Genomic DNA, 57671 nt, shown 5'->3' on the forward strand with positions numbered 1-57671 from the left:
TCGAAAATGGCGCCTGCCTTACTGATCATCGGATTAGTGCTCGCGCTTGGAGGATGCGTCGGTTCACTCGATAAGGAAGAATCTACTGAAAAATCCCCGACAGAACAAGTTGAGACTGTCAAGAAAGATACATCGGAAGAGAAAGCACAAGAGGAAGACACTTCCACTGTTGAAAAGGAAGAAGTGGAAAAAGAAGAAGCCGTTAAAGAAGAAAATAAATCGGAAGAAGCGAAAACTAGCACAGCTATCGTCGCTCCACCAATCGAAAAGAAACCTGCTTCCACCACTAAACCGGCTCCGGTGAAAAAGACTGAGACGTCCGGAACGACGGCGCAAGTTCCCGTCAAACTAGTGAAGACGATCGACGGCGACACAATCAAAGTATTGTATAACGGGCAAGAGATCAACGTCCGCTATTTATTGGTCGATACGCCAGAAACGAATCATCCCCGCCTTGGCAAGCAGCCGTTCGGCGATAAGTCGAAGGAGCGCAACCGGCAATTGGTCAATAGCGGCGCCCTCACGCTTGAATTCGATATCGGGGAGCGCTACGACAAATATGATCGATTGCTCGCCTACGTCTATGTCGACGGAAAAAGCGTCCAAAAGACGTTGCTTGCGGAAGGATTAGCCCGCGTTGCATACGTATATCCGCCGAACACGCGTCATTTGACACCTTTTGAGGAAGCGCAGGCGTCAGCGAAGAAACAAGGGCTCGGCATCTGGTCGATTGAGAATTACGCGACTGATTCAGGGTTTAATAGTGATGCAGTACCTGCGAAAAGTGCAGGCAGTTCAGCTGCGAAGCCGAAAGCACCTAGTGTTGCTGCAACAAAACCGGCACCGACGCCTAGCCCGAGCGTTTCCAGCGGCCAGGAATGGTTCCAAAACTGCACGGAGCTCCGTAAGAAATATCCGAATGGTGTTCCTCAAGGCCATGCTGCCTACCAGTCAAAAATGGACCGTGACAAAGACGGTTATGCATGTGAAAGATAATAATTGATAAAATAGCCGATTGTTTCCCGAGGGATTCAATCGGCTTTTCCTATATTTCATTTAATGGATTGATTACACAACATATGCATGAATTTTGTCCTTACGCCCATATTATATTCAAACTCCAGAATGGGGAAGGGTTATAAAATGAGAATTTTAGCTAGTATTTTCGGTGTCATTGTAATTACCACAATCATATATTTTTGGGGGTTTACTACACAAACGAAAGAACTTGAACCGCTCATTTCCCATTCAGGGAAGAAACCCGTAGTCCTTTTACTAGTCGATTCATTAATGGACAAACCGTTGATGAAAACCCTTCAAACCAATGATGTACCCGCATTGAAATTTTTAATCGAAAATGGATATTATGAGCCTGAAGTTATTGCTTCCTATCCAACAATGTCGGTTACCATCGACAGCACCATTCTAACGGGGACATACGCCGACCAGCACCAATTACCAGGTCTCGTTTGGTTTGATCAAACAGAGGGACGACTTGTCAATTATGGAAGTGGAAAAGAAGAGGTTTACACCCAAGGCGTCAAACAAGTCATACATGACGGCTTGGTGAATTTAAACGAAAAGCATTTGAATAAAGAGGTTCAAACGATTTACGAAGCTTTATCTGATAGAAAACTCTCTTCCGCTTCTATTGATGGACTTGTCTACCGAGGTGATTCCGTTCATCGACTACAATTGCCGAAAGCCGGAACTACATTCGGGTTTATTCAAAAAAATATTGAAGTAAAGGGACCTGATCTATTGTCTTTAGGAAGTCTTAGTAAATATAATCCCCAAAATTCGAAGCACCATCATGCTTGGCAAAAATTCGGGTTTAATGACCAATTCTCCACCTATGAATTAATATATTTGATGAATAACAATTCATTGCCTTCTTTTACACTTGCCTATTTTCCTGACAATGACAAGCGGGTTCATAAAAACGGACCTTCTGAAACGGAAGGAATCATTGAACTGGATAAGAGGCTGCAACAGCTATTAAATTCCTTCTCTACCTGGGAAGAAGCAATCACTAAAGTGACTTGGATCATTTATGGAGACAGTGGACAAGCATCGATCAAAAAAAGCAGGAAAAATGCTGCTGTCGATCTTACTTCCCTCTTAAGCAATTATCAAATTTGCCGTCTCGGCAAGCCGGTCAAAGCGGATGATCAAATTTGCATAGCAGTCAACGAACGCATGGCGTATATTTATTTGCTGGGTGAAGAGATAAGCTATGAAGAGGTTGCATCACAGATAAGGAACGACCCAAGAGTCGGCTTTGTTTCGTGGAAAGAAAATGAGACGAACTTTGTCGTAAACGCGAAATCGAATGATCAATTACTGTTTTATCCTAATGGAAACAGTAAAGATCCTTATGATCAACAATGGACAGTCGACGGAGATCTTTCAATTTTGGATTTGTCATTGGGTCAGCGCCAAAATATAATTTACAACACCTATCCGGACGCACTCGCCAGGCTGAATGGCGCGCTTCATTCTCATAAGGGCAAGTTCTTGATCGTTGACGCTAAACCAGGATATGAATTCAAAGGGGAACGTACTCCTCTTCATTTGGGAGGAGCCGGTCACGGTTCGTTGCATTATGACGATTCAATTTCAACAATGATTGTCGCTGGTGAGGATTCACTTCCGAAATTTAAGCGAGGAAAGGACTTTAAGGATTGGATTTTAGAATTGACTAAATGAAGCTGAACTGAAGATATATAATCAAAAAACTGTAGACAAAGTGAAATGATACTTTGTCTACAGTCTCAGTGAGAACATTACCCGGCTATTGCGTGAGGTAAATGGACGTTGTGAATCGTGATTTCCGGCCTGCTGCCAATCCTAATATTCACTCCGGTTTGTCCAAGTCCCTCGCTTATATAAAATTGTTTCTCTTTGTAGCTGTGCAAACCTTTTACCATATTCATTTTAACCAACTTGCCCATCTTCACGAGATGATATGGCTTCGGCCAATGAATTTGGCCACCATGAAAATGCCCCGAAAGCAAATAATCAAAATGATAGTTATGCATCGATAAAACAACATTCGGATCATGTGTCAGCACGAGATTATACCCTTCTTCCACACCATAATAAGATTCCATCAAATCACTTCTGTTTGTACTGAAATCGTCTATCCCGATAATATTTACTGGAACTCCGTCTATGTCAATTAAGTCGTTCTCATTTTGCAACAGTTTCACATCATTTTGCACTAACATGTCCGTTAATTGCTTTAAGTCATTTTTCCGCAAAACATAATCGTGATTGCCAAGTACAGCGTAAATACCGAAGGATGGATTAAGTTTCTTTAGTACTTGTAAATATGGATAGAGCTTCGGAATGGTACGCTTTCTATCAAGGAAATCGCCAGTCAAAGCGATTAAATCAATCGGTTGCATTTTAACCTGTGCATATAGTTGCTCTGGGGATATTGATATATTTTCAAGATGCAAATCAGAAATATGCAAGATCCGAAGAGGTTTATTGTTCTTCACTTTCGAACCATTTTTACACTTTATGTCTATCTGGTTCATGACAACGGAGCGTGTATTCTTGTTACCTATATATATGAAGTAGCTCAGCGCTAGAAATATTATTAGAGTAGCAATCATTTGTTTTCCTCCTCTTGTTAATTATAAGGGGAAGGAGGTGTTGTTTTTACATGTAATATATGGACGGTTTGCCAAATGGCACGTAGGAAAGGACGAGGCGATTAAATACTTGCTATTTCGCAAACTATTCGTAGAGGAGGGATAGTCCCATGACAAAGATTATATTTTTTCCGTTTTTGCAAATTCCTTCAGGCCATCATCATGTTGCTGATAGCATCAAAATTCAATTGGAACAAATGCCGGATACTTTTCTTTGTGAAAAAATCGATATTTTATCTTACGGCTATGGCAAATTTGAAGGTTATATCTCCTCGTTATATTTACAATGGATTCATAAACTTCCCAAATTATATAGCACAATCTATCGAGCTTCCGCATTTGATGATGTGATGCAAACTAAACGTTTTTATCTATATGAACTACTTTTTATAAATTTTTTCAAAAAACTACTTAAAGAAGAACATCCAGATGTAGTTATCTGCACTCATTCCCTCCCTTCATACATGCTCGCACGACTAAAAAAATCAAACCTGTGGTCAGGACCGATTATAAATATATATACCGATTATTTCATCAATAATTTATGGGGAATTGAAGAAGTTGATTATCACTTTGTTCCTAGTAAGAAAATCAAAGACCAACTTGTCATGCAAGGCGTTAAGGCTCAGCGCATTTTTATAACGGGCATTCCTGTTCACCCCCTATTCAAGTTAAAAAATCCAAAAGTAAAAGAAGAACCGATTCTATCCGCGCTACTCAGCGGTGGAAATATGGGGGCAGGATCAATTGTCCAACTTCTTGACCGATTAGATCCGGATGGCATGATCCGCTATAAAGTTTTATGTGGAAAAAATGAGGAACTGTTTCATTCCATTCAGGAGATGGAAAATCCCCTTATACAACCGCTTTCCTATATTTCATCAAAACAGATGATGAATCGGTTATATGATGAATCAGATTTAATCATTACAAAACCGGGTGGAGTCACAATCAGTGAGTGTCTTACAAAAAAATTACCTATTTTCGTTTATGATGTTTTACCTGGACAAGAAGAGCAGAACTTGATTTTTTTGAAAAATAAAGGATTGGTTCATCATTTAGATGCTTGGAGAACTCAAGAAAATATTGAACAAGAAATATTGACGGTGATGTGTCATAAAAAACAGGAGATAACAGGTGCAATTGACAGATATTTAACAGAAATTGAATTGGAAGATCCAGTGTCATTTATTATCGAGACCTATAAAAGGATTGTTTAACTACTCATGATTTCATAGACAAATCTTTCATAAATAATTACCGAAGGAAATGGTCAACCTACAGGATGACAATGAAATTAGTGAGGTGCACTTACATGAAACAACAATTAATTAACATATGGAGTATCGTCGACCCCTTTTACTTGAAGTGTACTCGACTGCAGTGCCTTGAACAAATCATCGGGAAATATAACATTTTTCGCATTCGATTGACACGTTATAAAGGCCACGAAGTCGTTCTATCCGACGGTACGATTATTACGAAAAATGATTTGCTCGTGAAAATCCACCTGCATAACGTCCGTGTTTTGAAAGAAATGGATAGTATGGATGGAAAGTTGAAAATACTATTTCTATACAAAGCGGCTTACTATTCCATGCCTGCACTTGCGTTGTACGTACTGCAACATGAGCAAAAGGATCACATAAAAGGAATCATCGGAATAACAATGATTGAAAAAGGATATGACCGTCTAGGGTTTGAATCCTTTTTATTTTCGAGCAGTATGTATACATGGTTCAAACGGATTTCACTATACCCGATCCATTTACTAGCCAATTCCAAGTCCTCTTCGAAAAGAAATAAGACACCTGTACCTAGATACTTATTCATGTCAAAAGATGCCCTATGCAAAAAATATGGTTCGCTGCAAAAAAATATTGCTTAAATTAAAAAGTGGATTGCCTTTCCCATTAGGCAATCCGCTTTCCTATTCACCCTTCATCTTCCACAATTACTGCTTTGCCTCTCATTTTCAACAATAACGGAATCAACAGCCATGCTGCGGCCGCAATGATGAACACGAGTGACAGCGGCTTCGTGAAGAAAATGCCGAAGTCGCCGTTTGAAATCGTTAAGGCACGACGCATATTGTTCTCGATCATCGGTCCTAGCACGAGTGCGAGGACGAGAGGAGCTACCGGATAATCGTTTTTCGACAATAGATAACCGACCACGCCGCATCCGAGCAATAAGTACAAATCGAATGTCGTATATTGCACAGCGTACACACCGAAAAATGAAATCGCCACGATGATCGGCAATAAATATTTCTTTGGCGTTTGAATGACCTTTGCAAATACACGGACGAGCGGCATGTTCAGCACCAACAACATCAAGTTGCCGATGAACATACTCGCGATGAGCCCCCATGCCACTTCGGGATGCTCGTCGAAGAGCAGCGGGCCTGGCTGGATATTGTACATGATGAGTGCCCCCATCAAGATTGCAGTCGTTCCGGAACCGGGGATACCGAGCGTCAGCAAAGGAATCATGGCGCCTCCGGAAGCCGCGTTGTTCGCAGACTCCGGACCGGCAACACCTGCGATATTTCCATGGCCGAATGTTTCAGGCCGTTTGCTGAATTTCTTCTCTGTCATATACGAGAAGAAGGAAGCGAGCGTCGCGCCTGCGCCTGGAAGCACTCCGATGAAAAATCCGAGCAATGAGCCACGGACGATTGGCACGGCGCTATCTTTCATATCCTGCTTCGTCGGGAGGATGCGGTTGATTTTTGCAATCGTCCCTTCTTCATTGTCCCGTTCCAGAACAGTCTTGAACACTTCACCGAGTGCGAAAAGTCCGACTGCAATCGTCAAAAATTCGAGGCCAGAGAATAGGATCGGTTGGTTGTATGTGAAACGGGCGATGCCCGAGACCGCGTCGATGCCGATCGTGCCGAGCATCAGTCCGAAGACCGTCATCATCAAAGCTTTCGTCATCGATTTTCCAGCAAGGCCGCTGACCGCCGCCAAACCTAACAGCATCAATGAGAAGTACTCCGCCGGACCGAATTTGATGGCGACATTGGACAATGGTTCTGCCAACAAAACGAGGCCAATCAAGGAGACGATGCCCGCACAGAACGATCCGATGGCGGATATCGCCAATGCAGCCCCTGCCCGGCCTTGCCTTGCCATTTGATAACCATCAAGCGTCGTGACGACGGAAGATGATTCTCCTGGGGTGTTCAATAAAATGGATGTTGTTGATCCCCCGTACATCGCGCCGTAGTAGACGCCTGCTAGTAAGATGATAGAGCTGGCGGCCGCCGCACTTGTCGGCATGCCGGAAGTGATAGTTGCCGTGACCGGAATAAGGAGTGCAACCCCGCTCATCGGCCCGATGCCCGGAAGCACGCCGACAGCTGTTCCGATGACGACGCCGATGAACGCAAATAATAGATTATGCCATTGGAAGGCGATCGCAAAACCGTCACCCAAAAATTGTAATGTGCTCATGTTGTGACTCCTTTCTCAACTCAATCAATTTCGCCTTGGCGTAATTGCGTCCGGATTTTTATCGAGCATGCTCGATAAACTCCCATTAAAATCCGTGACATCCGCCGGAGGCAACTATAACTTAATCCAGCAGGGTCTTTGCTGGATTAAGTTATAGCGGGAATCCTGGCAATGAGCCGCCAAGAAATTCTGCAAAGAAATAATAGATGCCAAACGAGAAAACCGCTGCGATAATAATTGTAGAAATAATCCTTCCTCGCTCCATCGTCTGAAATGTGACGAGCAAAAAGAGGAATGTCGAGATGACATACCCGAGCTTTTCCAGTAAGAATGCATACAGCGCCGCACTCACGAGGATGATGAGGAACTTTTTATATTGCAGCTTTTCCTTGGATGCCGATTCTGATTTGTATGTAAACGTTTCGTACAGCAGTCGCAAACTCAAAAGAATCAATATGACACCGAGCCATAACGGAAAGATTTTAGGTCCTACCGTTGATCCGTATGCGCTGCTTGCGATCTTCGTACTTTCGATGACAAATAAAAGACCGATCAGTAAAAAAGCGATGCTTGCATATCGATCGAATGTTTTACTCATAGTCTTTGACACCCCCCTAAAAGAAAAGGCGGCCACTTTAGCCGCCAGATTACATTATTTTTGCATGCCAAGAGCTGTCAGAAGTTCGACAATTACTTTGTCTTGGTCTTCCAAATACTTCGTGAAGTCATCAGAAGCACGGTACTCGCTTTCCCAGCCGTTTCTTTCAAGTTCCGCTTTCCACTCGTCAGTCTCGACCATTGCTTTCAATTTTTCCGTCCAGTAATCGACAGCTGCATCGGTCATTTCTTTTGGTCCGAATAGTCCGCGCCAAATTGTGAACTCAGCATCAATGCCTTCCTCTTTAAATGTTGGCACTTCAGTCAATTCACCGCCAAGACGTTCTGACGAGCTGACAGCAAGGACACGGACATCACCGGATTTTACATATTGTCCGATTGTCGATGCATCCGTTGCAATGACATCAGCATTACCGCCTAGCAACGCTGCAACTGCTTCGCCCCCGCCATCATACGACACGTATTTCACTGTTTTCGGGTCAATTCCATATTCGAAAGCTGGCAGGACACCAACTAAATGGTCCATCGAGCCGGGTGCCGATCCGCCGGCAAGCGTAACTGATTTTGCATCTTTTTTAATTGCTTCCAATACATCCTTCAGCGTCTTGAATTCCGAATCCGCTTTAACGACAATTGCGCCGTAATCGCGTGTCAGCTGTGCCAATGGAGTTGTATCCTTGTAGCCGTACGGGCTGTTCCCTTCAGCCTTATTGTTATTAATTAAAAGAGGTGGAGATTTTACAATCAACGCGTAATCATTCTTCACTTCTTTTGTCGCAAACTCCGCCATGTAAACAGCACCGCCGCCACCTGGTTTATTCTCAACCGTGATCGGTTTTTCAATCAGCTTCGTATCATTCATCGTTTTCGCAATTGCGCGAGCGGTCAAATCCCATCCTCCGCCTGCCCCGGATGGTGCGACAATCGTCAAGTTTTTCTCAGGATATTTCGAAGAGTTCCCCTCTGCCCCGTCATTCTTTGCACACGCTGCTAGGCTTAATGCCATAACACTTGCCATAGCAACAATCTTAAATTTCTTCCATTTCATCTTGCATCCCCCTTTGGAATAAAAAAATGATGGTAGCGCTTTCATACGCTATCATCAATTTATCAGAAGGTTGGTTATTTTCAATGTTTGCGGTCATAAGTTCAATAATGGGTGTTAACGTCATTTTGTTCATATTGTTCATTGATAATGAATGAAATATCTTCGCTCAGGGCGACCGACCGAACCGTAGATCAGCTCGGTGTATGCCCGTTTTTCCGAAACGAGATACTCCAAATAACGCCTTGCGGTCGATCGGCTGACGCCAATATCCATGCCAAGCGTTTCAGCGGTGATTCCTCCTTCGATCTGCATCATATGGCTGATGACTTTCTCTTTCGTAATCGGGTCGATTCCTTTCGGAGGGAGGTTTTCCACATTTTCTGCAGCTGTATTTGTTTTATTCCACAAGAAGTGGATGGAATCCTCTTTCATGATCCCATCGCCAGCAAGCTTCTCCCTTTTCGCCTTGTAGGAAAGGAGACTGTCCTTGAACCGATCGAATGTAAGAGGCTTCAGTATATAGTCAGCTACGCCGCGGCGGTACGCCTTTTTCACGATGTCGACTTCGGCTGCTGCGGTTATGAAAATAATGTCAGTGTCAGGGCTGTTTTCGTGGATGAAACCCATGATCTCCGTACCGAGCGCGTCGGGCAAATAGACATCGAGCAACACAAGATCCGGCGCCAGCGCCTGCACCCAATCCTTCGCCTCCTCGCCGGTATGCGCGGAACCGACGACCGTGAAACCTTCCAATTTCTCAATGAATCGCCTATGGATGTCTGCGATCCGCTTATCGTCTTCAATGATTAAAATTTCAATTGGAGTCTGCATGTTGGTACCCCCTTTTCGGGATGGAGATGATGAACAGTGCACCACCTAAATCCCCTTTTTCCACTGTAATGGAGCCGCCCAAGTCTTCGACGTTCTCCGCCACTTTCAAGAGCCCGTATCCTCTGTCTTCCCTATCTTTTGTCGAAACTTTTTCAAGGAATAAAGCATCCAGGACTTCATTCGCAATGCCCTTGCCCGAATCTTCTACTTCAAAAAGGATCTCTTCCCCGTTATCGAAAACGAATAGGCGTACAAGCCGTTTCGCTTCAGGATTCATATCTACCGCTTCAAAGGCATTTGTCATTAAATTTCCGATGATGGAGACGAAATGGGTCTTCTCCAATTGGGCCGGCAACTCTTTCAAAAAGCTGTCTTCATCAAGGAGGAAACGGATATTCAGTTCCCTTGCCCGATTAAAAAAGCCGATGACGATTCCGCCGAGGAAAGGATCCTGCAAGCGCTTCGTGACAAACTGGATGAGTGATTGGTGTTCGGCCGTTTCATTATGGATCAGGCTGAGCGCTTCGTCGTATGAATGAAGCTGAATAAGCCCTGAGATCGTGTATAGGAAATTATTGTATTCATGGGTCTGCGCCCTAAGCGCTTCGGTATACCGCTTCACTTGCGATAATTCCATCGCAAGCTGGTCGATTTCCGATTGAAGGCGGAATGTGGATACGGCGCCGATGATTTGGTCATCCGCCCGAATCGGGATGCGGTTGACGATAACTTTACGACCGTGGATTTCCATCGGCCGGTCGAGGTGCCGTTCCCCTGTTTCCAACACTTTCAGCAGCAAGGTGTTCGGCAGCACTTCCTGAATTGTCCTGCCGATCAGTTCCGTCTGGCCGGGAATGGAAAGTGTGTCATAGGCCGCTGCATTCACCGTTGTGATGACCCCTTTCGCGTCGACCATGATGATGCCTTCGCGAACAGATTCGATAAGCGCATTCCGTTCAGTGAATAGATTTGCGATTTCCGCAGGCTCCAGATTGAACAGCTCCTTCTTAATGTTCCGTGAGAGGAAGCTTGAGCCGATAATGCCGAGAGCGATGGCGATCAATACGATGTAGGAAATATTATCGATGTACTGAAAGAATATGGAGGATATGTCGTCGTTTAGATAACCGACCGAAATGACCCCGACAATTTCGCCTTCATCATTGAAGACGGGCGTTTTCCCGCGCAGTGCGGGACCGAGCGTGCCAGTCGCCTTTGAAACATACGATTCTCCAAAGTGAAGTGCACGTTCATTGTCATCCCCGACCATCTTTTGTCCGATCCGTTCGGTGACAGGATGGGCATACCGGATGCCTTCCCTGTTTCCGATAACGACATATTCTGCACCGGTTTGATGGCGGACGGCTTCGGCAATCGGCTGCAGAAGTCTGGACGGGTCTTCCTGTTCAAAAGCAGTGCGGACATCCGGCCGGGCCGCCGTCGTTTTCGCAATGCTCAGCGCCCGGATGCCAATCTGCTTTTCAATCCCTTGCGACATCGTGAAGTAGAATGAAACGCCGATTATGATTGCTACAAGCGAAACGAACAAGGCGCCATATGAAAATATTCGTGATTGCAAGGATCTCGGCTTCATGCAGATCATCTCTCTATCTGGAAGTATAGGTGTTAGTTGGATGCGGATTTCAGCGGGAAATCCATTTCTCTCTATGTTACACTATTGGCAATTGTGGGGGAATAGGTTGAATCAATTCGGATAGATGCGGGTACGATATCATTGACGGAAGGGAGCGTGACGCGATATGAAGGAATTCAAAATCACTTATTTCTTCGACAAAGAACATTACATACGAAGGTTCATTCACACCGACTCGATGGAGAGCGCCGAACAGCTCGTCGAATCGGAACGTGATCAATACATCTCGTTTCGTGACAGCCGGGGAATCTATCATGAGCTGCATACCGGCAAGGTGCGGGTCGTTCAAGTTTCGGAGTATTTCCGGGAGGATAAAAAGATAGGGTCATCCCGTTAACAGCGCGAGGTTTCTGTGAAAGAATGGACCTTGAAGATGAAAGATTGGACCTTTGCGAGAAGGAATGGACCTTGAACGCGAAAGAATGGGCTCTTGTCAAAATAATGAAAGTCAATATCGGGGAAATTTCGACAAAAGAAAAAATCTATGCCGAATTATTTCCCGGGAAGCTTTTTTGCTCGTATTTTGAAACCCTTTCCCCTTCCACTAGCAAAATATCCTTTTGTTTGTCGTTCGATATGGAAAGATGCAACAAGACACAAGGACAATTACAGTTTCAGCAAATATTGCCGGTCTATTTTTCCTGCCAGGATTCTAATTTGACGAGAAAAGCCGATAATGACCGCTATGAGTGAAACAAACATGCGCCCTTGTAAAAATCACATGAATAATTAATAAGAGATGGCACAAAATACATAAAGTCTAATTTGAGGAGGGATGAGCATGAAGTACAAAAAATATCTTCTTTCGTTTATGTCAGTTCTTTTGTCGGCGGGTTTTCTATTCGGCTGCAACGGCGTTGATGAAGATGAACCGGATCCGTCTGAAGAGCCTACGGAGCAACGTGAGGATAATAGTCAATGAAGTGATATGTAGCACCGCTCCAAGCGGTGCTTTTTTAAATTCCTACAAACAGAATAAAGAATTTACCGAACGATTTATTCCAACAAAAAAAGGCCATAAACAGCCTCTTCTCTTAACTCATTATGCAAATTCGGTTTTTCCCGTTTTCTTTCGCTTGATACAGCGCTACGTCTGCTTGGTGGAACAGTTCGGTGAAGGTTTGGATGGTGCCGTTTGCGTTATCTGCGACGCCGACGCTGGCGGTTAATGAAATGTAGATGCCGTCCTTCTCGATCTTGATTGAACGGACGGCTTCGAGCAGGTTTTCCGCTTTTTGTTGGGCTGCTTCAAGGGAAAGATCCCGCAGGATAATGGCGAATTCGTCTCCGCCGAATCGGCCTATCAAGTCACCGCTTCTGATTTGCCTGGCACATTCCTGGCCGATCTTCTTAATGATTTTGTCACCGAATATATGGCCGTACGTATCATTCAAGCTTTTCAGATTGTCGAGGTCAAAAGCGATACAGATGATGCTTTCACCAGTTCGAGCAGCTTCGGCAAGCCAGTTGTCCGTCGTCGTTTCCGTATAGCTCCGGTTGTACAGTCCGGTGAGGAAATCGGTGTTGGCTCGGCGTTCAATTGTCGAAATCCGATGCTTCACGCCTATTTTGACTGCCGCCATGGCAGCTTCATGTTGGCTCAGATCGCTTAACAGATTGATATATTCTTGCTGGGCTTTGTAGCCACGTTGTACATCCTCCATCAGATCACAAAGTTTGCATCTCTTTTCCAAAATACCTTTCAGCAAATTCCTGTCATTATAGCTTTCCGCAAGCTCTTTTGCGATGTCGTATGCTTTTAGTGCTTCAGCATACATTTTCTTTTGCATGAAAAAACGTCCGTACAAGTCATGCACTTGCGTTTTTTCGCGAATAAATGACGCTAGGATCGGATCATTTATCATTTCGTTTATGAGCTGTTCAGCGTCTTGAAGTTGTTCTAAGCCAATTAACGCGTTTGCGATGTTCAGCTTCACTCGGAATTCCAATATTGGAGTCCTCGGTTCATGAAGCTTGGCCATTTCGAGCCCCTTCTTCGCCATGGAAAGGGAGCTTTCGAAATCGTTTTCATTCGCCAGAATCATGCTATAGTTGCTGTACGCATTGCTGACAATATTGTAGTGGCCAAGTTTCGTACCCAAGTCAATCGCGTTTTCCAGCGTTTCCTTCGCTTTCTCGTAGTCTTTATTAAATTCGTGCAGTAAAAAAAGGACGTTGCATCCATTCAACCGATCGGCTTCATCGCCATTGTCCACGCTATATTCAAGATGCGCATCGATGCTATGGAACGCCTCTTCAATCTCTCCGATGCAGTAAAAGGACGCGGCGTTGTTTATATGGGCAGTCAGTATGGATTTTGGGTCGTTCGTGGCTAAACCTGCCTCTAACAATTGAAAGCAAGCTTCAATTGTCTCTTCATATTTACCTTCCACCCTTAGCTTCAGGACATTTTGCTGCAATGAAATCAATTCTTCCTTCTCCATGCCCACAACTCCTAACCTTGGTTCTTAGTTCAATATAACCGCACACTTAAATATCTCTCACTACTATAGTAACACTAATTGGATTATTATGGAGTATATTTTTCGGATAATTATGTATGGAGCTGCATGAATCAGCTCCTTTATATGTGACATGTCCCCCTACTTCCTATCCAATGCATTTGCGATAGATCCTCTCTGCGTCTCAGCTACGTCTAGTAAATTGGATTCTGCTTTGAATAAATTCTTTTCGTACTCTTTTTCGAATGAAGCAAGGAGATCCACTGCCGGACCAATTCCTGCAAATATGGCTGCACTGCTTGCTACGACGGCGATTGCCAGAAAAATTGCTGCTAACTTTTTAATCGTTCTCACTCCCCAAGTGATGTTCTTGTCTATAACTATACGGCTTTCCAGGGGATTAGAAAATTCAATATTATTGATAAAATATGCTATCCATTCTTGAAAAACGCCAGTAAATAAAAAGAACCCATGTGCATCGACAGATTATATTGTCAAATGCTGAGGGAACTTGGGGAAACATTCATTTTTCGCAACATGCATACATTGAAAAAGGAAGCCGGCTTGCAGAGCCGACTCCCTTCATTTCTTACGTCTATATCCATCGTCAGAAGCAACTCAAAACATGGCAGAATATACAAAACCTAAAGTAGTTAAATGATAATAGTGTTATTTATCACCAATTACACTGAACTAATCATTCATTCCTATCGGCTTAATCCGTCGCATTAAATAGTAATGTGTGAAGTGAGTCTTGTCCGAACCAATTAGTAAGTGTCACGATTGCTGAGTCTGATAATTCTTGTGTGAAAACAAGCGCTAAGCGCTTTTTCGGTCTTGAACAAGCTACATAAAACAAATTTCTGTTTCGTTCAAACATGTCAATCTTGTTACGAGGAATACCAATTAATTCATATTCTAACATCTGAGAAAAATTATACATTGACCATCCTCTTCCAATAACAACTAATACATTTTCAAACTCTGCACCTTTTACACCATGTTTTGTTGCAAATGGAGTTTTATGCTCTATAAATCTTGATAAAGCTATAACTTCTTGATAAGGAATCGTTTTCAATTTAGTTATTCGTGCAATTTTTCTCTTTCTATATTCGTCTAACTCTTTATTACTCTTCACTAAATTAATTTCAATTTCATCTCTTTCTATGCTCTCTGGTAAAGAAGGATACCTTGTTTTCTTTAGGTGTTCAATAACTTCTCCAATGTCTTTATCTTTACGAATGGAAATTAGTTTATCCATATGAGTTACCCATTCAAGTTTATCCTTATGTGAACGAATTACTGGTCTATCCCCTTCCAAGTAAGAGAACATTTGACCAAACTTTTTATTTTCATATGCGATACAAACTGGCTCCAAAATATTAACAAAGAATGCAATATAGTCATCCTCTTTCTTAATATACGAGTCATTGTTGGGGAAGACATCTGCAATATTTCGATAACCTTGTTCTTGTGCAAGTATATTATGCGTTAACATGAGAATTTTTGTTTTTTCCTGCGAAAAATCCCAACCTCTTTTGAGAAGCTCTAACTTAGTTTCCTCAAGAGATTGATGAGCTATATCCGTTGGCAAATCACCCTTCCAATGAGATTCAGTGCGTCTTTCCTTTTTCCATGCATTTGAATGGAATACAAGCACAGAACCGTCTTCTGGATTATTAACCTCTTGCATTAATTCTGGTCGTATTCTATTTAGACAATCTACAATTGTCTTACACGAACGGAAATTTGCTTTTTTTCCAATAGTTTCTAAACTATCATGTTCAATTTTTCCACAGCCAGTACCATATATTTTTTGCCAGTGGTCTCCAAAAAAACCAAAAAGAGGACCTTCGTTTTTGTCTAAAAAATGCTTTTTTATAGATTCAATAAAGTTTATATCTGTGTCTTGATATTCATCAATAAAGATTACAGGAAAGCGAAAAGAAAAAATTTTGCGGAATTTATCATCTTCCAAGAGCCGCATAGTTAAGGATAAAACATCATTATGACCAAGGGAAACTTTTTGAGATTCTATTCGTGGATATCCAATATCATAAGTAATAGTATGATTATTTATTTCTCCAGTCTCTCTAAGTCTATCAGCCCATTTATCAATTTCCGGTAATACTTCACGTAATCTTGACTGAAAATCTTTTATTATCGACCAACAAAAAGAGTGAATTGTTGCTGAAAAGATAACTGGATGATAATCAGTTCTCGATTCAATTTCATCCCGTGCAATATTAGTATAAGTTATGCATGCAATTTGTTGATTATTACGCAGTAACCTATTTCCCTCTATCTCCAACATATGTTTTAGTGAATGTATTAAAGAGTATGTTTTCCCAGCTCCTGCCCCAGCCTCGAGAACAAAACTTTTTTTCTTGTATATACACGAATAAACCTTCTCTAGTGCCTCTTTAGCAGCTAACTCTGCTGGGTTAAGTGTCGTTTCCTTATTCATCAGTATCCACCACCTCTTTTACCAAAGCTTCTGTAGAATTGTCATTATCTTGTAAAGAGTTTTTTGCCAACCAAGTTAAACCATCTCTAATATAGAGAGGAACAGTCCATTCTGTGTCAATAAGTGCATATTTCAATGCGAAATTAGTCTTATCTACTCTGCTCGCTTTATTCCAAGCATCAATAGCTAATTCAAAATTATCATTACCATTAATGTCAAACAATGATTTGTTTGCTAACATAAATGCGTCTTCAAAACTTCTACCAGAAGGTAAGTATATTTTTTCAATAACCACTTTACTTTCTTTCGGATGATCTATTATTAATTCCGTTCTACTATCGGCAACAGTGGCACTAGTCTCTTCGGAAGCGGCTGTTAATTCTAAACCAACAGAAACAGCATCGATCTCTTCTGGAACCTGATAAGCAATACGTAAATTCTCCTTTATTTTTTCTGCATCTGTTTTGTTTAAGAGAGCTTGAGTTGTAATATCATTTTCATCGAACCAACTTTTAATTGCTGAATTACTAGTATATGCCCCTTCAGCCACAGGGCATTTAATGTAATATGTTCCTGTTGATCTAACATCTTTTTTTACTGCATCAATATCTGTAATTATTAAAGATGGTATCTCCAAAAAGTTTAGAAATGGAAAGAAATTATGAGCATACGCTCCTCCAACTTCAACTATGGATAAATAATTACTTGAAAGTGATTCTTCAGGTGAATTTTCAGAATCAATCTTCTCAATAATTTTAGGCATTAGCAATCTTTCTGTTGGACCTTCCACCAAAATTGCTTTATCAGCAAAAAATAAATCACACCTTGTTAATGTTAGATATTTGTGTAAGAACTCTTTCGCTTGCTTAAGTGAACTATCTGAAAATCCTTCTCTTAAGTCTTTAATAAGAGTATGTAATCCTCCAGTACTAGTACTTAGAAAATATCTGATTGCATCGAAAGGCGCTTCGTTTGCAATATGAGTAGAATGAGTAGTAATGACAAATTGAATTGGCCATTTTACTCCATCATTAAAACGATGAGAAAAATCTTTTGCAATTTCGTTTATCTTTCTAATAAAAACCTCCTGCATTTGCGGATGCAAATGTGCTTCAGGTTCTTCAATAAAAACAATTTGGAAGTTGGGAGCTGGTTGCTGGGCTTTGTACGCCTTGAAGAAACCGAATAACTTAAACAGTATGTAAATTATATTTCTAGAACCTAGACCATTATATGTTTCAGGCAAGGAAGTCCCCTCTACCCCTGGGTAAAGTATCTTAGTATGGTTCTCTAAAAGCCTTCTAACATCTAAGATAGTTTCAGTCTGAAGTGCAGCATTGTTTAGTCCTGGATACCCAAATAGTGATAAAGCTGGCAGTAGTTTATTAAGGTGTTCATTAAAGCCCGTATCTAGTTTATTTTGAATATCTTTAACTGCCTCTTCCAAAGCGACAGCAGTCTGATTTTCAGTGGGGGAAGCAGTCTCTAATTTAGCGATATCAAGCATTTTCTCCACAACTTTACCTAATACGTCACGATCTCGATGTGTAGTGTCATCCAATCCCCGTTGAGCATTTATAAAACCAGTTTGTATAATGCATTTAAATTTTGGGAAATCAAGTTTTTTTCGATTTGTATCATCTTGTGGATCAATAGCATATATGGATGAAACATACAATTTCGGAATCCTTTCTTTTAGTATTCTAAAGAATTTTTTCTTTTCTTGTGCAATATTTTCATGTGTACCGGAATAATTCATTCCCTCAAAGAGAGCATCCATCCCCCCTCCTTTTAGTTGGTATTTAATATTTGCAATAACTTCAGTGGAATTTGGATCGAGATCTATAATTAATTCACTTAGAGGACCCAGATCATCCATCTCGATGTCATAATTGAGGGTGAGTGTTATTTCGATAGCTGGTAGCGATTCTCTGATAGCAGGATTTTCTTTATCCTCAACCCAATTAATAAATGCAGTCCAAAAGTTTTCATAAACAGGGATAGAAAAGTCTTCTAAATTAAATCTTGGCGAACTGTCGGCTAATAAACGTCTAAACAATTCAGTAAAAGAAGTCTTACCAGAATTATTACGTCCGACAATTATAGTTGTTGTTTTTTCTAAAGTTAACTCAACGTCGTTCAGTAGTCTAAAATTTTTTATTTTCACGCTTTTTATGTGCATTTATTACATCTCCCCAAAATTAGTTTTATAACTAAGTTCATTATTACATAATTAACCACTTTAATTAACATTATATTTCAAAAACAAAGATCACAAAACGATTAACGTACAGGAAGCCAGTCACTCAAGCCTTTGATAAGGTGATGATTCAAGATATCCTGCCATTGCAAAACAAGTGATCAAAAGAGTGATCACAAAATAAAGTATAATTTGTATTTTACAAAGAAAACCACCATTTTCGGAGGGTGGTTTTTCTGTTCTATCTATAAAATCAAATTTGACATAAGTCTAATGCCGAGATTTACTAATGTCGTGTTTTCACACGAAATACGGTGGCTGGCTGTTTTTAGTAATCTTTTTTAAAATATTGAACTGAGTTATGAATTATCAAACTTCATTTTAAATCTACATCATAATTAATTGCATTGGAGCACAGTCACACCTACAATTTGGGATTCTGAAACGGCATTTCCGTCCCATGAAATAAAGGAAAGACCATCTCATAAAGATGGACTTTTAATTACGGTTCAAACCGTGTTCTCTGCTCCAAAATTTCTTCTTAAACTACGTTTCCTCTTGTATAGTCACTACATCTACATAATTTGCACTAAGAACAATGACTCCAATAAAACTTCGACCGCTTTAAACCTTATCGTTGACATGCATCAGATATTGAAACAGAAGTTCAACATTGCTTGTATTTATCTGAATATCAGGAATTAAATAAGACTATACGGTAGTATATACTCCACCATTATTTTTAATGAATCTTGAACTTTAATCTTGAAAAATGTGTTCACATAAAAGAATACAGTTTTATTTAAATCTAAAATATAGTATTTTCATTAATATCAATATAAGGCTTTTCTACGGTTTTCCATTCATATTATTAGTTCAAAATAAGCGACAGTTTTCATGTCATCTCCAACTTTCCGCAACGACCAGGTGTCTTCCATATAAATCTCAGCAAGCTTATCAAACTTCCCTCCATGTTTCTTCGCCCATTCAAGAGCTATGACGCTTTCGTATAGATGGGCCATACGCTCCATGAGGCCTTTCGATTCAAACGTTTGGAGGTCATTGTCGTAGCCTGCAAATGCTTGAAGGTCAGTGGATAGCTTATTTAGTTCCCCCGACAAAGCTTTTTTCATCTCACAGTCATTTACAACGACGAGGCGGTTGCGCATTTCTTCGATGAACAGTTTGTGCGCTTCGAATTTATTGACGAGACGGATGAGTTCCAGCCCCAGAATATTGGCGGTGCCTTCCCAGACGGTGAGCACTTGGGCGTCCCGCAATAGGCGCGGCGTGACGAAATCCTCGATAAAGCCGTTGCCGCCATGCATCTCAATCGCTTCATGTGCAAAGTGGATTGCCTGCTCGGCGGTTTCCTTCTTGATAAGCGCAATGAACAGCCGGTTCAGGATCGTTTCGCGTTCGGATGCTGTGCCTTCTGTGACACGTTCATATAGCTGAATGAAATCAAAGACGGTTGCCACTTCGACATGAAGCCTCGCTGCCATTTTTCCGAGTGTGTCCTGCACCATCGGATAGTCAGTGAGAGGCTTGCCGAATGCATTCCGGCGGGTTGCGTACGCTATTGATTCCAGCAAAGCGCGCCTCATGATGCCGATGGAGGCAACCGCGTTGCAAATGCGCGACAGGTTGAGGGCTTCCATCATATAGTAGAGCCCTTTCGACGGATCCCCGATCGTGTAGGCAAGTGCACCGTGGAACTCGACTTCTCCGGAAGGGACGGCGCGGACTCCTAATTTGTCTTTCAAACGGCGGATGCGCAGCCCGTTCAATTTACCGTCTTCCTGTCGCCATGGAACGGCGAATAACGTCAATCCCCGTGATCCTTCCTGCGCACCTTCAATTCTCGCAAGCACCATGGCAACGCCCGCCATGCCTGCATTCGATGCGAAGTATTTCTCTCCGTATAAGCGATATTGATCACCGTCCTTCACGGCTTTCACAACATTCGCCCCGACATCAGAGCCGCCTTGGCGCTCTGTCAGAAACGTTGCACCTTCGTATAGCGGTACTTCCCCTGTCGAGCACACTTTGCCGAGGAACAAGTTCTTCACTTGTTCATCCGCGTAATGGTCGAGCAAATAGGCGGTCGCCATCGACAGTGTAACTGGGCAATAAAACCCGGGCTCGGCATGCGACAATAAATAGCCTTGTGCGAAGCTGTACGTGTAGTTCCCCTTATGGCCAAGCTCCGGAATTTCCTTGTGGACATACCCGACAATTCCGGTGTCATACGTTTCCTGGACGGTTTTCTTGTAGCCTTCATTCACCCAAACGTCGGAAACTTCCTCGCCGAACTTGTCGTAACGGATAAGTCGAGGCTCCCCTTCACGATCGGTATGCTTTGCACGCTCGTCAATTGCATTTGCGCAAAGCTCGCCGAATACGGACAGCTCGCGTTTCGCGTACTCGAGGAAAGGACCTTGCAAATGCTGTTCGAGAATCAATTGGAGCGTGTCATCGCCTTCAAAAAAGTTTTCAATCTTGATTGATTCCGCTTCTTGCACGACTTTCATGTGACGGTCACCCCTTCATCCTTTCCTATGAATATACCATTGACGATACCGTTATAGTCATTTTACTGTTTTGAATTGTAAATCAACTGTAATTAATGGTTTTTCTACTGCATGAGTTCTTGAAATATGTACGTCTTAATAAACCTTACAATAATTTGAAGTATTTGTTACATTTTGACTATTATTATACTATTTCACATGTTATAATAAATTCAACATATGATTAAAGGAGGATGTCTAATGTATTGTAATTATTTTTTACATGACCATCAGACTGTTCACGCCTTATCTTGGGCGAAAACGACCGGTGGCATGTCGGAGGTCATCACGACACATGGTCCCTATCTTTCTGATCTAACGCCTATGGAACTACTCAAGCAACTTCCCGAGGCGAATCAGGTCATATTACAAACAGAACCGTCGGACCATATCGACTGTGTATGGATCCTTAGTCGTTCTTTTAAAACCATCGAGGTGGAAGAGTATCTCACAGATGTCGTTTTTGCTGATGGAACAAATCTTCTAGTTCCTGTCCGTAAAAAGTTTATTGACGAAAAAAGAAAGCGTTTACATAGCTTCGCGTATCATGAAGGCCAATTGAACTACATATTTCCTTGCATCAAAGAGTTCAACCAACAATATTACTCCATTGAATACAAAGAATAGAAAACAGGCAGCCCCCTATTACTAGCGGACTGCCTGTTCTATTTATTCCTTCAAATCTTCAATCGAATCGATGTCCATATATGCTGGAACGACGAGACCGATTTTCACACCTTCCATATTGGTGCCAAGCTCTTCGAATTTACCATCGAATTTCTTAGCGTATGTTTCATGCGTCACAGGCAGCCATGCTGCAAGTGATGCATCTGCGCTGCCGTCAGCAATAGCTGTCCAGAGCGGGCCGGCTTCGACTTGAGTCAATGTAACCTTATATCCCATTTCTTCGAGTACAAGTTTGATGACGTTATGGCTCGCAATTTCGCTGTCCCAAGCTACATACGCAAGCTTGATTGCATCGCCGTCCACTTTGTCCACGCCGTCTGTCCATTCTGCTACTTTGTCTGCATTGGCGTCAATCCAGTTCTGTGCTGCGACATCCTCCTTTTCGCCTTCCTGGATTGCAACCATCACTTCACCCATATCTTCTTCAGTCCATTGGAAGTTCGAAAGGATTTGGTGAGCTTCCGGAAGGTCTTCCGCAAGTCCTGTTCTTCCGATTGTACGAATTTGCTCTTCCCCGCCGTATGACCCTTTTGGATCCTCCAAATATTTCAAATCATATTTTGCGAATTTCCAGTGAGGCGTCCAACCAGTGATGATGATCGGCTTTTCGGCATCATACGCCTTTTTTAATGCCGCAGTCATTGCTGCACCTGATCCCGTAGTGACATCCCACTTCTTGAGGTCGTAATCTTTGATGGCTCTGTCTGTCGCTTCCATGATTCCTGCGCCCGGGTCGATTCCCGTGATTTTATAATCAACGGATTCGCCGATCGATGCCGAACCGCCTCCGCCTGAAGATGAATCTCCGGCTTTATCGTCATTTCCGCAAGCGGCCAAGCTCACTGCGAGTAGTGCTGCTGCACCTAGTCCGAACATTTTTTTAGTCAACTTCATTGAATGGTTCCCCCTTGTTTTTTCTTGCCTGCGTGCTGTGTAATCCGGTCGAGGATGATGGCGACGATGACAATTGAAAGACCTGTTTCAAAACCTACACCCGTCTTCAATTGGGTCACCGCCCTGTACACTTCCTCGCCTAGTCCCGGTGCGCCGACCATCGACGCGATGACAACCATGGAGAGGGAAAGCATGATGCTTTGGTTGACCCCTGCCATGATAGTCGGTTGGGCGAGCGGTATTTGCACTTTCAACAGCCGCTGCCACGTCGTCGAGCCGAACGCTTCGGTCGCTTCAATTAAATCTTTCGGCACTTGTTCAATTCCAAGCATTGTCAGCCGGATCGTCGGCGGCATTGAGAAGATGACTGATGCGACGACGCCAGGCACGACGCCGATATTGAAGAAAAAGATTGCTGGCAATAAATATACGAATGCCGGCATCGTCTGCATCAAGTCCAAAATCGGACTGATGATCTTCTTCGCCGTCGACTTCTGCGAAGCCCATATGCCTAGCGGAATGCCGATGACGAGCGCAATGACGACGGATGTGATGACAAGCGAGAGCATTTGCAACATCGAATACCAATAGCCGAGATAGTCAATGAACAACAGTCCGACCAATGTGAACAGTGCAATCCTTCGCGTGGAAACGAACCAGGCGAGCAAAGCGAACAGGATTGCTAGAACTATGGATGGCACCATGTCCATCCAATCGACCGCTCCTTCGACAATGCCTTTCAAAAAGGCGGAAATGCCATCAAAGACTGAGCCGAAATTACTTACTAGCCAATCGACACCGTTGTCGATCCAACTTGCAAAAGGCAAGCGAGGCAATAGATTATCCATGGTTGTTCACCTCCACTTCCATCAACTGCTCCGTGTCCACGGTTGTGTCCACCGTACGGTCACTGTTGATGAACTGTCCGTCCCCCGCCAATGCGCCAATCAGTGCGCCGCGGATAATAATGCCTTGCAGATGATGCTCTTCGTTCACGACTGCAACCGGAATCGTTGTCGTCGAAACTGTGTCGAATAGGTCGGTTAGTACGGTGTCCGGTGAAGTGGTTGGAATATCCGTGACCAGGACATCTGCCAATGTTTTTCCGGATGTCGTCGCTTCGCTTGCATCTTGCGCAGTGACAGCTCCAAGCAGTCGATTTCCTTTATCCACAACATAAATGGAGGAAATCCCTTGCCGTTTCATGAGGCGCAAGGCAACGCGGGCTCCCCGGTCGATTTGCACCATATCCGCTTTTTTCATAATATGGCCCGCCGTCAACACTTTCGAAAGATCGACATCTTCGACAAACCTCTCCACGTATTTATTCGAAGGGCTCATCAAGATTTCTTCCGGCGTACCGATTTGGACGATATCGCCATCTTTCATTAAAGCGATGCGGTCACCAATACGGAGCGCCTCGTCCAAATCATGAGTGATGAAAATGATCGTTTTCCCCATGTCATGGTGAAGCTGGAGGAGTTCATCCTGCATATCTTTCCGGATTAATGGATCAAGTGCACTGAATGCCTCATCCATCAACAGAACATCGGGATCATTGGCAAGCGCACGTGCCAAGCCGACCCTTTGCTGCATTCCGCCGCTCAGCTGGCTCGGATATTGCTCTTCGTACCCGGCAAGCCCTACAAGCCTTAATGACTCGATTGCCTTCGCATTGCGCTCCGCTTTCGCCACTCCTTGAATTTCAAGCCCGTATTCCGTGTTCTGAAGAATTGTCTTATGAGGGAAAAGGGCGAAGTTCTGGAACACCATCCCGATTTTCTTCCGTCTCACTTGACGAAGCTGCTCTTTATTCATGCTGACAATGTCTTCCCCGTCAATACGGACCGATCCCATCGTCGGGTCGATTAACCGGTTCAGCATCCGCACTAATGTGGATTTCCCGCTACCTGAAAGACCCATGATGACAAATATTTCGCCGTCATAGACTTCGAACGTCGCATTTTTCACGCCTACCGTCGCGCCTGTAGACTTGAGGATTTCACTTTTCGACTTCCCCTCATTCAACAGCTGCGCCGCGCGCCTGCTGTTTTTACCGAAGATTTTCGTCGTATTGACCACTTCGATTTTCTTTGTTTGTTCAGTCATGTGTACACTCCCTAAGTTTTGAAACTCATCGTCTACTAGTATATGCATAAAGATTTTTCTTTACAACCGTTATTTCCATTTAAATTGTTTGTACAGTAAAAACTGTACAAAGTTTTAAATTATCGTTACACTGGAAATGCAGGTATAATACGCTTAGGTTATTGATTGGGAAGTTAATTCCCAGACAGCGGAGGGAATGCACTATGGAAGGTAGAGAAACACTCGACAAAGCACGCGAGCGGATTATTGAGACAATCGCACAAAACATACATTTATATGGCCTGACGGCTTCAGCCGGCAGACAATATGGCACAATGTTCTTCCACGATGAGCCGATGACATTGGACGACATGACCGAAGAACTTGGCATGAGCAAAACTAGCATGAGCACATCCGTACGGGCGCTGGCCGAACTGAAATTAGTCGAACGCGCTTGGGTCCGCGGCGTACGCAAAGACTTATATCAAGTGAAAGACGATTGGTACCAAAGCTTTATCAATCTTTTTTCAATTAAATGGCGCAGATCCATTTCACTCCAATCCGTCGCCGTTAAGAAATCGCTGCGCGAACTGGAACAATTGAAAAACAATCCCGACATCAGCGAAGAACTAAAGGAAATCGTCGAAATGGATATCAACAAACTTCAATATGCCCGCGACTACTTCGATTGGCTGGACCGCCTCATCGACGCCTTCGAAGACCACGACATCTTCGACCTTGTCCCTTTGAAGGAAGGGAACGGAGAATAATAGAAGAGTAAGCAAAAAGGCGGCCCCTTTGTGTAAGGGACCACCTTTTTTTGATTAACAGACATATGAATTCCACTAAAGAAGCATAAATTGCTGAAAGTACGCATAAAACGCTGATTTCGCGCATAAATGTCATATTCGACGCATAAACCGCTACATATACGCATAAATCCCTGCAAAAGCTCATAAAACGCTACAAAGACGCATAAACGTAACAAACGCGTCTCCACTGCATTCATAAAACAGTTATAATACCCTTACATACACTTGTGCATCACAATAGGAGGCATCCGGATGCAAAAACCAATACCGATATTAATGCTCTTGCTCGTCATCGGCACCATGTCGCTCGTTTTTTCATTGACCCTTTCGCTTCCGAACACCGTTGAATGGATAATGCTCATTTTAGGTGTCCTACTCAATATCACAAGCGCAGTTGGTCTCATGATTATTGGCGTAAAGAGGACAAGAGGATCATAACAAGCTGTTTCGAAGTCGGACTCCACTTCGAAGCGGCTTTTTATATTCCAGGGAAAAATTATATCTAGTACGCAAAAAGGTGACCATAACATTCCTTTGAATGTCAGTCACCTTCCTCTGCAATCACTCACTTTGATGTAAGCGTATTGTTTAATTCATCGTAATCAACCGATTTCAATAAACCATTGGACTGCATCTTCTCCACAAATTGTAAGAGCTCCATCTTCATCTTCATGATCTCGATGTCCAGGAATTCCTTGTCGCAGTTTACCTCTTTGCTTGCTATCGTCATCCCCTTCACACTCCTTTTGTACTGTTTTATTTAGATGAACATCCATGGCGTGGGACTATTAACTATAATATATCACGCCGTGTCCTTCTAAAGAAGTATAACCGGTTGGGACATTTTTTTCAAAAACATCGTTTTTTTTCGCTTTTCTAAGAAAAATTTCTTACTTTGCATGTATAATGCTTTATACTGTAAATTAGGATAAGATAGATAAAGAGAGGGATCGGCAAATGAAGATAGGTCATTTGATACGTGCGGAACGTGTAAGGCAAGATATGAAGCAGATTGTCCTAGCCAAAGGGATTTGTACGCCATCTTATTTATCAAAAATCGAACGGAACCAGATTGAACCGAGCGAAGACATTACAGAAATGCTGATGGAGCGGCTTGGGATGGATCCGGGGAAATTGCAGGGAAATGACGAGGAAACGGAATTAGAGTTTGAGAAGATGTTGATGGAGAGTTATCGAAAAGTCATCACGTCGAGGGATATGGAGCTTGCTAAAAGGAAATTGGATTATCTTGAAAACAATAGTCCTTGGTTTGAAAATGATTCATTACATTATACCTACTTGTTAATCCTTTTGAGGTTCAGATTGATTGTTGGCAGAGACTTCAATGAAATGGACAAAGAGATTGAAGCATTGAGTCACTCAGTAGATGAGTTCGATGCTTATCAAATGTATTTATTTAAAATGAACAACGCATTGTACTATTACAATTCCGGTATTCTAAAGAAAGCCACCTCCTTTTTCGAGGATATAATGGATAACCTTGAAAAAATACCATTAAGTGATTGGGAAAAAGCTGAATTCCATTATACAATGTCAATTATTTATATAGCTGAGAGTCAAATTTTCATCGCTATTGAATATATAAGAAAAGCCTTGGATTTTTTCATGGAAAACCTTATGATGAAACGGGTTTTGGAATGCTACGTAATAATCGGGATTACAAGGAAAAGAATCGAACAATTCCAAGAAGCTCTTGATGCTTATTCAAAGGCTATGCAAATATGTGAGGATTTTAATTTGCACAGCGAAAAAGGGATTATTTATCATAATATAGGTTCGCTTAATAGTACTATGCGCAATAGTGAACAAGCTATCATTTACTTCAAAAAGAGTATTGAGAGTAAAGCAGAGAATGACGAAATGATGATTTCAATCCTTGGTTTGATAATTGAGTATTCCAAGTTAAGTCAACAGAGCGAGGTCATTCACTGGGCTAATAACGGCATTGACTTATATCAGAAATTAAATGACAAAAGCTTAATCTCCTATTTCCATCATTTCAAACTATACAAATCTCTTCATAGTGAACAAGGGTTATCTGTGGATATAGCAGAAAAGGCTATTGATCATTTTAAAGAAGTTCATGATTTCAGACATATTCATAAATATTGCATTGCGCTCGCAGAGTGGTACTATAATAATAGGAAATATAAGCTATCATCTAGTTATTATCGTGAAGCGACTAGATATGGCTATATTTATAGAAAAGTAGAGAATTGGGAGGATTTATGATGAAGAAAATTATCACTGCTCTTTTATTTGTCGTCGTCTTAGGCTTGGCTGTCCAAAGCAATACTGCATCCGCAAATGCCCCTGATCAATTGCCAAAAGTATTCAAAACATTCTCTTACACAATTCAAAAATGACGAAAAAAGGAATGCTCCGTTGAGGATGCATTCCTTTTCTAATGTTTAGCCTTCGTCAACATTCTCCACCACAACCGATATTCCCTGTCCAACTCCGATGCACATCGTCGCCAATCCCCTTCTTGCCTTTCTTCTTTTCATTTCGTGGATTAACGTCGTTAAAATTCGCGCCCCGCTTGCCCCGAGCGGATGGCCTAACGCGATGGCGCCCCCGTTGACATTGACATTTTCAATTTCCAGCTCAAGCTGCTTCACACATTCCAACGACTGTGATGCAAATGCTTCATTTATTTCAATGAGATCAAAATCGGATGGCCCCCAATTGTGTTTCTTCATTAATTTCTTCGTTGAATAAACCGGTCCCACCCCCATAATGGATGGGTCCAATCCTGCCGTTGCGGAACCGATGTATTTGACGAGAGGCGTAAGGCCGTGAGTCCGCGCAAACTCCCCGCTTACGAGCAATACGGCAGAAGCACCATCGTTCAATCCGGTCGAATTGCCTGCCGTCACTGTCCCGCCTTGGAAGATTGGAGCTAAAGCCGATAGTTTTTCTATTGTCGTGGCAGGTCTAGGATGTTCATCCCGGTCTATGACTTGCGTGCTCCCCTTCTTATCCCTAATGGAAACTGGAATGATTTCATCCATGAACTTGCCTTCCTCGATTGCTTTTTTCGCCTTTTGCTGGCTGTTAACTGCAAAACTATCTTGCTCTTCCCTCGTTACACCAAATCGTATGGCAACGTTTTCCGCAGTCTGCGGCATCGAATCCGTTCCAAATAAGCGCTCCATTTCTGGATTGATGAATCTCCAGCCGAGCGTTGTATCGTACATTTTCATTTCTCCACGTGGAAATTCCGATTCAGGTTTCTTCATTACAAAAGGGGCTCTCGTCATACTTTCGACGCCTCCGGCAATGACCGCCTCGCACTCCCCTGACAAAATGGAACGCGCTGCTAAACTGACCGCATCCAAACCCGATCCACATAGTCGGTTGACGGTTGTCCCGCTAATTTCTTTTGGAAATCCTGCAAGCAACAACGACATCCTTGCCACATTCCGGTTCTCCTCACCCGCCCCGTTCGCGTTTCCGAATATGACATCATCGATCAGTTCCAATGGAAATCCCGGATTCCTTTCGGCCAATCCCTTCAGAACGATAGACCCCATGTCATCCGGCCGGACATGCTTTAACTGCCCTTTATATCTACCAATGGGTGTCCGGACTGCATCGATGATAAACACTTCCCTCTCCATATCGCACACCTCAACTCAGAGTTTTTCTGGTACTTTTTTTGGTGCTCTTTTTTGGTGCCCTTTTTTGGTGCCTGTGCAGCAAACTATTCTGATTATGAACTACAATTGTATAAAAAATATGGAGAAGTCACCCATATCAATCTTCGGATGACCTCTCACTGTATAATTATTACTAAAGTTGAATTGTCATAATTGCACCTTGCACAGGCACCCAAACAATTCCCGAACAATTTAGAGCATTCCTGTTAGTCCTGGCAGGTATGAGACGACGGTGGAGTCGCTGAGGAGTTTGAATAGGAGTCCGAATAGGATGATGACGAGGACTGTGTATGCTGCGTATCCGTGGAGCGGATCGATTCCTTTTGGTTTTTTGGATAGGAGGACGCTGATCACATAACCCGGTGAAAGCATGAGTATATAGAGCAAACTGACAGCGAGTAGAAATAGGCCGTACCAGTAAGAGTTCATTATCAACAAAAATAAGGCTACGACACCAATGACGATTGCCGGCAAGGAGTGTGCGCCGTATAGCACTACTGTCTGCTTGAATGGGTAAGCAGGTCCGAAATTTTTTCCGATGACGAATAGACCGAACGATATAATTGCGATGCAAGCTGCCACAAACCCTGCTACATTCAGGAAAACTGACGAAAAGGAAGGACTGCCAACTGTTTCAAGCGCTACTTCTTTAAGTGTCGTGAAAACTGAGAGACCAACAATAATTGCATAAAGAAGCAATGAAATGAAGCTGTTCCTGAACTCATCATCCTGTTTTGTAAGACTGATCGAAGGGTGTTTTAAATGCTGAACAAAATAAGACCAGTACTCCTTTGTCAGGTTACTGACGTTTTCAAGGTGTACGTTTGATTCCGCATTTATAACAGTCGCCTCGACGACCGTCTGTCCATTTTGAAAGCCGTCCGCCTCCTCTGTCATCCTTATGCCACAACTCCCGCAAAACCGTCCATTCGCCTTCTCATTTCCGCAATTCGTACACGTCAATTTTTCTCCTCCTGTTTATTTGTCGGTACTTCATCCAAAAACGGCAGCCAATCCAAGGTATTGGCCTTCTATAGTAACTGTATTACGATAATCCAATCGTTACGACTGATTTTTAGTTTTTGTAGACAATAAAAAAGAGCACGTATAGTTACGTGCATGTAAAAATATAAAATTACTCTCTCATTTACCCCCTGGTATGTGGTGGTCCAACATCTGTTCCACCTAGTCCGTGCGTGCTGTAATCGCTAGCGTATGCATGATTCATCGATGGCGCAAATACCGCTAAGCTTAGAATAAGGCACAACATCAGGACTTTCTTCTTCACGATTCTTCACCTCCCTTCAGTTCCATTGTTAATCGCTTATAGGCCACAATGCAAAGCTCCTGGAAATTGAACGCGCTTTTATATTTCTTGTTCGATTCATAGTAGAGGGAGAGATGGTGTGCGGCGTCCTTCAATGCTTTCCAGTCTTCATTTTTATGCAGATGGTCGATGCAATTCTTCATCTTCTGTTCATATAATTCATACTCGCCAAGGGCGTGGTATAACTTCGCTTCAAAATAGTCGAGATTCGCTTGCTCCAGTTCATTTTGGATTGAATCTTGCACACGATTCATATTATCTCGCAACGCCAACAGATCACCGAGACTGAATAAAATCCGCAATTTCAGCAGTTGCGAGTCAAAGAGAGTTGTACATTTCAACAGTTTTTTCAAGTCAATACATTGATTGACCGTTTTCAATGCAAGGGCATAGTCGTTTTCCTTCATTAAAACAGTAGCCAGATTATGATAAAGCCGTCCTTGGGTCTCCGTCATCGGGCTCCCCAAAACACTGAATCCCTTGTCAATGTATCGTCTCGCTTCAATTGTCTTATGCTGTTCAAGGTAGAGTGCTGCAATCAAATTGTAGCAATCACCGGCCCTTGCCCAATTATGCATATGCAAATACTGCTGCTTTGCACGCTTTGCATATACGTGGGCGGTGCCATAATCATAAAGCTTATAGAGGGCTAAGGAAATATTGTAATTGATTTTCGCTGAAAGGGATTCCTCTCTTGTCAAATGGAGGGCGTCTTCAAAATGGGAAATACTCGCCATATAGTCCTTTTTAAAGTAGTAATACACACCTGATGTATACGTATATTTTTCAAGGAGCGCTCTGCTGGCATTTTCAAAGAATGTTTGTGGTATGTGGGCGACTTCTGAGGAGTAAAGGGCTTGTGCTTCCGGGATGCGCTCTACTTTAACCAGTTCGGTGTATTTAAGTAAATGAAACATGATTTCCTGATGGATGGAGGAGATATAGGCGAAATGCTTTTGATGCTTGTTAATATACTGAGGAATTGCCTTCATATTCGAAGATAGCAGTTCCTCATATTCCGTCAATAAATTTTGGAGAAGTACATCATCTTCGTGTATTTTCTGGAAATAGCTAATTGGCACATCGAGCCGATCAGCTAGCAGTACAAGGACGTCGATCGAGGGTTCATAACGGCCACTTTCAATATTGCTATAGTGGGAAGTTGATATGATTCCGGAGCTAGCCTCCTTTTGAGTAAGGCCTCTGCTCTCCCGCAGCCTCCGAATCCGACTGCCGATGTGCATGCTGGGCACCTCTTTTCTTCCTTTCCACCATTGTACGTAATGTATTTGTTATATACAACAAGAAGTTTATGTATTCCTAATTTTCATTCTTTGGTACTTGTTTTGCGGACAGGCAAATGATTCTTCCTTCACTATAGGGAAAATACACTCCTCAATTTGTTCTATTAAGTTTTTTATCATTTCATCATTTAAAGCGTCTATTTACCTAGCATGCGGCGTTAATCTTTGTATATACACAAAAGGTTCCCGGCTTTTCATTCAATAAAATACAAGATTTCAATACAAACTACTTATTATCCCAAAATTTTAACTATTCTATTATACATGCTATAGTTTAAGTATGTTGGACAACATATAATTTGAAGGCAAACTGGCCAGTTGCCTTTGCCAAAGGAGCGATTAACGTGAAAAGATTCATTGCATTTGCATTGGCAGGAATTCTCGTTATCGGTGTTCAGTCCCCTATCCGCGCTTCAGCAGTCCAGCAACAAAAAAATGAGATCGTAACGATTCAATCTACTGTTCCCGGTGAGGAGCTCGTCTTATCAACTAGATTGCTCGAAAAGAATTTCAACGAGCTATTGGACAAGAAAACGGAAAAACAAAACCAATTGTCCATTAGAATTGCGAAGCTGTTGGCCGAGCATTTCGGCAAAAACAGCAAGGTTCAAGGCGGGGGATCTGCAAACTATATCATTGGTCCGAGCGAAAGCGGTGATTTCTTCTATACACCGGCCTCGACAGCCTTCGTAAACCACGGTCATGTCGGATTATACTATTCTAGCAACACAATTGTGGAATCGATCTTCCCAACCGGCGTCCGCAGTATTTCCGCCAACGTCAAGATGGTGGAAAAAGGGGCAGTCGTGAAATCCGTCTCCACTACAGACGCGGTCAAGCAAAATGCGGCAAACTGGGTGTATACCCAAATTGGACAGCCGTACTCATTGAACTTCATGAACAACCGCAACACAGGACATATGGGTGCGAAAAACTGCTCCAAACTCATCTGGTCAGCTTACTTATTGTACGGCGGACTGGATTTAGATGTAAATAAAGGCTTTGGCGTCTATCCACGAGATATCCGCGACGCGAAACAGACAACATTCATCCGCCAAATCTAATGATACCGGGACACAACTGATTCATACGAAGGGGCTGTCCGTTTGAGGCCAGCTCCTTCATTCCTCTAAGGGAGGTTTCGGAACATGAAAAAGAAGTTGATAATTGCCGGCATCACCGCATTGCTTGTCATCGCCTTTGCCACTGCCTATTATGCTTTTAGCCGTCATCATTCAATAGAATTCCTTTCAGGGACAGACCTTTCAGATCCTGATTTGCTGAGGGATACTGCGGCTATTCTATATTTCTCGACGACTGCGAATCAGGACACGGATCGTGATGGCCTCAGCTTTGCGGTCTTTGTCGATCAGGATGGAAATTCGAAACTGTGGAAAATGGAAGGCCTTGAGCTTGGAACGGTTTTTGCAACAAAGGATTCATTCTTTTTGGCAGACCGCAGTCATGTCTATTTGGCTGATTCGAATGGAACCAAAACGTTCACCATGCTGCCGGAAGAACATACCGGAGAGTTGACGGATTTCAATGAAAAGGACAATCTCTTTTACAGCATCTATAACTCTGGCTTCACCGACGAGGGCGGCTATGCCTCCAACATTCGGTACGGAAATGAGCACGGATTCGATACAATCCAAATCCCCCATTATTTGCAAATGTCCGGTAAGGCAGACGGGAAACTGCTGATGGTGATCGGTGATGATGACCACATTTCATTGCAAAAGATGCCCCTTCAACAAAATGTCCAGTTGGAAGAAATCGTATCACTCGGTCCGATTGGCGAACGGGTCGGACTCGCATCGATTCTCAAAGAAGGCGACTACTATTATCTCATAATGGCTGACACGGAAAAGCTGACTAGCGAAGTATACCGCATTCACGAAAAGACGAAGGAAATCGTGACGTTTCCACTAACTACTTACAAGGACATCAACGAGTACATTATCCGTCTTCCTTATAACCTCCGGAACGCCGCCACCATCCATGACGGCATGCTGTACTATGCAGATGGAATCGGGGACGTGCATGCGCTCACCCCCGAAACAGGTGAAATCCATATCGCTTTTTCCCTTCAAGGAGCTAGTCAAGGACAAATGAAAATGTCCGAACAAACGTATTTCCGAGACGGCAAGCTCTACTTCTTCCGCTATCACGAATCATCCGACACGCATTCAATCGACACATATGACGTAACGACAGGTAATTTGCTAAGCGAGCTTCCGATCAAAGGACTCGATGACATGTACTACTATGCACAAACAAAGCATAAGCGCCTCTCCCCATATGACTTCATTGTAAGGTGAAGGCGGTTGGAGGCGGTGCCACTAAAGACGGTGCCTAGAACGGTGCCTGTGCACCACACATTTATGACAATTCAATAGTAGGTATATAAATACATCCAGAAGCCGCCAACCAACGATTGACGTTGTTGGCTCCTTCTTTTATTTTATGCAATTGTAGTGAATAATCAGAATTGTTTCGGTGCCTGTGTAAGGTGCAATTATGATAATTCGACTGTGTGAATAAAAATGCATAAGGGTTTAATCTGCTCTCTGATTTAACTGTATTTTCATCTTTCTTCATGCAATTGTAGTGCATAATCTGAATAGCGTCTTGCACAGGCACCGTATTTTGCCAGTGATTTAACAATTACATATCAATGCTGTTACAATGAGTTGAAAACGGGATAAGGGGGTATATAATAGCAGCATATTTAGTTAGAGGTGTTTGTTAATGAAAAAGAAACGATTAACGTGGGTGGATGTCACGAAAGGGTTTTTGATGATTCTTGTTGTCATCGGGCATTATCCTGGAGAACTTGATTTTCCGCTCGCGAAATATATTTATTGGTTCCACATGCCGGCGTTTTTCATTTTAAGCGGATTGTTTTTCAAGCCTGTTCTGGAAAAAGGGCTTATGAAACCGACAATTCACAAGCGTTTCATGCAGTTGATCGTCCCTTACCTGTTTTTCCTCGTCAGCATTACGCTGATCCGTTATGGGATGGAGATTGGTTCGGGCAACCTGGATTTGTCATGGTATCTCAATGATCTGTGGACGCTTGCCATCGGCGGTCGCTTTATTCGCGGAGCTTATGGGGTCTTCTGGTTCGTTACGACGTTGTTTTTCACTTATATATTTTTCTTACTGCTTACGAAATATTTCAATCGGACGAAGCAGTTCATCATTCTCGGCGTTTTCTACACCATCGCACATCTCGAAAGCATTATCGCGATGCATGTCATCGGCGGAAAACCATCCGAGGCGGCACAATCGATCCCGATGATTTGGAATATCGATGTCGCGCTTATGGCAATCGTCTACTTCGCAATCGGATATTATTTGAAGGATTTCTGGATGGATATTTCGAAGCGCGTAATGGTTGCGGCACTGCTCGTCAGTGTTACGGCGGTCCTGCTCGACAGTTTCAAAGTCATCGACTACCGGCTCAGCATGAAATTTTTACGGTACGACCATTTCGTATTGGACCTGGTCATTCCCCTTTCATTCACTATTCTATTGATCGGCGCTTTCCAGTTCATGACGGCCCGGTTGTCGCTCAGCTGGCTGCGGAAAATCGAGCAGCACTCGCTGTCGATCATGTATTTGCATATTTTTGCAGACATCATTTTGAATGATTATTTCAAGTATGGCCTTATCGGATTCACTGCCATCGGGGTATTCATTCCCATCATCGTTTCAATTTTAATTAATAAATTGCTGCCTCATGGAAAACTTCTGCTTGGCGGATTTTCACCGAAGAAGAAGTCGACACCAATAGCGACGTAAAAAAGCTGGACCTCATAACACGAGGTTCAGCTTTTTTCATACATATCGTCATCTTGAACGGAGCTTTTCCACCCAAACTTCATAACCTTTCCCATTCAAATGCAGTCCATCAACGGTAAACTTCTTGTCCAACTCTCCATTTTTATCAGTAAAATACGAATGCAAATCAATATACTCAATTCTGTTTTCATCCGCAATCCGACGCAAAATGTCATTGAATCGCTTCACTTTTTCATTCGTCACTTCATTCCCGAAAAGTCCGTTATTCACCGGCAGGATTGATTGAATAAAAAGTCGGGTTTCCTTCCCTTCAAAGGAATCGACAATCTTATCGACACGGCTTTCGAAATCATTAGCATCCGTTTTATAGCGGATATCATTGACCCCGATCATCAAATACGCCTCTTTCGGATTTCTGTCCAACACTTCCTGAATCCGGTTCAATACACCATTTGCCGCATCATTCCGGATTCCCCGATTCAATACGATTTCGTTAGGGAAATACTCCTGGAACTCCCCATAGTCCGTAATGCTGTCCCCGATGAACACTTTATCCACATCACTCGCTGCAGAATGTTCAAAGACGCTTTTCTTCGTAAAATAATATGCAGAATCCTTCTTAGGAGAAGGTGTCGTTTGCATTTTCGTTTTCACAAATTCGATTCCGCCAATCTTGTGTACAACATAACTTCCTGTTCCAATCAACAGGATATTTAATAATAATGATATTGCCAATAAAATATTTCCTTTTTCCAATACATACACTCCTGTTCTACTACTAATAAAGCTTGCTATACCCTGATTTGAACGGAAAATAACCGCAATAGATGAATCCTATTTCATAATCGGCCGTATGCATATACAGCAAACGTAAAAGAACGCCAGGAATGGTTTACTTGGTTGAAAACCATTATCGAACAACCAAAGAGACGCAAAAGTCTTTTTAGTGATAGTATTCCCATATTTTTATAGATATAATGAGATGGTAGTATTCTTTTCGTTTTTACTACTTTGGATTCAGTCAGGGGGAAGTGCTTTGTTTAGGCAAAAGGGAAGCGTTCGGAAGAAAATTATTCTAGGGACATTGATTCCTATTTATCTTCTAACGATGCTGTTCGGCTTTGTGTTTTATTACACGTCGATGCGCATTGTGGAAGTGAATGTCATGCCGGAGTTCGAGAAATCGCTGAACTCGACGATGGATGACGTGAAGGAGAAAGTGACGGGGCGTCTCGTCAATCGCGCGTTGAAAGAAAAGAATGCACATAACCAACTTCTGCATATCATCAATGGCGTGAAGAAAAAGAACGGCGTGGAGAACATTTCGGTACATAGCAAGGTGGACGGACAGGACATACTGCTCGCCTTCTCGGATTCCACGGATTATTTAGTGCAGCATTCATTCAATGCGGATCACAACCGGGCACTGGATAAAGCAGAGCCATTGTTCAGCGGCATCTACAAAGATGACTACGGGGTTCATAAGTCTCTTTATTACCCGATTCCGGAGTCGGATACGGTGCTCGTTGTGAGCCAGGATGCTTCGTCAATCACTGATCTGCAACGGACCATCATACTTGTGAGCATTGCCCTTATTGTGCTCGGCAGCATCCTTGGCATCGCAATTCCTTCGATTATATCTAGAAAGATCACGAAACCGCTTCATGAATTGGTTCGTTTCACCGATGTCATTGCGCAAGGCGACTTAACGCAAACAGTCCAATTGAAGAGTAAGGATGAGATCGGCCGACTTGCTCATAGCTTCAATCATATGAAAAATGAATTAAGCAATATGATTAAGCATGTAAATGCGGCGGCTGACAATGTCGTAAACTCGTCCAGTGAATTGGCATACAGCGCTGAGCAGATGAGTGAAGTCGTCAACCAGTCGACAGTTGCAACGCAGGAAGTATCCACAGCAAGCGAATTGCTATCCGTAGCTGCCAATCAAAACCTGACGGCACTCGAACAGATTACTGCGGGCATCCAAGACATCGCGGATTCTACTTCGAAAGTGGCGGAAGAGACATCGGAAGTGTCGAAAGCGGCGGAGCAAGGCAGACAGCTCATCACCGACTCGATTGAAGGCATTCATACGATCAATCAATCCGTGCAGGCATCAATGAAAGTTACAGAAACGATGCATATCCGTTCATCTGAAATTGAAAAGATCATCGGCATGATCACCGATATATCCGGTCAAATCAACCTTCTCGCATTGAATGCCGCCATCGAAGCGGCTCGAGCGGGTGACGCTGGCAGAGGTTTCAGTGTTGTAGCGAGTGAAGTGCGCAATTTAGCTGAGCAATCTGCCGCTTCGGCGAAGCAGATCCGTGGGCTCATCACGGAAATGCAAAACGGTTCCCGCCAATCCGTCGAGGCGATGGCACAAGTATATTCAGATGTTGAACGTGAAACGATCATCGTCAACGATGCCGGCAGAACATTCGGCAGCATCATGGCGAAAATCGCGAATATCTCGGATAATGTCCATTACGTTTCGGCTACAGTCCAGGAAATTTCCGCAGGTTCCGAACAGATTTTGGCATCGACCCACGATACCGTACAGTCACTGGAAGTCTCATCCGACCATACGCAAAACATCGCAGCTTCCATGGAAGAGCAACTCGCATCAATGGAGGAGATGGTCGCAACGACGGATACATTGCACGACCTGGCGAATGAATTGAAATTGGAGATTAGTAAATTCAAGGTGGATGAAGAAGTGCCCGTTGAGGAAACTCAGATTGTAGAGGAACTACTAAAAGACGAACAATCCGTTTAATTAAAGACCAACGAAAAAGCCCTGTAGCATCAACTACAGGGCCTTTCGTGTTTCAGTTTTTACCCGCTCCGGGCTTTGGTGCCGGGGCTTCTTCCGCTGATGCGAAAATGCTGTTCGCCAGCATGCGGTAGTAGTGTTTCGTATGCGCTCTGAATGCGAGATCGTTCGCGAAAAGCGTGATAGTTGCATCGTCCAATTGTTGTGTGAAGGCAAGCGTTTGCGCTTTCGCACCTTCATGGCCTGGCCACCAACCGGCGACATAGAAATCGTCAGTCCCTTTCACTGTCGCCAACACTTCCGCTCCCTCAGGAACTGCGGTAATCCATGAACCTCGCGTCGTATAGAAAAGTTCATCCGGACGATAACCAGCCATTAATGGGTGCTTCACGTTGACCGTCCCTTTGATCAACCCTTCGTGTCCGCTTCTAGTCGTTTTATACTCAAATCCTTCCAGCAAGCCCGCCTCATGGACCGCCTTCAACACGCTGTTGCCGATGCCTACGAACGTTTTACCGGCAAGCTCCTTCGGCAGATTCGAGTCGGAAACAACGACATCAGCCTTTTCCTCGTCCATCAAGTTGAATCCTAATTCCTTCAATGAAAAATTCAATTGGCCGGATCCATTGCTCGCCACTTTCGGCTCGGCAATCCATTTCAAATCAATCGCCTGGTAGGCAGGCAATACGTCCGCTTCGAACACGTACTTGTCCTTAAACGAAGCAATGTCTTCCGTTCTGACGACGAAATCGCCCACTTTGAATCCGAATTTATCTTCTTGAACAAGTCCGACATGCTTGCCGTCCTTCAGCAGTTCATTCACCAATCTAATTGTATCGTTATTGACATTTTTCAATACTTGCATCGCTTTTCTTTCATCCAATTCGCTAGCAGGTACCGTCATTTCCGTCACTTGCTCAGTCAACCCTTCTAGCACGTCCTCTTCTCCCATGCGCACATCGATGACATTGAATCCTCTGAGCGCCGGGAAGTTTGCAACGACTGGATCATACATCGCCTTCCAGTCGGAGACGTCATCTCCTTTATAGAGCATCGCGTTTGCCAAGCCACGTTTCGCCTGCTTCATCGGCACGACATAGGCACCTTTCGGGTACGTCGTAGGTCCAATTTTGACAGTTTCAGTCGTCTGCTCGACTTTCACGCCATTGCGGATCAAATAATCTACCATATTGTATACTTCCGATACGTTTTTCTGATTCCATGAGTCGGTCGGGAGCACGTAATAATCCGGGAAGAAATTCTCATGTTCTCCACGGACACGGCCGATTGATTCCCCCGCCGCATTCGTCAATAGCGGGTCGACTGCGCGATTATCTTCCCCTTTGACGCCCCGATCGAAGATTTCGACCTGCCGTGCATACAGATCATCTTTATTCTCAAACACGTAATTGATCATTCCGAAACCTGCGCCAACCATCGCATCATAGGCATCTTGGCTGAGCGTCGGCACTTCGACAGTATGGCCAAGCGTGCCGTGCAGCATCGAGAAAATCGGCGTATAGGAAGGACCCATATCATCCCAGCCATCTTCATATTCTTCGGATGCAAGGAAATACGACGTCAATCCGGAACTGCCGATGCCCGCCTGTCCCATCGCATGCGCCTGCGGAATCATTCCTTCCATCAATAAATCATATTCGAAGTTCGGATTATGCGGCGGTGTCGCAGGCTCGATCAGGAACCCTTTCACATACCCGTGCCCTTCCATCATCGCGAGCGGCGTCCACTTGGCAATCACTTGATTCAACTGGATCGTTTCGACTTGCGTCTGATAAGCATTATCCCGATTCAAGTCGAACCCGTTCACGTTCGCCCGCGTGTTATGGACACGACCGTCCGGGTTATGCGAGAAGTTGAAAATGAAAATGAGATGGTCGAGTACTTCGTCTACATTTAAAACGACTTCCTCGTCTTTCCCGTTTTCATTAGTTGTTGTGAATGAAACCTCTGATTCCAATGCGAATTGCTTTAACAATCCTGTTTGAAAATCAATTCCTTCCACCTCGTCCGGATGGATATTATTGAACCAAATCGGAATCTGGTAATCACCCATTGTCCCGTCTTTCAGCTTCGCTAATAAATCTTCTGGTGTTTCTAGCGCAGCCGGTAAAGTGTTCTCCAAATAGTTGTTCACCGCGACCTCATCTTTCGCTAGAACGACGAGGTGCATATCTTTGCCTTCCACACTCTTCCCTGGACTTTCATAATGCAAATAACGATCATTCAATTCATTAGCCTCTTCGAATATCCTGTCGATTGCGGGCTTGATTTCATCCCATTCAAGGAATTCGTCATATACGTTCAGCTCAACCGTTGTTGCAGCTTTCACTTCATTTTCCGAATCGACTAACGCAAGCTCATAATCCCCAAGCAACTCCTTATAGATGACCCGGATTGAGCGCGGCGATAGATCAGCCGTACCGAACGGCAACCCGAATTCAAGCTCCGCTGCGATTTTCGTCGTTCCGTCTACATAATGGGGCTCTTTTTTCACGAGGATGAATGGCTTCCCGGAATACGATTTCGCTTCCGCATTCCATTGTTTCCATTCATCGAGCGCTTTCCCGCCAAAATGCAGTTCTAGTTTCTCCAAATCAACCTGCCGACCAAAATCTGCTTCAATCGTCACATCCCGGATTTCTGTCAGCGACAATACCGACCGGCTGACATCCAGTTCTACCGTATCGGCAACTTGGATAGTCTCAACCGACTGAACAGCTTGCGCAGATAATGGCACCGCTGTCGCAAATACCATGAACAACGCTAAAAACCCAACTAAAAACCGTTTCAACATCTCATCCCCTCTACTCTTTATATTGTAGATTAATAGGCTACAATAATCCGACTATATCAAATCGGCAGACAGATAGACAGCGATTTACTTCGAAACCTGAAGTATTTTACAAAATGTGCTGAACGATTCAGGCCTTGGAGACTAGGAGATGTTCTCATTTCGGAAAAATAAACCAAAAAACCTGAAACTTTTACCAATTCTCTGCGTATAAGTGATATGTCCATCTTTTTAGGGCAAAAATATTCTAGGGGGTTATGTTGTTGAGAAATCTAGCAGCATGGGCCTTGGCGTTTGTATTGGTTCTTTCATTCGCTTGGCCAAGCATGACGGCATCAGCTGAAGACGGCACTTTTAAGCTTGTTGTCGATGGAGTGGAAGTGGAAGGCTATGAACAGCCATTCATGACACAAGGCAAAGTATTGATTCCGGTGGATAATGTGTTCCAAGAAGCTGGCTTCAACGTCACGAAAGAAGCACCTGGGAAGTTGAATGTGACGAATACGTATTTGACACTTGATTTCGATATTGCCGATCAACAGATCAGTGTTAACGGCAAGGCGACGAATGAAGTCTTCCCACGCACGCTAAGAAACTACGGGAATTATATTACGAGCGATTTCCTAGATTCATTGGTAGGATTTGACGTGACAGTTTCCGAGGATGAAAAAACGGTCAATGTCACGACGAACCGTGTCCAAGACATCGATGCATTCCTCGAGAAGATGATGGCGGCTGACTTGCAAAGTTACGAGGCCAAAATGACTCTGGATCAATCGATGGAAGCGGATTCTGAAGAGCTATCGATGAGCATGCTGATGGACATGGATATGAGCGTCACGACAGATCCAGTCGGACTGCATATGACGCAAAAGATGTCCATGAACATGGGTGAAGAGACAGAAGAACTTACAACAGAAGCATATTTCACAGCAGATGGTTTCTTCCAATCCGACGGCGAGCAATGGATGAAGTTCCCTGCTGAACTATTGCAAGCTTCCATGACGCAAGCGGATCCGGTTGCACAATTGCAACTTGTGAAAGCGTTTATGAAAGGCATCCACGTGTTCGAATACGATGATGTCTATATCATCACGCAAACAATTACGAACGAAGAATTCAAATCAATGATGGGCGAAGCATTGGCTTTATTCTCAGGAATGCTTCCGGAAGGTATAGGCTCCATTGTCACTGAAACGGAAGGCGCTGTTGAGGATGAAGTTGAGGTGGAAGAAGCGACTGACGAAGAAGCTGCTGCGACTGAAGAGGAAGGCGTTGTAGACGCATACCTCGAAGACGGAGAAGTGGAATTCGACATGGGGTCGATCCTTGAAATGCTCGACATCAACATCGAAAAATACTTCGTCGTGACAGTAGTCGATAAAGCGACATTGTTCCCGCAATCGACTTCAGGAACGACAATCATCAAAATGTCGATGGACGGCGAAACAATTAAAATCAAGCAGCTGATTGACGGCGTCTACAGCAAATTCAACGAAGTAAAAGCAATCAAAATACCAGCCGAAATCATTGAAAAAGCAGTCGAACTGGACCTAAGCGGAGAACTGTAAGCGGTGCCTGTGCACGGCACATTTATGACAATTCATGTAAGCGGTGCCTGTGCACGGCACATTTATGACAATTCATGTAAGCGGTGCCTGTGCACGGCACATTTATGACAATTCAATGGTAGGTATATAAATACAACGGGAAGTCAGCCGAAGTTCGATACGGTTGACTTCCTATTTTTCATTATGCAATTGTAGTGTATTATCGGAATTGTGTTGGTGCCTGTGTAAGGTGCAATTATGACTATTCACCTAAATTGATATTCATGCAGGTAATGATTGCTCTCAGTTTGATAGAAGTCGCTTCTTGAATTTCTTTATACAATTGCAGTGTATAATCAGAATAGTGTGCTGCACAGGTACCGAAAAAGGAGGGATTGAAAATATAATTTTACCCGCATATTCCTGTTTAAAAATGAGTTTCCCCTGCATTTTCGCAGTTAAAAATCATTTTTTCGTTTTCTGATGAATTCGGACAGTTGTCAGTCTATTCAACTAGCGATATGGTTGGAGAAAATGAAAGTGGTGAAGAGCAATCGCATCGGTAATTATGAGTGTTGGGTTACAAGGCATGAAGGGTCACAAGGTTGCTGTTGAGGCAAATGTCCGTGTGGATAGAGAACAATTCGTCATTATCGGGCTACCCGATGTTTCCATCAAAGAATCGAAGGAACGGGTTCTCAGTTGTTTGCATGGAATGAATTTGGAAGTTGATATGAAAAAGATTACTGTTCAATTATCCCCTTCCGACATACGAAAAAGCGGGACTGGCTTTGATTGTGCGATTGTTTTGGCTGTGATGCAGGAGGTGTTGGAAAAACGGCTGCCCATAGACGACACGACATGTGTTATTGCGGCTCTTTCTTTAAACGGTGAGCTCGTGCCATTCCATGGACTGATCCCTGCCATTCAACAAGCAATCGAACTTGGCTTTAAGCGGATACTCATCCCCTCCATTGATATCTCTTTTTTGCAGCACGTGGAAAGTGTGGAGATCGTTCCTCTGCCTGACATTCATACGCTTATTTCGTACTTGAAAGGGGCGACATTGCCGGCTTACCTCACAAATCCTCGCTCCTTTATTCAAGACGTTCCCTCATTGATTGAAAAACAGGCAAACACCGATTTTTCATCAATTCGCGGGCATCCAGAGGCGAAGCGGGCTATGGAAATCTGTGCGGCAGGCGGACACCATCTACTGTTGATGGGACCGCCAGGATGTGGAAAAAGCATGCTGTCGGACGCGTTCCACACAATTCTTCCCGATTTATCGCTTGATGAAATGGTGGAGCTATACGGCATCTATCACTTGGCGCGTGAAAGTCGCGGGATGTCCACCCGCCCTCCTTATCGGCACCCGCACCATTCCGCCTCCTCCGTATCGTTAATAGGCGGAGGGACTTTCCCCAAGCCAGGTGAAATTTCATTGGCACATCGAGGGGTTTTATTTCTGGATGAACTCGGGGAATTTTCAAGAAAGACATTGGATATGCTCCGGCAACCGATGGAGTCCGGGGAGGTTACCATTAATCGGGTCAGGCAGTCTGTCACGTACCCGTCGAATTTTATACTTATTGCAGCTACAAATCCATGTCCTTGCGGATATGCAGGTTCTCATGAACGGTATTGCACCTGTTCGCAGAAACAAGTCGCCAATTATCGGCTGAAGGTGTCAGGTCCCCTACTTGATCGAATGGATTTTGTACTCTCCTTACATAGTGTCGGGCTGCAGAAGGATGACGCAGCCGAATCTTCGGCCGTGGTACGCGGAAGGACAGCACGTGCCCGTGAAATGCAACGTGAGCGATTCGGAAAAGAATGGTTGAACGGTTTTGTCCCTTTTCAGTTATTGGATGAGAGATGCGGATTGACGAAGGGGCAAAAAAGGTTCATTCAACAAATTTGTTTTGAGAGGAAATGGAGCAATCGATCGCAAGCCAAATTAATGCGCATTGCACGGACAATCGCGGATTTAGAAGGTTCGGAAAATATTTCTGAAAGCGCATTACAGGAATCAATCAAATGGAAATCGGCGGCACCCGAGTTGCATATCCCGTTGATTCCGGTGGGTGATTGACATGGCGAGGAGAAGACGGTATTGGAATCCGTATGGCTATTTCCACGTGACGATGCGGGGCAATAATCGGCAAGCGATCTTTCGGACCGAGGAGGATAAATTGAATTTGATGCGCGCCTTTGAATATGCGTACGATAAATATCCATTTTCTATGGTTGCCTATTGCATCATGTCGAATCATTATCATTTACTGATTCAGTCCGAGGTGGAATTAAGTAGCGTTATGGCCCGCATAAACCGCAGATACAGCGATTATTATGCCAAGAGCTATGATCATGTCGGACGAATTTATGAGAAGAGGTATTATTCGAAACTCGCCCACGGACCGAGAGCCATACTGGATATTAGCAGTTACATCCACCGGAATCCGATTGAGACGTCTGTCCGGATGGTGAAGTCATTGGAGGATTACCGTCACAGCTCGTTCCCCTACTATGTTGACGATGATAAAACGCCACCGCGTTTCTTACGTACAGATCTTGTGAGGACGTTTTTGCCAAAGCCTTTCGAAACAACGAATCACGCATACCACCTTTATTGTTTAGCGTACAAACAAGATATCGAGAAGATTTACGAAGCGATGCCTTCTGAAGATTTTGTGGTGCCTGTGCAAGGTGCATTTATGACTATTCATGATTAAGTATTTAAATACTGCAGGAAGCCAACCAGAGATTGATATGGATGGCTTCCTGTTTTTTAGTATGCAATTGTAGTGTATTGTCTGAATTGTGTTGGTGCCTGTGCATGATACATTTATGACAATTCACCATTGCGTATGAAAATACAATTTGGGGCGACTAAATTGTTGATACTACTGGATTCTTAGATTTTCTTATTCAATTGTATTGCATAGTCTGAATTGTTCGCTGCACAGGCACCGACTTTCTGGCAGCAATTTACTATGTCCTTTTGGGTTTCAGCCGTTGTTTAATGGGGAACCTGTTAGGATTGACGATAGTAGAATTTATCGGATTGAAAGGATTGAGATGATGAAGGAACAACTGATGAAAATGTTGGAACAACGCAAGGACGAGATGATTCAGATTAGACGTCATTTGCATGAGTATCCTGAGCTTTCGTTCGAAGAGGAAAAGACTGCCCAGTACATTGCTGATTTTTATGCAGGTAAAGATGTTGATGTCCAAAGGAATGTGGGAAATGGATATGGCATCATCGTGACGATTAAAGGTGGTAAGCCCGGAAAAACGATTGGGCTTCGTGCGGATTTTGATGCGTTGCCGATCCACGAAGAGACGGATGTGCCGTTCAAATCGAAAATCGATGGAGTCATGCACGCTTGTGGACATGACGCGCACACTGCCTATCTGCTCGTGCTCGCGGACTGTTTGATTCAACTGAAGGATGAACTTCCGGGCACGATTAAAGTCATACATCAGCATGCAGAGGAAGTGCCGCCCGGCGGAGCGAAGAGCATAGTGGAATCAGGTTTGCTCGATGACGTGGATGCCGTCTATGGTGTGCATTTCTTCCCAACGAATCCAGCGGGTGATGTCGGGTATCATAGCGGCTATTCGATGGCCGGCCGGACTTACTTCAAACTGAAAATTCAAGGTGTCGGCGGTCACGGATCATCTCCGCACCTGGCGAAAGACGCCATTGTTGCAGGAGCCCATTTTGTTACGGCGATTCAAACAGTCGTGAGCCGCCGGTTGAATCCTTTTGACATGGGCGTTATCACGATCGGTTCGTTTGACGGGAAAGGTCAATTCAACGTCATTAAGGATAGTGTCGAACTAGAGGGCGATGTGCGATATATGACATCGGAGGTCCAAGAGTTGATCGACAAGGAAGTTCACCGAATCACCAAAGGGATTGAAGCGGAATTTGGAGTGAAGTGCGAACTTGAATATGTGCCGGATTATCCGCCGCTATATAATGACCCGGAAATTACCGCAGAGGTTGTCGCCGTCCTTCAAAGCTCCACGGAGCCTGAAATCAAGTCCGTGATGGAATTCCCTATGTTCTCCGGTTCGGAAGACTTCGCCTATTATGCAGCGAAGTACCCGTCATGCTTCTTCTACATCGGCAGTAAACCGAAGGGCGTTGAAAAAGCGTATTTCAATCATCATCCAAAATGGGACGTCGACGAAGATGCATTGCTCGTCGCCGCAAAAGCAGTCGCTGAAGTTGTTTGTAAGGGTTGAGGGATGCCGTTCTCTAGAAGTGCCTGTGTAAGACACACTTATGACAATTCAATAGTAGGTATATAAATGCATGAGAAAGCTGACCAATAATTGATATGGTCAGCTTTCTCTTTTGTAATTATACAATTGTGGTGTATTAACTGAATTGTTTCGGTACCTGTGTAAGAAACATTTATGACTATTCATCCTTATGTGTATAAATACTAAAGGAAGCCAACCAGATATTGATATGGTGGGCTTCCTGGTTTTTATTATGCAATAGTAGTGTATTGACTGAATAGTGTGCTGCACAGGCACCGGAATGGGCACCGGAATGGCACCGTAATTAATTCACTCTTATTTCCTGATTAAAGATGGCTTGGTTTCCTTGATAGTCCTGAACCGGTGAAGTTGGGTCGTAGATGAGAGAGATTTTTAGGTCATATACATAATTCGAGTTTAAATTTGGAGTGATGCTGTTGTATAAACCTTCTTTATATGTTTTATTATCCACTACGTCAATGATAACGTCCCTGTCATCGTATCCTAAAGTTCGGCCTGTATCTAAGTAAATTACATCTTTAATTCCGCCATTATAATAAACGTCATTTGCAACTGAAGCTCGGATGCCTACAACATAAGTATTGGCTTCTGTATTGGATGGAGCGACTGATGCTATTGAACTGGAATTCAAAGTTTGTCCATTAATAGTGATAGCGAGATCGTTAACATCCAACGAACGGATTACTTGGCTAAACCCTAAAATAATTGTATTGCCGTTATAACCAATTGTTGCTGAATTAAGCTCAGGCTGCACTCCGCTTATGAACGTCACATTTCCTACACCTGGAGATGCAAGTGTGTTTCCGGCGTTATCTCGGATATTATTGACCGTAAACAGCGCAGCTTTGGTCTCCGAGATGCCCGAAGATGGTACATGAATGACTACAACTACAGATGTTGCCCGGTCTACTGTCCCCGTGATTGTTGTCGTAACATATGAACCGACCGGCAGCGCCTTTCCATCCCACGTATAGTTATTGATATCTTGGATAGTTGCTAAGTTCACACCGCTATCCGCGTCAGTTACTGTATAAGTCGCCACTTGTTCTCCGCTATAAGCGTCTTTCAGTAGACCGTTTGTGACAAGTCCCACAACTGGTCGAATACCGTCATACGAAGTGGCGTTTTCAACGACAAATGATTGATTAATAATTGCATTCGGATTCGGGATGCCTGCTTTGTCCCGGACCGTATTGGCAGGCAAGCGTAATTGATATGTTCCATTTTGCAATGGCTCATTAATTGTGAGTGTGTTATTTGCAATTACAGCATTTTGGTACTGTCCATTATAGAAAAGTGTGATATCCCTTGCCACACCCGTCTTTTGATCAATCAAAGTGATTCTATTATTACTGCCCATCTGAATATCTTCCGTAAAACTCGCAACTATTTTGCCATCTTTATGCTCAATTGCCGTGAATGAAGGTGCAGTCGTGTCTCTTGTTAGAGTAACATTCGCTGAATAAAGGGCCGCATTGTTGCCAACTGTATCCTTTACGTCAGCATCGATAAAGAGGACGGCATTATAGGAATTCTGGTGAACCATACCCGTCCCAGTCAGGACAACGTTTTTTGCATCCTTACCTGCTTCCGCCTTCAGGTTCATGACTGCGCCATTCGATTGCACAAGACGCGCTTTTCCATTGAATGAAGAGATGTTCATCTCTTTGTCATACGTCACTTCCACCTGGTTTTCGCCAATCACCTTGACATCTTTGACAGATGGAGCCACTGTATCAGCAGTAATCGTCACAGTCGCTTCCACCGGATTTGGAGATACTATGTTATTTTTATAGTCTTTCACATTCAATAACTTAATCGTCGCTGTCGTTCCAGCCGCTACCTGTTTACTCGAAGTGACGTTCAAACGGTTCGGATTGGATGGATCATTCGAAACGGTTGCGATTGTATCATTCACATAAGCGATGACGCCCGAAGCGCTGACAGGTTCGTCAAACAACAATGAAAATGAGTTTGTCGAAGTTTTGGCGGTTGAGGAACCTGAAACGAATTTCGGTGCCACATCATCTTTTGCCTTAAGAATGTCGGTATATTCCTCGAATTTCCCATTAGCTACTGCTTGAATGCCATCAGTCGTTTTAACTGCGTATTCTCCATCAAAGATCCATTGGCATGTAATCGTCAATGTTTTGCCGTCTTCAGATAAAGAACCGTTGAGTTTCCCAGGATTTGCGGTTGAACCGGAAATCATTGTAAATGTAATATTACGAACGTTTCCGGAAGCATCCAACACTGTCGATTTCGCGACTGGCGTTGCAAATTTCACTTCCACTTGTTTCGCGTTAATCGCCTTTACGTCAGTGACAAAGCGGTCATCCGCAGCATAGTCGAATGTGATGGCGAGCGTTTTTTCCGCTGTCGCATCACCTTTTGTAATCGTCACGACGTAGTTTCCTGCCGATTTCCCTTGCTCAGCTTTCACTGTGATGCCCTTTTCGGTAATCAAAGCCGCTGCATATTTCTGCACAGCTGCGAGTTTATTCTCATCTGAAGCCAAAGGTCCTTTTGAAACAGTGACGGCACCCGCTTTTAATTGAGCGACAGCTGCATCCACTGCCACCTGATCCTCGTCCACTTTCGGAACAGCGAACGCTTCACTTCGGAAGACGAATGAAGCCATTTGGCCGCGTGTTACGAGAGCATTCGGAGAAAATGTCGAAGGTGTCGTACCTGTTGTAATTTCATGCGCATAGAGCGACCGGACAAATTCGATATGCCATTGCTTGCTGTTTATATCGCTGAATGGAAGACGAACGGATGGCATCTCCTCTAAGCTAAAGCCAAGTACGATGATTTTTGCCATCTGTGCCCTCGTCAGACTATCATTCGGCCTGAATGTATTGTCTTCATAGCCTGAAATGATTCCCTCTTCAACAAGAGCAGCAATGTAGTTGTAATTAGGGTTAGTCTTGCTAATATCCTTAAAACCGGGATCACTGACGTTTTTCGTATCTAATTCAAGCACCATAGCCAAAAGCTTGGCCGCATCCTGCCGCGTAATGTTCTGACCCGGCTTGAACGTGCCATCCGAGTACCCGCTGATCATTCCAGCCGCCGAATACTTCATAACCGCCTCATAAAAATGATGACTCGGAATATCCCTTACATCCGAAAATGACGGTGTCTCCGCCTTCGCCATTCCAGGTGCAACCGCCACTACCCCCGACACCGCAACCGTTGCCGCCAAAGCCGCTGTAAACATCTTTGCTCTCCTAATCTTCTTCATCTCCACGCCCCCAATTTATGTTGAATAAAGTATGTATCTGGTACATTTTCTCACATTCTGCCAAGCTAGTTAGCTACTACTAGTATAAGTCAGTTGGAAAATTCATGCAATCTAGAATTGAATTGTGCGGAAATTGTGTCGGTGCCTGTGCATGGTGCATTTATGACAATTCGGCTGAATGAATGAAAATGCAAAGGGAAGCTGGCCATTGATTACAATGACAAGCTTCCCTCTTCTTGAATATACAATTGTAGTGAATAAGCAGAATTGTGTGCTGCACAGGCACCGGTTTGGAGCTTAGATCCCCACCGGTACAATGTACGTCCCCGCATCCTTGTCGTGTTTAACGACGACGTTGACGCCGTAGATGTCGCGGATCAGGTCGGCTGTGATGATGTCTTCCGGTTTGCCTTTGGCGGCGATGCGGCCGTCTTTCATGACGATGATGACGTCGCTGTATTTGATGGCTTGGTTGATGTCGTGGAGCACCATGACGATGGAGATGCCGTGCTGTTTATTCAAACTGCGAATGAGTTCCAATAGCTCATATTGATAGAAGATATCCAAGTATGTTGTCGGTTCGTCCAAAAACAGATACGGCGTCTTTTGAGTGAGCGCCATGGCGATCCAGACGCGCTGCATTTGGCCTCCGGATAGACTGTCGATCGGCATGCTCCGCTTGTCCAGCAGATTTGTGCTTGCGAGCGCCCATTCGATCGCTTCTTCGTCCTCATCCGTCGTAGAAGAAAAGAAGTTCTTATAAGGAATCCGCCCGTACGCCGTCAGCTTCTCCACCGTCATATCAGAAGGCGCATTGTTTTGTTGGTGGACAACGGCAAGCCTCTTCGCTAACTCCTTCGGCTTAAAATCACCCAACGACTTTCCATCCAACAACACAGCCCCATTTTGCGGCTGATAATGATTCGACAGGACGCCGAGCAACGTTGATTTCCCGCACCCATTCGGCCCAATTATCGTCGTCACTTTGCCGATTTCGATCGTACTGTCGATCCCGCGCAGCGTATCTCTCTTCTTGTCATATGAAAATGTGACTTCCTTAATGTCCATAAATTCGATCACTCTTTCTCAGCAAGAATATGAGGAACGGCCCGCCGATCACTGCCATGATGATGGAAGCAGGAATTTCATTCGGCGCGATCAAAGTCCTTCCAAGCGTATCCGCCACTAAAATCAACAGCGCACCTGCCAAAGCGGAAAACGGGATCAACACTTTATGATCATTGCCGACAAGCGTCCTTCCGATATGCGGCACTAACAACCCAACGAACGCGAACATGCCCGCCACCGTCGTTGCAATCGAAGCCAATAAAACCGCAATAATTGAAATGACAAACCTCGCCAGATTAACATTCACGCCCAAGCTTTTCGCTGTCCGGTCCTCAAGCGATAAATAATTGCACCATCTAGTTACGAAAAACGACAGCACCAATCCGATCGATCCGTAAAGCGCGACCACTTCCACTTCGCTCCATTTTTTCATCGTCAGCGTCGAAGTCGTCACTTGGCTCATCGACTGCGTCAAACCGCCTCCGCTGAACCCGATTGCCTGCCCGAGTCCAGTGAACAGCGCGTTGACCGCAATCCCGATAAGAATCATCCGCAACGGATCCAAGCCCGACTTCCACGATAATGAATAAACAAGGAAAAACGCCAGCGCACCGCCGATAAACGCAAACAGCGGCACGAAAAAGAACAACGTCGGGAACATCGCAATCACCAAAACAGACATGAAACTCGCACCCGCCGAAACCCCGATGATTCCAGGGTCCGCCAACGGGTTGCGCATGACCGCCTGCAACAAAACGCCCGCCACCGACAAAGCAGCTCCCGCGAATACCGCAATTAAAATCCGCGGCAACCGCAAGTCTTTAATGATGGCGACATCGTCATTCGTTCTCGTCAACAGCCCGTGAATCAACTCGAAAGGCGTCACCGAAATGCTGCCCGTCAATGCAGATTGGACGAAAACGATTGCCAACAATAGCGCTACGACTATGAAACTGATGGTTTTCCGATTGATTCCCGACATGATTTTACCTGCCTTCATTTCTCTTCATGCAACATCTTCAGTAACTCATCCAGCGCTTCCGCCGCGGCCAAATTGCCCGTCGTCCCGAACAGCGTCTCTTCCAAATCATAGACGCGCCCGTTCTTCACCGCATCAAAATGCTTCCACACATCATTCGAACGAAATTCCTCATCGAACATCTGAATCACCTGCTCAGGCATACCGTGTGCCGCCCGCAAAATGACGTCAGGATTCGTCTGCTGCAAGTATTCCGTATTGGATGAAATGAACTCGACATCCTCGCCCGTAATGACATTGACGCCGCCAGCCCGCTTCACAAGATCCCCGATGTACGACTGCTCCGTCGCTACTAAATAACTTCCCGGAATCCCCATGAGAATCAACACGGATGGCTTCTCTTTCCCTTCAATCGCCTTCTCGATTAAAGCCGCCTTCTCCTCGAATCGTGCAACAATCGCTTCCGCCTTCTCCATCCGATCATACTTTTCACCGATCTTCAATATTTCTTCGTGCATCGCGTCGATGCTTTCGAGGTTTGCATACGTCATATCGATCCCGCGGTCATCAAACATTTCTTGCAAGTCATATTTCAACGTTGTCACCGAAAAAACTTCAGTCGGCTTCAACGACAGCAGCATCTCCATGTCGGGAATCATCGGGTTGCCCACTTCTTTCGCATCCGCATAACGTTCCGGCAATTCCTTATAACTCGAAGGAACGCCAACCAAGTCAATATCAAGCGCGTCCATGATCTCCGTCAGCGCGACCGTCGTTGCAACAACCCGATCGCCGTCCTGCTCACCGATTTGCTCATTCGCATTATTCCCGGCAATCGCTGAACAGCCGGCAAGCATGACACTTGCCAACAAGCCGAAAAGGCTGATCGCTTTTTTCATTCCAGCACAACTCCCTTATTTTCGAGCTCGTTTCCTTGCTAGAGCCACAACGACTGCGGCGCCAATGATTGCACCAATTACGATGATGACAATCAAAAATGTATTCGAGGTTTTTTCTTTTTCATCCTTGACCTCTTCCATTGCAACTTCTTCGACAACTTCTTCTGCCGCTTCGTCGTTTTCATCCAATGCAACGTCCGTGTCAGCTTCTTCTGACAGCTCGTCTTCTATTGCCGTTTCGTCTTCTTCAGTCTTCGCTTCCTCGGATTTCGTTCCGGATTGCTCCGTTTTATCTGTTTCTGTTTCAATCACAGTCAACTTCTCATCTTTTTTCGTTACACTCTCAGTCGTTTTGGCTGCCTCGGTTTTATTCGCGACAGGCTTCTGGACAGGTTTTTGTTCAGTCTTTTGAACCGGCTTCACTTCCGTCTTCTTCGGTGTTACCGGTTTCGTTTCTTTCGCCGGAGGAGGAGTCGCTGCCGGTTTTGCGACCGGAGGGGCCGGGATGGAAGATGTATTGAAATTGAAGCGGATATCGTATTTATTATCGTAATCAAAGCCTGGGATGCCCGTCACGATGATATGGATTTTGGCATTGACGAGCTGTTTCAAATCAGAAACGGTAAAACGCACGACACGCTGATCTCCGGATTGACTCACCACTTGCACGTCCGAGTAGCTTCCGCCATTTTGGACTTTGAAATATTGCCACCACGAGCTGTTTTTCAATGTGACCGTCACCGTAGCTTTATCGTTCACCATCTGCACTTTCGCCGGACTCACCATATAATCCGCCGTTGTCGACACCTCATTGCCAGTATCCTTCAGCACGGTGAACGGTACGGAGTATTCCCCGTCAGCAAACGTTGCAGCCTCCGCTTTCAACGGCATGACTGGAAGGAAAAGCGCCGCGACCAATGCAATCGACATAGCAACAATAAGATTTCTTTTCATTTTAAACTCCTTCGCTCCACACACAACGCCGGCTGTCACATAAAGCGTGACGCCGGCATCCGTGCGAAGATTATTTATTTGATAGTTTCAAGCATGTTGTAAACCATTTTCGTTGCGTGTGCACGAGTTGCGTTCACTTTGGGGGCAAACACTTTTTTGCCTTTCACAACATCGCCGTCAATGATGCCAAGGCCGACTGCCAATTGGACAGCGTCTTTCGCATAGCTGCTGATGGCAGCTGCATCCGCGAACGTAACAGTTGTTTCAACGTCTTTTAGTGCTGACGCATCTTTATATTCGATTGCACGGATAATCATCGCAGCCATTTGCTGACGAGTGATTGCCGCATTCGGGTTGAATTTCCCTGCGTCACCTTGGATGACTCCAGCACGGTTCGCCGCTTCCACTTCGAACACGAAGCCTTCCATATCTTTCGTCAAGTCAGAGAATGTACCTTGGAATTCTTGTTTTTCAAGTCCCAATGCGCGAGCGATAATTAATGCAAACTGCGCTCTCGTAACTTTATCGTTCGGTGCAAATGTTTCAGGAGATTTCCCTCTAACGATTTGCTTTGCAGCAAGTGCTTCGATATAAGGTTTCGCCCATGTTTTGTCGATATCTTTGAATGAAACCGTTACTTCCTCTTCAGGTTGTTCCGGTGTTTCAGGAGTTTCAGCTGCTATCGGCTCCACGCTGTCTTGGTCGAATGCAAGACGAATTGTATGGTTGCCAGTGTGGTTCGCAGATGCAACGAAAACTGTCACTTTCGCGTTCATGATTTTTGCGAAATCTGCCGCTTCAAATGAAACAACGCGGTTGTTCGCTTCTTCATCAACACTTACAACAGTCGCATCAACGAATTCGCCAGCTTGTTCAACTTGGAACTCAGTGATTTGCTCGTTGTTCGTCAATGTAAGTGTTACGACTTGCTTGCCGTCTTTCACAGACAAAGCTGCTGGTGTTTCGATAAAGCGCGCCATGCCTGGAGATTCCTTTTCCTCTGTAGCATGCAGCACTTTGAAGCCGATCGTGTAATCGCCGTCTTTAATTGCTGTCGGTGCTTCAGGAGTTTCCGGTGTTTTCGGAGTCTCTTCTTCGTCTTCAGCAGGAACTTCGCTTGCGTCGAATTGGAAACGGATGTGGTGTGTTTGATCATATTCTCCAAGTCCAGGAATGCCTGTCACGATAATATGCGCTTTTGCATTCACTATTTTTTCAACATCTTTTAATTCAAACTTCACAAGACGCGTCTGTTTTTCAGCGTTCTCGCTCACAACTTCAGCGTCTATAAACTTGTCGCCATCTTGGATTAACAATGACTGCCAATATTGGCTATCCAATAGCGTTATGTAAACGAACGACTTGCCGTCTTCCACTTTTACTTCCGCAGGACTTTTCACGAATTGGCCTGCCGTAGATACTTCGTCTTTTTCTTCATGCAACACTTTGAACGGAAGCTCGTACGTTGCCTCCTGCGTTGCAGCCACTTCAGCAGCTGCTGGAAGTGATGGCATTGCCGTAAAGATCAGCAACATTGCTGTGAATAAAACCAGTAAACTCTTCTTCATTATAGTAATCTCCTCTTCTACTTATTCGACCGGTTCGATCGGAACATCCGCATAGCAGCAAAGATTCCCACTGCAATAACGAATACGGTCGCAATCCAAAACCAAATTGTACTTCCATTGCTGACAGAGTCGATCCACTCCTGGTCCGTGTCCTGCAATGAATCTGCATCTACTGCAACACGCACGGTGTACGCATGATCATACGGAATCTCCAACTCGTCGATCACCACATGCATCTTCACTGGAAAAGGATCGGCCAACTTGCCGTCCACATTCAGTTCGATGACACGCGTGTCCGCCACTTCATCCTCCGCAACGACCTTTGCATCCGCAAAACCATCGTCGCTATGTACCTGTAACTCTTGAACCCATTTGCTATGATTCAATGTCAACTGCAAAACCTGCTCGCCGCCATCAACCTTGAGCAACGCCGGCTTCTCAAAATAATCATTCGCAATCGACACCGAGTCCGAATCACCTTGCAGCAGTTCATACTCCACCGCATATACGCCGTCAGACAACGATTCCGCACCTATAGGCACAGAAGCAATCGCCCACAACAGCAAAACAGCACCTACCAAAGGCGCCACCCGTCTCTTCATGCAAACTCCTCTCCCACTAGTGAGAACTGTTATCAATTATTCCACTACTATCATAGGCCATCATCCACTAGTTTGAAAGCCCCTCCACCAATATTCACACATTGTTCACAGAGAAACGAATGAATTGTGTCAGCGCCTCTTTTGCGGTGCCTATTTGCGGTGCTTTTTGCGGTGCCTGTGCATGGTGCAATTATGACAATTCAATAGAAGCAATAAATATACAATGGAGCGTCAACCAAACCCTTTAATAGCAGACTTCACATTTCCTCAATATGCAATTGTAGTGAATAGACAAAATTGTGTCGGTGCCTGTGCAAGGTACATTTATGACAATTCAACAGAAGTTATGTAAATACATAAAGAAACCAGGTAAACATTGATGCAACGAGCTTTCTTCCTAAGACTTATGCAATTGTAGTGAATAAACTGAATTGTCCTTTGCACAGGCACCGTATTTGAAGGTCACTTGCTTATAATCATCTTCATTCGTGTCAAGACTGGGCAATATTATGAGGGCGGGAGTTTTGGGTATGGAGAGGGTCGGGTCAATTAGTATTTTGCATGTGATTTTATTGTCAATGACGGTCATTGGTCTGAAGAATCATGTGACCATTCTGCCGCCGTTATTGATTCATGCGGGTCGTGACGGATGGATATCCGTGTTCATTGCCGCAGTTGCAATGGTGCCTTGGCTATTTCTGCTCGTCTACATTCATCGCAGTTCTCAGCAGGCTTCCCTCGGCGATTGGCTGCTTCCTAAAATCGGTAAAGTCCCGACCGCCATTTTCCGGTATGTCACGGCATTTTTCCTTCTGCTAATGGCCGTCTTTACGATGGCAGAGACTTTGCAGTGGATCAAATCGACTTTTTTACCCGAGTCGCCGTTAGTTCTTATGATTCTCATCTACTCAATACTATGCATTTTCCTTGCGTCTACAAATTTGCAGACGATTGTCATGGTCAACGTGGTTGTTCTATTTTGGGTCGTCATCCTCGGCTTTTTTGTAGCATTCACGAATATACAAGTGAAAAATTATTCGTTACTGAGACCGTTCGTTGAACACGGATTTGAACCTGTCATTTCAACATTGGTCTACCGGCATCCGGTTATATTGAACTTCTATTGTTCCTATTCATCCAACAAAATGTGAAAGGCCGGTTTCGCTGGTATCATTATGCAATTATGCTCTTCATCCTGCACAGTTTGACGATGGGTCCGCTCATCGGAGCCATTACAGAGTTCGGTCCAGACGAAGCGGCTAAGCAAAGGTAGCCCGCTTATGAGGAGTGGGGGCTCGTTTCCATAGGGCGTTTCATTGAGCATCTAGAC

General features: G+C 44.0%; 47 protein-coding genes. 20 read left to right on the top strand and 27 right to left on the bottom strand.

Annotated features, from left to right (window positions below):
* The first annotated feature begins 6 nt into the window (after nucleotides 1-6).
* Together M3191_RS18470 and M3191_RS00500 are read left to right on the top strand one after the other, a co-directional pair.
* Nucleotides 7-996: a thermonuclease family protein gene (locus M3191_RS18470; protein WP_435368128.1), complete on the top strand. Its 990-nt coding sequence runs from the start codon at nucleotides 7-9 to the stop codon at nucleotides 994-996.
* Nucleotides 997-1143: 147 nt separating this feature from the next.
* Nucleotides 1144-2709: an alkaline phosphatase family protein gene (locus M3191_RS00500; protein ID WP_251697496.1), complete on the top strand. Its 1566-nt coding sequence runs from the start codon at nucleotides 1144-1146 to the stop codon at nucleotides 2707-2709.
* 77 nt (nucleotides 2710-2786) lie between these two features.
* On the opposite strand, the gene M3191_RS00505 is transcribed toward M3191_RS00500, so the two are convergent.
* Nucleotides 2787-3620, bottom strand: a complete 834-nt coding sequence (locus M3191_RS00505; RefSeq protein WP_251698048.1) for a metallophosphoesterase — start codon at nucleotides 3618-3620, stop codon at nucleotides 2787-2789.
* Between the two features lie 152 nt (nucleotides 3621-3772).
* Between M3191_RS00505 and M3191_RS00510 the strand changes: the two genes are divergently transcribed.
* Nucleotides 3773-4882 (top strand): MGDG synthase family glycosyltransferase, encoded by a 1110-nt coding sequence (locus M3191_RS00510; RefSeq protein WP_251697497.1) that lies wholly within the window; start codon nucleotides 3773-3775, stop codon nucleotides 4880-4882.
* 95 nt (nucleotides 4883-4977) lie between these two features.
* Nucleotides 4978-5550: a YkoP family protein gene (locus M3191_RS00515; protein ID WP_251697498.1), complete on the top strand. Its 573-nt coding sequence runs from the start codon at nucleotides 4978-4980 to the stop codon at nucleotides 5548-5550.
* Nucleotides 5551-5596: 46 nt separating this feature from the next.
* Here the strand turns inward: M3191_RS00515 and M3191_RS00520 are convergent, their stop codons facing one another.
* From M3191_RS00520 to M3191_RS00540, 5 genes are all read right to left on the bottom strand, one after another.
* Nucleotides 5597-7123 carry a tripartite tricarboxylate transporter permease gene (locus tag M3191_RS00520; RefSeq protein ID WP_251697499.1) on the bottom strand — a complete coding sequence of 509 codons (1527 nt, stop codon included), beginning with the start codon at nucleotides 7121-7123 and terminating at the stop codon, nucleotides 5597-5599.
* Between the two features lie 151 nt (nucleotides 7124-7274).
* The gene (locus M3191_RS00525) at nucleotides 7275-7721 is read right to left on the bottom strand and encodes a tripartite tricarboxylate transporter TctB family protein (protein ID WP_251697500.1); all 447 of its coding nucleotides are present in this window, start codon (nucleotides 7719-7721) and stop codon (nucleotides 7275-7277) included.
* A gap of 54 nt (nucleotides 7722-7775) precedes the next feature.
* Nucleotides 7776-8789, bottom strand: a complete 1014-nt coding sequence (locus tag M3191_RS00530; protein WP_251697501.1) for a Bug family tripartite tricarboxylate transporter substrate binding protein — start codon at nucleotides 8787-8789, stop codon at nucleotides 7776-7778.
* A gap of 138 nt (nucleotides 8790-8927) precedes the next feature.
* Nucleotides 8928-9620: a response regulator gene (locus M3191_RS00535; RefSeq protein ID WP_251697502.1), complete on the bottom strand. Its 693-nt coding sequence runs from the start codon at nucleotides 9618-9620 to the stop codon at nucleotides 8928-8930.
* The gene (locus M3191_RS00540; RefSeq protein ID WP_251697503.1) at nucleotides 9604-11214 is read right to left on the bottom strand and encodes an ATP-binding protein; all 1611 of its coding nucleotides are present in this window, start codon (nucleotides 11212-11214) and stop codon (nucleotides 9604-9606) included. Before M3191_RS00540 ends, M3191_RS00535 begins: the two co-directional genes overlap by 17 nt.
* 166 nt (nucleotides 11215-11380) lie before the next feature.
* On the opposite strand from M3191_RS00540, the gene M3191_RS00545 reads away from it, so the two are divergent.
* Both M3191_RS00545 and M3191_RS00550 read left to right on the top strand, forming a co-directional pair.
* The gene (locus tag M3191_RS00545) at nucleotides 11381-11611 is read left to right on the top strand and encodes a hypothetical protein (RefSeq protein WP_251697504.1); all 231 of its coding nucleotides are present in this window, start codon (nucleotides 11381-11383) and stop codon (nucleotides 11609-11611) included.
* A gap of 444 nt (nucleotides 11612-12055) precedes the next feature.
* The gene (locus M3191_RS00550) at nucleotides 12056-12196 is read left to right on the top strand and encodes a hypothetical protein (protein ID WP_251697505.1); all 141 of its coding nucleotides are present in this window, start codon (nucleotides 12056-12058) and stop codon (nucleotides 12194-12196) included.
* A gap of 112 nt (nucleotides 12197-12308) precedes the next feature.
* Here the strand turns inward: M3191_RS00550 and M3191_RS00555 are convergent, their stop codons facing one another.
* The 5 genes from M3191_RS00555 to M3191_RS00575 all read right to left on the bottom strand — a co-directional run bounded on the left by M3191_RS00555 (nucleotide 12309) and on the right by M3191_RS00575 (nucleotide 20937).
* Complete coding sequence (locus M3191_RS00555) at nucleotides 12309-13718, bottom strand: tetratricopeptide repeat-containing diguanylate cyclase (RefSeq protein WP_251697506.1); 1410 nt, start codon at nucleotides 13716-13718, stop codon at nucleotides 12309-12311.
* A gap of 159 nt (nucleotides 13719-13877) precedes the next feature.
* Nucleotides 13878-14090: a hypothetical protein gene (locus M3191_RS00560; protein WP_251697507.1), complete on the bottom strand. Its 213-nt coding sequence runs from the start codon at nucleotides 14088-14090 to the stop codon at nucleotides 13878-13880.
* Between the two features lie 361 nt (nucleotides 14091-14451).
* Nucleotides 14452-16203, bottom strand: coding sequence for a UvrD-helicase domain-containing protein (locus tag M3191_RS00565; RefSeq protein WP_251697508.1), 1752 nt, complete (start codon nucleotides 16201-16203; stop codon nucleotides 14452-14454).
* Entirely contained in the window at nucleotides 16196-18385 is a 2190-nt protein-coding gene (locus M3191_RS00570; RefSeq protein WP_251697509.1) for an ATP-dependent nuclease, read from the bottom strand. Before M3191_RS00570 ends, M3191_RS00565 begins: the two co-directional genes overlap by 8 nt.
* An 881-nt stretch (nucleotides 18386-19266) precedes the next feature.
* Nucleotides 19267-20937: an acyl-CoA dehydrogenase family protein gene (locus tag M3191_RS00575; protein ID WP_251697510.1), complete on the bottom strand. Its 1671-nt coding sequence runs from the start codon at nucleotides 20935-20937 to the stop codon at nucleotides 19267-19269.
* A 240-nt stretch (nucleotides 20938-21177) separates the two neighbouring features.
* Here M3191_RS00575 and M3191_RS00580 point away from each other — a divergent pair, with 240 nt between their 5' ends.
* A complete protein-coding gene (locus tag M3191_RS00580; RefSeq protein ID WP_251697511.1) occupies nucleotides 21178-21603 on the top strand; it encodes a hypothetical protein in 426 nt (141 codons plus the stop codon).
* 42 nt (nucleotides 21604-21645) lie between these two features.
* Here the strand turns inward: M3191_RS00580 and M3191_RS00585 are convergent, their stop codons facing one another.
* The 3 genes from M3191_RS00585 to M3191_RS00595 are packed head-to-tail and all read right to left on the bottom strand — an operon-like array spanning nucleotide 21646 to nucleotide 24666.
* Nucleotides 21646-22551 carry a glycine betaine ABC transporter substrate-binding protein gene (locus M3191_RS00585; RefSeq protein ID WP_251698049.1) on the bottom strand — a complete coding sequence of 302 codons (906 nt, stop codon included), beginning with the start codon at nucleotides 22549-22551 and terminating at the stop codon, nucleotides 21646-21648.
* A gap of 2 nt (nucleotides 22552-22553) precedes the next feature.
* On the bottom strand, nucleotides 22554-23405 hold the full coding sequence (locus tag M3191_RS00590) for an ABC transporter permease (protein ID WP_251697512.1): 852 nt from the start codon (nucleotides 23403-23405) through the stop codon (nucleotides 22554-22556).
* A complete protein-coding gene (locus tag M3191_RS00595) occupies nucleotides 23398-24666 on the bottom strand; it encodes a quaternary amine ABC transporter ATP-binding protein (protein ID WP_251697513.1) in 1269 nt (422 codons plus the stop codon). Before M3191_RS00595 ends, M3191_RS00590 begins: the two co-directional genes overlap by 8 nt.
* A gap of 203 nt (nucleotides 24667-24869) precedes the next feature.
* On the opposite strand from M3191_RS00595, the gene M3191_RS00600 reads away from it, so the two are divergent.
* On the top strand, nucleotides 24870-25415 hold the full coding sequence (locus tag M3191_RS00600; RefSeq protein WP_251697514.1) for a GbsR/MarR family transcriptional regulator: 546 nt from the start codon (nucleotides 24870-24872) through the stop codon (nucleotides 25413-25415).
* A 294-nt stretch (nucleotides 25416-25709) separates the two neighbouring features.
* Nucleotides 25710-25895 carry a hypothetical protein gene (locus M3191_RS00605; RefSeq protein WP_251697515.1) on the top strand — a complete coding sequence of 62 codons (186 nt, stop codon included), beginning with the start codon at nucleotides 25710-25712 and terminating at the stop codon, nucleotides 25893-25895.
* Nucleotides 25896-26022: 127 nt separating this feature from the next.
* Here M3191_RS00605 and M3191_RS00610 read toward each other — a convergent pair whose 3' ends face one another.
* Nucleotides 26023-26187, bottom strand: coding sequence for a hypothetical protein (locus M3191_RS00610; RefSeq protein ID WP_251697516.1), 165 nt, complete (start codon nucleotides 26185-26187; stop codon nucleotides 26023-26025).
* Between the two features lie 227 nt (nucleotides 26188-26414).
* Between M3191_RS00610 and M3191_RS00615 the strand changes: the two genes are divergently transcribed.
* Nucleotides 26415-27710, top strand: a complete 1296-nt coding sequence (locus tag M3191_RS00615; protein ID WP_251697517.1) for a helix-turn-helix domain-containing protein — start codon at nucleotides 26415-26417, stop codon at nucleotides 27708-27710.
* A complete protein-coding gene (locus tag M3191_RS18475) occupies nucleotides 27710-27844 on the top strand; it encodes a hypothetical protein (RefSeq protein WP_285853098.1) in 135 nt (44 codons plus the stop codon). Before M3191_RS00615 ends, M3191_RS18475 begins: the two co-directional genes overlap by 1 nt.
* Nucleotides 27845-27889: 45 nt before the next feature.
* On the opposite strand, the gene M3191_RS00620 is transcribed toward M3191_RS18475, so the two are convergent.
* From M3191_RS00620 to M3191_RS00630, 3 genes are all read right to left on the bottom strand, one after another.
* The gene (locus M3191_RS00620) at nucleotides 27890-29101 is read right to left on the bottom strand and encodes an acetyl-CoA C-acyltransferase (protein ID WP_251697518.1); all 1212 of its coding nucleotides are present in this window, start codon (nucleotides 29099-29101) and stop codon (nucleotides 27890-27892) included.
* Nucleotides 29102-29332: 231 nt separating this feature from the next.
* Nucleotides 29333-30103 carry a hypothetical protein gene (locus tag M3191_RS00625; RefSeq protein ID WP_251697519.1) on the bottom strand — a complete coding sequence of 257 codons (771 nt, stop codon included), beginning with the start codon at nucleotides 30101-30103 and terminating at the stop codon, nucleotides 29333-29335.
* 321 nt (nucleotides 30104-30424) lie between these two features.
* Nucleotides 30425-31711 (bottom strand): helix-turn-helix domain-containing protein, encoded by a 1287-nt coding sequence (locus M3191_RS00630; protein ID WP_251697520.1) that lies wholly within the window; start codon nucleotides 31709-31711, stop codon nucleotides 30425-30427.
* Between the two features lie 404 nt (nucleotides 31712-32115).
* On the opposite strand from M3191_RS00630, the gene M3191_RS00635 reads away from it, so the two are divergent.
* The 3 genes from M3191_RS00635 to M3191_RS00645 all read left to right on the top strand — a co-directional run bounded on the left by M3191_RS00635 (nucleotide 32116) and on the right by M3191_RS00645 (nucleotide 35578).
* Complete coding sequence (locus tag M3191_RS00635) at nucleotides 32116-32835, top strand: YiiX/YebB-like N1pC/P60 family cysteine hydrolase (protein WP_251697521.1); 720 nt, start codon at nucleotides 32116-32118, stop codon at nucleotides 32833-32835.
* 84 nt (nucleotides 32836-32919) lie between these two features.
* A complete protein-coding gene (locus M3191_RS00640) occupies nucleotides 32920-34092 on the top strand; it encodes a hypothetical protein (RefSeq protein WP_251697522.1) in 1173 nt (390 codons plus the stop codon).
* Nucleotides 34093-34522: 430 nt separating this feature from the next.
* The gene (locus M3191_RS00645) at nucleotides 34523-35578 is read left to right on the top strand and encodes an acyltransferase family protein (protein ID WP_251697523.1); all 1056 of its coding nucleotides are present in this window, start codon (nucleotides 34523-34525) and stop codon (nucleotides 35576-35578) included.
* Between the two features lie 48 nt (nucleotides 35579-35626).
* Here the strand turns inward: M3191_RS00645 and M3191_RS00650 are convergent, their stop codons facing one another.
* Complete coding sequence (locus M3191_RS00650; protein ID WP_251697524.1) at nucleotides 35627-36343, bottom strand: GDSL-type esterase/lipase family protein; 717 nt, start codon at nucleotides 36341-36343, stop codon at nucleotides 35627-35629.
* 271 nt (nucleotides 36344-36614) lie between these two features.
* On the opposite strand from M3191_RS00650, the gene M3191_RS00655 reads away from it, so the two are divergent.
* Complete coding sequence (locus M3191_RS00655) at nucleotides 36615-38363, top strand: methyl-accepting chemotaxis protein (RefSeq protein ID WP_251697525.1); 1749 nt, start codon at nucleotides 36615-36617, stop codon at nucleotides 38361-38363.
* A gap of 52 nt (nucleotides 38364-38415) precedes the next feature.
* On the opposite strand, the gene M3191_RS00660 is transcribed toward M3191_RS00655, so the two are convergent.
* Nucleotides 38416-41172, bottom strand: a complete 2757-nt coding sequence (locus M3191_RS00660) for a M14 family metallopeptidase (protein ID WP_251697526.1) — start codon at nucleotides 41170-41172, stop codon at nucleotides 38416-38418.
* A 263-nt stretch (nucleotides 41173-41435) separates the two neighbouring features.
* Here M3191_RS00660 and M3191_RS00665 point away from each other — a divergent pair, with 263 nt between their 5' ends.
* The 4 genes from M3191_RS00665 to M3191_RS00680 all read left to right on the top strand — a co-directional run bounded on the left by M3191_RS00665 (nucleotide 41436) and on the right by M3191_RS00680 (nucleotide 46982).
* Nucleotides 41436-42743, top strand: coding sequence for a DUF6612 family protein (locus M3191_RS00665; protein WP_251697527.1), 1308 nt, complete (start codon nucleotides 41436-41438; stop codon nucleotides 42741-42743).
* 547 nt (nucleotides 42744-43290) lie between these two features.
* Nucleotides 43291-44817 (top strand): YifB family Mg chelatase-like AAA ATPase, encoded by a 1527-nt coding sequence (locus tag M3191_RS00670; RefSeq protein ID WP_285853100.1) that lies wholly within the window; start codon nucleotides 43291-43293, stop codon nucleotides 44815-44817.
* A 1-nt stretch (nucleotide 44818) separates the two neighbouring features.
* Nucleotides 44819-45457 (top strand): transposase, encoded by a 639-nt coding sequence (locus M3191_RS00675; RefSeq protein WP_251697529.1) that lies wholly within the window; start codon nucleotides 44819-44821, stop codon nucleotides 45455-45457.
* A gap of 349 nt (nucleotides 45458-45806) precedes the next feature.
* Nucleotides 45807-46982, top strand: coding sequence for an amidohydrolase (locus tag M3191_RS00680; RefSeq protein ID WP_251697530.1), 1176 nt, complete (start codon nucleotides 45807-45809; stop codon nucleotides 46980-46982).
* 325 nt (nucleotides 46983-47307) lie between these two features.
* On the opposite strand, the gene M3191_RS00685 is transcribed toward M3191_RS00680, so the two are convergent.
* The 7 genes from M3191_RS00685 to M3191_RS00715 form a co-directional block, all read right to left on the bottom strand.
* Nucleotides 47308-50271, bottom strand: coding sequence for an S-layer homology domain-containing protein (locus tag M3191_RS00685; RefSeq protein WP_251697531.1), 2964 nt, complete (start codon nucleotides 50269-50271; stop codon nucleotides 47308-47310).
* Nucleotides 50272-50568: 297 nt separating this feature from the next.
* Complete coding sequence (locus tag M3191_RS00690) at nucleotides 50569-51339, bottom strand: ABC transporter ATP-binding protein (RefSeq protein WP_251697532.1); 771 nt, start codon at nucleotides 51337-51339, stop codon at nucleotides 50569-50571.
* Nucleotides 51329-52312 carry a FecCD family ABC transporter permease gene (locus tag M3191_RS00695; protein ID WP_251698050.1) on the bottom strand — a complete coding sequence of 328 codons (984 nt, stop codon included), beginning with the start codon at nucleotides 52310-52312 and terminating at the stop codon, nucleotides 51329-51331. The genes M3191_RS00690 and M3191_RS00695 overlap by 11 nt, the downstream gene beginning before the upstream one ends.
* A 23-nt stretch (nucleotides 52313-52335) precedes the next feature.
* The gene (gene isdE, locus M3191_RS00700; protein WP_251697533.1) at nucleotides 52336-53217 is read right to left on the bottom strand and encodes a heme ABC transporter substrate-binding protein IsdE; all 882 of its coding nucleotides are present in this window, start codon (nucleotides 53215-53217) and stop codon (nucleotides 52336-52338) included.
* A 15-nt stretch (nucleotides 53218-53232) separates the two neighbouring features.
* The gene (locus M3191_RS00705) at nucleotides 53233-54171 is read right to left on the bottom strand and encodes an NEAT domain-containing protein (RefSeq protein WP_251697534.1); all 939 of its coding nucleotides are present in this window, start codon (nucleotides 54169-54171) and stop codon (nucleotides 53233-53235) included.
* A 74-nt stretch (nucleotides 54172-54245) separates the two neighbouring features.
* Nucleotides 54246-55739, bottom strand: a complete 1494-nt coding sequence (locus tag M3191_RS00710; RefSeq protein ID WP_251697535.1) for an NEAT domain-containing protein — start codon at nucleotides 55737-55739, stop codon at nucleotides 54246-54248.
* 17 nt (nucleotides 55740-55756) lie between these two features.
* Nucleotides 55757-56341, bottom strand: coding sequence for an NEAT domain-containing protein (locus tag M3191_RS00715; RefSeq protein ID WP_251697536.1), 585 nt, complete (start codon nucleotides 56339-56341; stop codon nucleotides 55757-55759).
* A 530-nt stretch (nucleotides 56342-56871) separates the two neighbouring features.
* On the opposite strand from M3191_RS00715, the gene M3191_RS00720 reads away from it, so the two are divergent.
* Nucleotides 56872-57492, top strand: coding sequence for a GerAB/ArcD/ProY family transporter (locus tag M3191_RS00720; protein WP_251697537.1), 621 nt, complete (start codon nucleotides 56872-56874; stop codon nucleotides 57490-57492).
* The last annotated feature ends 179 nt before the right edge of the window (nucleotides 57493-57671 follow it).

Source organism: Sporosarcina luteola (assembly GCF_023715535.1).
In the GTDB taxonomy this organism is placed as follows: domain Bacteria; phylum Bacillota; class Bacilli; order Bacillales_A; family Planococcaceae; genus Sporosarcina; species Sporosarcina luteola_B.

Bases quoted from the DNA above. Each gene is read 5' to 3' on its own strand.
- M3191_RS18470 (WP_435368128.1), top strand. From the start codon at position 7: ATGGCGCCTGCCTTACTGATCATCGGATTAGTGCTCGCGCTTGGAGGA.
- M3191_RS00500 (WP_251697496.1), top strand. From the start codon at position 1,144: ATGAGAATTTTAGCTAGTATTTTCGGTGTCATTGTAATTACCACAATC.
- M3191_RS00510 (WP_251697497.1), top strand. From the start codon at position 3,773: ATGACAAAGATTATATTTTTTCCGTTTTTGCAAATTCCTTCAGGCCAT.
- M3191_RS00515 (WP_251697498.1), top strand. From the start codon at position 4,978: ATGAAACAACAATTAATTAACATATGGAGTATCGTCGACCCCTTTTAC.
- M3191_RS00520 (WP_251697499.1), bottom strand. From the start codon at position 7,123: ATGAGCACATTACAATTTTTGGGTGACGGTTTTGCGATCGCCTTCCAA.
- M3191_RS00525 (WP_251697500.1), bottom strand. From the start codon at position 7,721: ATGAGTAAAACATTCGATCGATATGCAAGCATCGCTTTTTTACTGATC.
- M3191_RS00530 (WP_251697501.1), bottom strand. From the start codon at position 8,789: ATGAAATGGAAGAAATTTAAGATTGTTGCTATGGCAAGTGTTATGGCA.
- M3191_RS00535 (WP_251697502.1), bottom strand. From the start codon at position 9,620: ATGCAGACTCCAATTGAAATTTTAATCATTGAAGACGATAAGCGGATC.
- M3191_RS00540 (WP_251697503.1), bottom strand. From the start codon at position 11,214: ATGAAGCCGAGATCCTTGCAATCACGAATATTTTCATATGGCGCCTTG.
- M3191_RS00545 (WP_251697504.1), top strand. From the start codon at position 11,381: ATGAAGGAATTCAAAATCACTTATTTCTTCGACAAAGAACATTACATA.
- M3191_RS00550 (WP_251697505.1), top strand. From the start codon at position 12,056: ATGAAGTACAAAAAATATCTTCTTTCGTTTATGTCAGTTCTTTTGTCG.
- M3191_RS00555 (WP_251697506.1), bottom strand. From the start codon at position 13,718: ATGGAGAAGGAAGAATTGATTTCATTGCAGCAAAATGTCCTGAAGCTA.
- M3191_RS00565 (WP_251697508.1), bottom strand. From the start codon at position 16,203: ATGAATAAGGAAACGACACTTAACCCAGCAGAGTTAGCTGCTAAAGAG.
- M3191_RS00570 (WP_251697509.1), bottom strand. From the start codon at position 18,385: ATGCACATAAAAAGCGTGAAAATAAAAAATTTTAGACTACTGAACGAC.
- M3191_RS00575 (WP_251697510.1), bottom strand. From the start codon at position 20,937: ATGAAAGTCGTGCAAGAAGCGGAATCAATCAAGATTGAAAACTTTTTT.
- M3191_RS00580 (WP_251697511.1), top strand. From the start codon at position 21,178: ATGTATTGTAATTATTTTTTACATGACCATCAGACTGTTCACGCCTTA.
- M3191_RS00590 (WP_251697512.1), bottom strand. From the start codon at position 23,405: ATGGATAATCTATTGCCTCGCTTGCCTTTTGCAAGTTGGATCGACAAC.
- M3191_RS00595 (WP_251697513.1), bottom strand. From the start codon at position 24,666: ATGACTGAACAAACAAAGAAAATCGAAGTGGTCAATACGACGAAAATC.
- M3191_RS00600 (WP_251697514.1), top strand. From the start codon at position 24,870: ATGGAAGGTAGAGAAACACTCGACAAAGCACGCGAGCGGATTATTGAG.
- M3191_RS00605 (WP_251697515.1), top strand. From the start codon at position 25,710: ATGCAAAAACCAATACCGATATTAATGCTCTTGCTCGTCATCGGCACC.
- M3191_RS00610 (WP_251697516.1), bottom strand. From the start codon at position 26,187: ATGACGATAGCAAGCAAAGAGGTAAACTGCGACAAGGAATTCCTGGAC.
- M3191_RS00615 (WP_251697517.1), top strand. From the start codon at position 26,415: ATGAAGATAGGTCATTTGATACGTGCGGAACGTGTAAGGCAAGATATG.
- M3191_RS18475 (WP_285853098.1), top strand. From the start codon at position 27,710: ATGAAGAAAATTATCACTGCTCTTTTATTTGTCGTCGTCTTAGGCTTG.
- M3191_RS00620 (WP_251697518.1), bottom strand. From the start codon at position 29,101: ATGGAGAGGGAAGTGTTTATCATCGATGCAGTCCGGACACCCATTGGT.
- M3191_RS00630 (WP_251697520.1), bottom strand. From the start codon at position 31,711: ATGCACATCGGCAGTCGGATTCGGAGGCTGCGGGAGAGCAGAGGCCTT.
- M3191_RS00640 (WP_251697522.1), top strand. From the start codon at position 32,920: ATGAAAAAGAAGTTGATAATTGCCGGCATCACCGCATTGCTTGTCATC.
- M3191_RS00645 (WP_251697523.1), top strand. From the start codon at position 34,523: ATGAAAAAGAAACGATTAACGTGGGTGGATGTCACGAAAGGGTTTTTG.
- M3191_RS00670 (WP_285853100.1), top strand. From the start codon at position 43,291: ATGAGTGTTGGGTTACAAGGCATGAAGGGTCACAAGGTTGCTGTTGAG.
- M3191_RS00675 (WP_251697529.1), top strand. From the start codon at position 44,819: ATGGCGAGGAGAAGACGGTATTGGAATCCGTATGGCTATTTCCACGTG.
- M3191_RS00680 (WP_251697530.1), top strand. From the start codon at position 45,807: ATGAAGGAACAACTGATGAAAATGTTGGAACAACGCAAGGACGAGATG.
- M3191_RS00685 (WP_251697531.1), bottom strand. From the start codon at position 50,271: ATGAAGAAGATTAGGAGAGCAAAGATGTTTACAGCGGCTTTGGCGGCA.
- M3191_RS00690 (WP_251697532.1), bottom strand. From the start codon at position 51,339: ATGGACATTAAGGAAGTCACATTTTCATATGACAAGAAGAGAGATACG.
- isdE (WP_251697533.1), bottom strand. From the start codon at position 53,217: ATGAAAAAAGCGATCAGCCTTTTCGGCTTGTTGGCAAGTGTCATGCTT.
- M3191_RS00705 (WP_251697534.1), bottom strand. From the start codon at position 54,171: ATGAAAAGAAATCTTATTGTTGCTATGTCGATTGCATTGGTCGCGGCG.
- M3191_RS00710 (WP_251697535.1), bottom strand. From the start codon at position 55,739: ATGAAGAAGAGTTTACTGGTTTTATTCACAGCAATGTTGCTGATCTTT.
- M3191_RS00715 (WP_251697536.1), bottom strand. From the start codon at position 56,341: ATGAAGAGACGGGTGGCGCCTTTGGTAGGTGCTGTTTTGCTGTTGTGG.
- M3191_RS00720 (WP_251697537.1), top strand. From the start codon at position 56,872: ATGGAGAGGGTCGGGTCAATTAGTATTTTGCATGTGATTTTATTGTCA.